Raw genomic sequence first — 44,108 nt, 5'->3', positions numbered from 1 at the left:
GACGTCACGCTGCTCGAAAGGGTCCTCAGTGGACTTCGCAAGCTCTAACGCGGCCGCCGCCCCCAGCCGCGCCACCACCTCCGCCAAGATCGTCGTCGCCGGCGGATTCGGCGTGGGCAAGACCACCCTCGTCGGCGCGGTCTCCGAGATCAACCCCCTGCGCACCGAAGCCGTCATGACCTCGGCCTCCGCCGGCATCGACGACCTCAGCCACGTCTCCGGCAAGACCACCACCACCGTCGCCATGGACTTCGGCCGCATCACCCTCGACGAAGACCTCATCCTCTACCTCTTCGGCACCCCCGGCCAGGACCGCTTCTGGTTCATGTGGGACGACCTCGTCCGCGGCGCCATCGGCGCCGTCGTCCTCGTCGACACCCGCCGCCTCGCCGACTGCTTCCCCGCCCTCGACTACTTCGAGAACAGCGGCCTCCCCTTCGTCGTCGCCCTCAACGGCTTCGACGGCCACCAGGCCCACACCCCCGAAGAAGTCCGCGAAGCACTCCAACTCAACACCGAGATCCCCATCATCACCCTCGACGCCCGACGCCGCGACAGCGCCAAGAGCGCCCTCATCACCCTCGTCGAACACGCCCTCCTCGCCCGACTCCGATGAAGGCCCGTCAGGGGTGGTAGTGGACACGCCAGCAGGGGGCGTGCGGAGCCTTCCGCACGCCCCCTGGGCACTTCCGCACACCGACCGGTGCTACGGCTGCTGATCGGCCCTCAGCAGCCCGTAGGTGTACGCGTCCTCCAGCGCCACCCAGGACGCGGCGATCACGTTGTCCGCGACGCCGACCGTCGACCAGGTCCCGGTCCCGTCGGTGGACTCGATCAGCACCCGGGTCTTGGACCCGGTGCCGTGCTGGCCCTCCAGGATGCGGACCTTGTAGTCCACCAGCTCCAGCTTCGCCAGCGGCGGGTAGATGGGCTCCAGCGCCGCGCGCAGCGCCTTGTCCAGCGCGTCCACCGGGCCGTTGCCCTCGCCGGTGGCCACCTTCCGCTCGCCCTTGGCCCACAGCTTCACGGTGGCCTCGTTGCCCGCGAAGCCGTTCGGGCCCTGCTCGCTGATGGACCGCCAGGACTCCAGCGCGAAGAACCGCTGCCGCTCGCCGCCGTTCACCTCGTCGCGCAGCAGCAGCTCGAAGGAGGCGTCCGCCGCCTCGTAGGTGTAGCCGAGGTTCTCCTGCGCCTTCACCCGGGCCACCACCCGGCCCGCCAGGTCGCGGTCGCCGGTCAGGTCGTAGCCCAGCTCCTTGCCCTTCAGCTCGATCGACGCCCGGCCGGCCATGTCGGACACCAGCATCCGCATGGTGTTGCCGACCAGCGCGGGGTCGATGTGCTGGTACAGGTCCGGGTCGACCTTGATCGCGGAGGCATGCAGGCCCGCCTTGTGCGCGAACGCCGAGAAGCCGACGTACGGCTGGTGGGTGGACGGGGTCAGGTTCACCACCTCGGCGATGGCGTGCGAGATCCGGGTCATCTCGGCCAGCGCCCCGGCCGGCAGCACCCGGCGGTCGTACTTGAGCTCCAGCGCCGCCGCGACCGGGAACAGGTTGGCGTTGCCGACCCGCTCGCCGTAGCCGTTGGCGGTGCACTGCACGTGGGTGGCCCCGGCGTCGACGGCGGCCAGCGTGTTGGCGACCGCGCAGCCGGTGTCGTCCTGGGCGTGGATGCCGAGGCGGGCCCCGGTCCCGGCCAGCACGGCGGCGACGGTCTCGCGCACGCCGGAGGGCAGCATGCCGCCGTTGGTGTCGCACAGCACCACCACGTCCGCGCCCGCCTCGTGCGCGGTGCGGACGACCGCCAGCGCGTACTGCGGGTTCGCCCGGTAGCCGTCGAAGAAGTGCTCGCAGTCGATGAACACCCGGCGGCCCTGGGCGCGCAGGAACTCCACGCTGTCCCGGACCATCTCCAGGTTCTCCTCCAGCGTGGTGCGCAGCGCCAGCTCCACGTGCCGGTCGTGCGACTTCGCCACCAGCGTCACCACCGGCGCGCCGGAGGCCACCAGCGCGGCCAGCTGCGGGTCCTCGGCGGCCTTCCCGCCGGCCCGGCGGGTCGCGCCGAACGCCACCAGCCGGGCGTTGCGGAACTCCAGCTCGGCCTGGGCGCGGGCGAAGAACTCGGTGTCCCGGGGGTTGGCGCCGGGCCAGCCGCCCTCGATGAAACCGACACCGAACTCGTCCAGGTGGCGCGCGATCGCCAGCTTGTCCGCCACCGTGAGGTTGATGCCCTCGCGCTGGGCGCCGTCGCGGAGCGTGGTGTCGAAGACGTGGAAGCCGTCGCTGGGGCGGCTGTTGGCCTCGGTCATGGCCCTGGGTTCTCCGTTCGGTGGAGTTACTGCTGCCGGGATCGGAATCCGGCTCCACTGTCCAGCATCCCGCGCGCGTCCCCGGTGTCTCCGGCCCCCTCGTGAGGGCCCGGGCCGGTCCGGGAGGCAAAACAAAAGACCCCTCGCGGGTGCGAGAGGTCTGCGCGCGGGTCTGGACGCTCGTGGTCGCTCCGCGGTCTGGGTGTAGCCGTGGAACGGTCACTGCGGACCGGCGCGCCTGCTGCTAATCATCAGCGAAAGCGAGGACACCCTCGCAGTCTTGCACACGCCCGGCGGGACGGAAGGCCCGTCTCGCCATCCGGAACGGGTCAGGCCAACCGGTCCGTCGCCAGGTCGAACCCGAACGGCTTCGGCAGCGGCAACGGGTCCCCGAACGGCACGGAGGTGGTGGCGGCGTACTCCCCGCTCTCCGGGTGGCTGTGCAGCACCACCTTGCCGGCCTTGCGGTCCACCAGCAGGTACAGCGGAATCCCCGCCGCGGCGTAGCCCTTCCGCTTGTCCCAGCGGTCCTTCGCGGGGTTGCTGGAGGTGACCTCCAGGACCATGACGATCCCGTCCGGCTTCATCCACGCGGGCCGGCCGTCGAACGCCCCCTCGTGGGCGAACGTCCCGTCGGGGATGAACCTGCCGCCGGGAACGATCAGTCCCTTGTTCCCGGCGAACGTGATGTCCGCGTCGCACAGCCGGAACACCTGGCGGACGATCCGGCCGATGGCGCCCTCGTGGTCACCGTCCGGCGGTGGCGTCACGACGATCCCTCCCTCGAAGAGCTCGGCCTTGAACCCCTCCGGGGTGTCCAGGGCGAGGAATGCCTTGAGGAGGTCGTCCTCCGGGCTGCGGTGGACGTCGGCGGTGTCGTACGTCGCGGCGCTCATCGTCACTCCCTCCGATCCGGGCTGTTCAACGAGTGGGGCGTTCCGAGGCTACCGGGCCCGGGCATTCCGCCATGAAATGCCCGGGCACCGGTGCCGGGTCAGGCGATGGTGTGCATCCAGCCGTGGGTGTCGGGGGCCTGGCCGCCCTGGATGGCGAGGAGGGCCTCGCGGAGCTTGAGGGTGACGGGGCCGGGCTCGCCGGTGGCGACGGTCCAGTCGGCGGTGGCGGACTTGACGTGGCCGACGGGGGTGATGACGGCGGCGGTGCCGCAGGCGAAGACCTCGGTGATGGTGCCGTCGGCGTTGCCGCGCTTCCACTCGTCGGTGGAGATCCGCCGCTCCTCGGTGCGGTGGCCGAGGTCGGCGGCCAGGGCGAGCAGCGAGTCGCGGGTGATGCCGGGGAGCAGGGAGCCGGAGAGCTCGGGGGTGACGACGGTGGCGTCCTCGCCCTCGCCGAGCACGAAGTAGAGGTTCATGCCGCCCATCTCCTCGACCCACCTGTGCTCGGTGGCGTCGAGCCAGACCACCTGGTCGCAGCCCTTGGCGGCGGCCTCGGCCTGGGCGACCAGCGAGGCCGCGTAGTTGCCGGCGCACTTGGCGGCGCCGGTGCCGCCGGGCGCGGCGCGGACGTAGTCCTCGGAGAGCCAGACCGAGACCGGCTTGACCCCGCCGGAGAAGTACGCGCCGGCCGGCGAGGCGATGATCATGAAGAGGTAGGAGTTGGCGGGGCGCACGCCCAGGCCGACCTCGGTGGCGAACATGAACGGCCGCAGGTAGAGGCTCTGCTCGGGCTGGTTCGGCACCCAGTCGCGGTCCTGCTGGACGAGCAGCTCGACGGCCTCGACGAAGGTCTCGACCGGCAGCTCGGGCATCGCCAGCCGACGGGCGGAGGCCTGGAAGCGGGCGGCGTTGGCCTCCGGGCGGAAGGTGGCGATCGAGCCGTCGGCCTGCCGGTACGCCTTGAGCCCCTCGAAGATCGACTGGCCGTAGTGCAGCGTCATGTTGGCCGGGTCGATCTCCAGCGGGGCGTACGGCGTCAGCCGGGCGTCGTGCCAGCCCAGGCCCTCGGTCCAGCGGACGGTCACCATGTGGTCGGTGAAGACGCGGCCGAAACCGGGGGTGGCCAGTCGGGCCTCGCGCTCCTCGTCGGACAGGGGGTGTGCGGAGGGCTTGAGGTCGAACGTGATGGGCGCCGGGGTGGGCGTGCTCATGGCTGTCTGTCCTTCACCGTGGGGTTGGGCTGGGCCTCCAACCGTCAGGGCGGGGGAACGCATGACGGCACGGCCCACTGTCGATACTCGCATCCAGAGGGCCGTGCCGAACAGCCGGGCGGCTGTGCTCGCGCTATGAACCGGCCCACCGGCCGGAGACTGTCTTCCGGCCGGTCAGCCGGATACTCGGGCGGCGAGCGCGTCGCCGACCTCGGAGGTGGAGCGGGCGCCGGAGCGGGCGGCGAGGTCCGCGGCGACCGCGTCCTCGACCCGGGCGGCCTCGGCGGCGAAGCCGAGGTGCTCCAGCAGCATGGCGACCGAGAGGACCGTGGCGGTCGGGTCGGCCTTGCCCTGGCCGGCGATGTCCGGGGCGGAGCCGTGCACCGGCTCGAACATCGACGGGAACTCCCCGTCCGGGTTGATGTTGCCGGACGCGGCCAGGCCGATGCCGCCGGTGACGGCCGCGGCGAGGTCGGTGATGATGTCGCCGAACAGGTTGTCGGTGACGATCACGTCGAAGCGCTCGGGCTGGGTGACGAAGAAGATCGTCGCCGCGTCCACGTGCAGGTAGTCGGTGGTGACCTCGGGGAACTCCTGGCCGACCTGCTGGAAGATCCGGGTCCACAGGTGGCCGGCGTGCACCAGCACGTTGTTCTTGTGGACCAGCGTGAGCTTCTTGCGCGGCCGGCCCTGGGCCCGGCGGTACGCGTCCCGGACCACCCGCTCGATGCCGTACGCGGTGTTCAGCGAGACCTCGGTGGCGACCTCCTGCGGGGTGCCGGTGCGCAGCGTGCCGCCGTTGCCGACGTACGGGCCCTCGGTGCCCTCGCGGACCACCACGAAGTCGATCTCCGGGTCGCCGGCCAGCGGCGACTTCACGTTCGGGAACAGCTTGCCCGGACGCAGGTTGATGTACTGGTTGAAGGCGAAGCGCAGCTTCAGCAGCAGCCCGCGCTCCAGCACGCCGGACGGCACGCTGGGGTCGCCGATGGCGCCGAGCAGGATCGCGTCCTGCCCCTTGATCTCCTCCAGCACCGCGTCGGGGAGGGTCTCCCCCGTCCGGTGGTAGAGCCGTGCGCCGAGGTCGTACTCGGTGGTCTCCAGCTTGACGTCGGAGGGCAGGGCGGTGCGGAGCACCTTGAGGCCCTCGGCCACGACCTCCTGGCCGATGCCGTCACCCGGGATCACTGCGAGACGAATGGTGCGAGACATAAATCGGACACTACAACCCGTCCCACGGCCTGAGCACACACCGTCCACCATCCGGACGGCCGGACGGTCGGACCGGTCAGCCGCCGTTCGGGGTGAGGAGCTGGACGCGGTCGCCGGTCGGGTTGAGGTGGTGGAGGACCAGGGCGGCGGGCAGCGGGGTGTGCAGGACCTGGCCGGGGTGGACGGGGGTGAGGACGGGGGTGGGGAGGGCGGGATCGAGGGGGTAGGGGCCGAGGGTGGCGAGGGCGTCGGCGGGGTCCTCGGAGGGGGCGGTCCAGAGGGTGTAGCGGGGGTGGGTGAGCGGGGGGAGGGCGGTGAGGCGGACGGGGAGCAGGAGGGTGTCGGAGTCGAGCAGGGCGGTGTCGGTGTCGCCCCAGCGGCCGTTGAGCGGCTGGACGTCGAGTTCGGCGCCGGTGCGGGCGTCCAGGGTGCGGGCGACCAGGGCGTCGCTGCCGGGGAGGCGGTCGGCGACCACGGTGGCGTCGGGGGTGCCGTCGCCGTCGGCGTCCAGCGAGGCGCGCACGCCGAGGGCGCCGGCGGGGGTGGCGGCGGGGGCCCACAGGACGGCGGCGAGGTAGAGGGTGCCGTGGCCGTCGACGGCGGCGGCGGCGCGGCGCAGGTTCGCGGAGCGCTCGGCGGGGTCGTCGACGCAGGGGTCGGTGTCGGCGGCGGGGCAGTCCGGCCAGCGCGGTCCTTCGCCGCCGGGCTGCAGGACGCTGAGCAGGCCGGGGCGCGGGGCGCCGGAGACGGCGAAGGTGGCGGCGGTGCCGAGCACGGTGGTGGCGGAGGCGGCGCGCGGGGCGGCGAACAGCGGGACGCGCAGCGGCGGGAGGGTGTCGTCGGCGGGGGTGAGGGTGAGCCGGCCGGAGAGTTCGCCGCGGTAGCTGCGGGCGTGTCCGGCCTGGAGCAGGTCGAGGGTGGGGTCGGGGGCCCGGCCGAGGTCGGGGCCGAGCCGGAGGGTGACGGTGACGGTGGCGCTGCCGTGCGGCGGCAGGTCGACCCGGGCGGGCGAGATCCCGAAGGACGCGCCGGGCAGCGCGGTGGCGGGCGCGTAGCCGGTGGCGTACCCGAGCGGGCGGTCGCCGAGGTTGCGGACGGTCACCGCGCGGGTGGCGGTGGCGGCGCCGGTGGCCTCGACCACGCCGAAGGAGACGCCGACCGCGCCGTCGGTCTGCGCGCCGTACGCGAGCACGGGGGTGCGGATGGCGGCGTCGACCCGGACCCGGCCGCTGCCGGTGCGCTCGGGGCCGTACACCGGGCCGGTGCGGCCGTCGTGCGGGTAGGTGTCGGTGGCGGTGTCCATCAGCGCGGCCTTGACCTGGGCCGCGTCGTAGTCGGGGTGCGCGGAGCGGACGAGGGCGGCCAGGCCGGCCAGGTGCGGGGTGGCCATCGAGGTGCCGTCCTCGCGCATGCCGCCGGTGCCGGTGCCCGCCTTGGCGGACCAGATGGTCTCGCCGGGGGCGGCCAGGTCGGGCTTGACGACGCCGTCGACGCCGATGCCGCGGGAGGTGAAGGAGGCCAGGGTGTCGGTGCGCTCCGGCTGGTCCTGCGGGACGGCGCCGTGCAGCGGGTTGCCGGGGGTGGCGAGCCGGACGGCGACCGGGCCGTGCGCGGCGGCGTCGAGCAGCCGCTGCCCGTCGGCGCGGGCCAGGATCGCGGCCGGGATCCGGTCGTCGCCGGCGATCTCGCCGAGGTTGTCGCCGTCGGCGGCGAACAGCGTGCCGACGGCGCCGGCGTCGGCGGCGTGGTCGGCGCGCGGGGCGGAGCCGCAGGCCCGGTCCGGGTCCTTGGTGGTCCAGCGCAGGACGGCGACCTTGCCGCGCAGCCGGTCGGCGTCGGCGGGCGAGAAGGGCGCGCAGCCGTCCGACTGGTCGGCGGGGACGGCGAGTTCGCCGCTGACCTCGGTGTCGTCCCAGTGGGTGTACTTGCTGCTCCAGTGCGCGGGGACGTCCCCGGCCAGGGCGGTGGGGGCGAGCACGGTGACGCCGTCGGCGTCGCCGTGCGGGTCGACCGAGGCGGCGGCGGTGAGCACCCGGGCGGCGGTGCCGGGGCTGCCGCCGACGCCGTACACGTCGCCCTCGTTGCCGGCGGCGGCGACCACCACGGTGCCGAGCGCGGCGAGCCGGTCGGCGGCCAGCGCGTCGGCGTCGCCGGGGCGGCCGTAGGGGCTGCCGAGCGAGAGGTTGACCACGTCGAGGCGGTCGGACGGGTCGCCGTCGCCGTCCGGGTCGGCGGCCAGGTCGAGGGCGGCGGCGAGCTGGTCGGTGGAGCCCTCGCAGCCGAACACCTTGATCGCGTAGAGCTGGGCGCCGGGGGCCGCGCCGGGGGCGACCCGGAAGCCGGCCGGGTCCAGGCCGGGCCGGTAGGGGCCGCGGTAGGTCCCGCCGTCGGCGGTGACGCCGTACCCGGCGGCGGTGCCGGCCACGTGGGTGCCGTGGCCGTTGGCGGCGCAGTCGAGCGGGTTGTCGTCGGGGTGCGGGTCGGGCTGGTAGTGGGCGGCGGCCGGGTCGGGGTCGTAGTCGTCGCCGACCAGGTCCCTGCCGCCGACCACCTTGGCGTTGGGGAACAGCCCGGCGGGCGGGGGCGCGGCGCCGTCCACCGCGCGGTACGCCCCGGCGGTGCCGGGGCCGCCGAAGTCGGCGTGGGTGTAGTCGATGCCGGAGTCGACGACGCCGATCCGGACGCCCTCGCCGGTGCGGCCCTCGGGGCCGTCCCAGACCTGCGGGGCGCCGGTGAGCGGCACCGAGTACCCGTTGGCGCGCCGCTTGGGCGTGACGGGGCGCACCGCGCGGACCCCGGGCAGGGCGGCCAGCCGGGGCAGTTCGGCGGCGGGCAGCCGCAGGGCGAGGCCGCTGACCAGGGTGCGGGTGCGGTAGAGCGGGCGGGCGTCCGGGACGGCGCGCCGCAGGGCCGCGGTGAGCGCGTCCAACGAGCGTTCCGCGACGGCCCGTTGGGCCTGTCCGGCGGTGGCGGCGGCGCGCCGGGTCTGGTCGGGGGTGCGCAGCTCGCGGCGGGCGTCGTCCCGGGCCCGCTGCCAGGCGGTGGCGGCGGGCTCGGTGTCGAGCTCCACGAACACGGTGGTGCGGGGTCCGTCCGGGCCGGCGGCCTGGGCGGCCGAGGCGGGGACGACGGCGGCCGGGGCGAGCAGGGCGAGGGCGGCGAGGAGGCCGAGAGGGGTGCGCACGGCCCCAAGGTAGGAGCCGCCGCCGGGCCGGGCGGGGAGGTTCACCGCACGGGTGACGGCCCGTCACCCGTCCGGCGCAGCAGCGGGGTCGGTGGTCAGTCGGTCACCTGGGCGCCGTTGTCGCGGCGGTCGAGGGCGCGCTGCAGGGCGGCCGCGGTGCGCGGGTCGGCCGGGACGGCGCGGCGGCGGCGGCGGGCCGCGGGGCGGGCGGCGGTGGCGGTCTCGGCGGCGGCGGCGGGGGCGGTGGTGCGGTCTGCGACGAACGGCATACCGGGCTCCTTGGTGCGGGGGCGCGACGGCGCGCTGGCGGGGTGAGGGGGTACGCCGAGCAGGGATCGCCTGCCGCACCGCGTACGGGCCGTACGGGCCGCTCGCCCCGTCGTTGCGGGGGTGGCTCACCGTAGGACTACTCCACGGTACGACGGCGGGGCCGCGAGGTCAGCAGATTTACTTGGATTTCCTAGTATCTGAGACGGAGTTCACGCCGGGGTATGCGAACGGCCCTTCCGCCTCAAGGTCGGAAGGGCCGTTCGGAGCTGCCGGGGCGTCAGCCCAGGTTCACCGAGCGGGCGAACTTGGCGCCGATCGCGGTCGCGATCTCGGACAGGACCTCCGGGGAGACCTCGCTGTCCACGGTGATCGAGGCCAGCGCGCTGTCGCCGTCCCGGGCGACCTGCATGCCGGCGATGTTGATGCCCGCGTCGCCGAGGATGCGGCCCAGGGTGCCGACCACGCCGGGGCGGTCCTGGTAGTGGAAGAACGCCATGTGGTCGGTGAGCGCCACGTCGACGTCGAAGCCGTCCACGCCGACGATCTTCTGGGCCTGCTTCGGGCCGGACAGGGTGCCGGAGATCGACACCTCGCCGCCGTCGGCCAGGGTGCCGCGCACGGTGATCACGTTGCGGTGCTCGGGCGACTCGCTGGAGGTGGTCAGCCGCACCTCGACGCCGCGCTCCTGGGCGAACAGCGGGGCGTTGACGTAGGACACCGTCTCGGCCACCACGTCCTCGAACACGCCCTTCAGCGCGGAGAGTTCGAGCACCTTGACGTCGTGCTGGGTGATCTCGCCGCGGACCTCGACGTCCAGCCGGACGGCGACCTCGCCGGCCAGCGCGGTGAAGATCCGGCCGAGCTTCTCGGCCAGCGGCAGGCCCGGGCGGACGTCCTCGGCGATCACGCCGCCCTGGACGTTGACCGCGTCCGGCACCAGCTCGCCGGCCAGCGCCAGGCGCACCGAGCGGGCGACCGCGATGCCGGCCTTCTCCTGCGCCTCGTCGGTGGAGGCGCCCAGGTGCGGGGTGGCGACCACGTTGTCGAAGGCGAACAGCGGCGAGTCGGTGCACGGCTCCTTGGCGTACACGTCCAGGCCGGCGCCGGCGACCCGGCCCTCCTGGAGGGCGCGCAGCAGCGCGTCCTCGTCGACGATGCCGCCGCGGGCCGCGTTGACGATCCGCACGCTCGGCTTGACCTTGTGCAGCGCCTCGTCGCCGATCAGGCCGATGGTCTCCGGGGTCTTCGGGAGGTGGACGGTGATGAAGTCCGCGACCTCCAGCAGCTCCTCCAGGGAGAGCAGCTTGACGCCCATCTGGGCCGCGCGGGCGGCCTGGATGTAGGGGTCGTACGCGACGATCTTCATGCCGAACGCGGACATCCGCTGCGCGACTAGCACGCCGATCCGGCCGAGGCCGACCACGCCGAGCACCTTCTCGCTCAGCTCGACGCCGGTGTACTTGTTGCGCTTCCACTCGCCGCCCTTGAGCGCGGCGTTGGCGGGCGCGATGTTGCGGGCGACCGAGATCAGCAGGCCGCAGGCCAGCTCGGCGGCGGTGACGATGTTCGAGGTCGGCGCGTTGACGACCATCACGCCGGCCTTGGTGGAGGCGGCCACGTCCACGTTGTCCAGGCCGACGCCGGCCCGGGCGACGACCTTCAGCTTCTTGGCGGCGGCCAGCGCCTCGGCGTCCACCTTGGTGGCGGAGCGGATCAGGACGGCGTCGACGTCGGCGATCGCGGTCAGCAGCTCGGTGCGGTCGGCGCCGTTGCAGTGCCGGATCTCGAAGTCGGGGCCCAGCGCGTCGACGGTGGCGGGCGACAGCTCTTCGGCGATCAGTACGACAGATTTGCTCACGACAGTGTGTCCTTAACTGTCCGGTTCACCCCGCCGCACGGAGGTGGCGCGCACAGGGCGGGGGGAAGGTGGCATGTCGCGTAGCTAGACGCACGACGCTGTGGGCCTGACGCGTGGTTCGGAGTCTATCGGCGGGGTGGTACGGGGACTGCTCCCGTCCGGCGAAATCACCCGGACGGGAACAGCCTTGTTGTACAACCGGTGCGGAGGCGGGATCAGGCCTCCTGGTCCACCCAGCTCATCAGCTTGCGGAGCTTCTTGCCGGTGGTCTCCAGCAGGTGCTCGCCGTCCGCGTTCTTGTACTCGTTGTACTTCGGCAGGCCCGCCTTGTACTCGGCGATCCAGGTGTTGGCGAAGGTGCCGTCCTGGATCTCGGCGAGGACCTTCTTCATCTCCGCCTTGGTGTCGGCGGTGATGATGCGGGGGCCGGTCACGTAGTCGCCCCACTCGGCGGTCTCGGAGACCGACCAGCGCATCTTCTCCAGGCCGCCCTCGTACATCAGGTCGACGATGAGCTTCAGCTCGTGCAGGCACTCGAAGTAGGCGATCTCGGGCTGGTAGCCCGCCTCGACCAGGGTCTCGAAACCGGCCTTGACCAGGGCGGCGGTGCCACCGCAGAGGACGGCCTGCTCGCCGAACAGGTCGGTCTCGGTCTCCTCGGTGAAGGTGGTCTTGATGACGCCGGCCTTGGTGCCGCCGATGCCCTTGGCGTAGGACAGCGCCAGGTCGAAGGCCTTGCCGGTGGCGTCCTGCTCGACGGCCACGATGCAGGGGACGCCGCGGCCCTCCTGGTACTGGCGGCGGACCAGGTGGCCCGGGCCCTTCGGGGCGACCATGCAGACGTCGACGTCGGCCGGCGGCTGGATGAAGCCGAAGCGGATGTTCAGGCCGTGGCCGAAGAACAGCGCGTCGCCCGCCTTCAGGTTCGGCTCGATCGCGTCCTTGTAGACGTCGGCCTGGATCGGGTCCGGCACCAGGATCATGATGACGTCGGCCTCGGCCGCGGCCTCGGACGGGGTCACCACGCGCAGGCCCGCCTCCTGGGCGGCGGCGCGGGACTTGGAGCCCTCCAGCAGACCGACCCGGACGTCCACGCCCGAGTCGCGCAGCGACAGCGCGTGGGCGTGGCCCTGGCTGCCGTAGCCGATGACCGCGACCTTGCGGCCCTGGATGATGGACAGGTCGGCGTCGTCTTCGTAGAACAGCTCGGCCACGGGGGCACATCTCCTTGCGTGGTGGTGGTGCCGGGGGTTCCTACCGTAGGCCCACTCGGCGGTCTTCGACGGCAGTGCTCAGTTGGTAAGACGGTGGTGGCGGGCGGGTCAGGCGGAGCGGTCGAGGGCGCGCAGCGAGCGGTCCGTGATGGAGCGGGCCCCCCGGCCGATCGCGACCAGCCCGGACTGCACCAACTCCTTGACGCCGTACGGCTCCAGCATCCGCAGCATGGCCTCCAGCTTGTCCGAGGAGCCGGTGGCCTCGATGGTCACCGCGTCGGGCGACACGTCGACGGTCTTGGCGCGGAACAGCTGGACGATCTCGGTGACCTGGGAGCGGGTCTCCGCGTCGGCCCGGACCTTGACCAGGACCAGCTCGCGCTGGACCGCCTGGGACTGGTCCAGCTCGACGATCTTGATCACGTTGACCAGCTTGTTGAGCTGTTTGGTGACCTGCTCCAGCGGCAGTTCCTCCACGTTGACCACGATGGTCATCCGGGAGATGTCGGGGTGCTCGGTCGGGCCGACCGCGAGCGAGTCGATGTTGAACCCGCGGCGGGAGAACAGCGCGGCGATCCGGGCGAGCACGCCGGGCTTGTTCTCGACCAGGACGGACAGGGTGTGCTTGGACATGGTGGTCATCGCTTTCTAGTCCGTCAGTCCAGGTCGTCGCCGAAGTCGGGGCGCACGCCCCGGGCGAACTGGATCTCGTCGTTGCTGGTGCCGGCCGCGACCATCGGCCAGACCATCGCGTCCTGGTGGACGATGAAGTCGATGACCACCGGGCGGTCGTTGATCTCCATCGCCTGCTTGATCACGGCGTCCAGGTCCTCGGGGCGCTCGCAGCGCAGGCCGACCGCGCCCATCGCCTCGGAGAGCAGCACGAAGTCCGGGACGCGGGTGCCCTGGGCGGGCGGCTCGATGCCGTCGTGGTCGGGGCCCGCGTGCAGCACGGTGTTGGAGTAGCGCTGGTTGTAGAACAGCGTCTGCCACTGGCGGACCATGCCCAGCGAGCCGTTGTTGATCACCGCGACCTTGATCGGGAGGTTGTTCAGGGTGCAGGTGGTCAGTTCCTGGTTGGTCATCTGGAAGCAGCCGTCGCCGTCGATCGCCCAGACCGGGACGTCGGGCCGGCCGGCCTTGGCGCCCATCGCGGCCGGGACGGCGTAGCCCATCGTCCCGGCGCCGCCGGAGTTCAGCCAGGTGGCGGGCTTCTCGAACCGGATGAACTGGCTGGCCCACATCTGGTGCTGGCCGACGCCCGCCGCGTAGATCGCGTCCGGGCCGACCAGCTGGCCGATCCGCTCGATCACCTGCTGCGGGGAGAGCTCGCCCTCGGGGGCCGGCTCGTAGCCCAGCGGGTAGGTCTTCTTCCACTCGTTCAGCCGGACCCACCACTCGGTGTAGTCGCCCCGGCGGCCCGCGTCGAACTCGGCCTGGACGGCGACGATCAGGTCGGCCAGCACCTCGCGGGCGTCGCCGACGATCGGGACGTCCGCCGCGCGGTTCTTGCCGATCTCGGCGGGGTCGATGTCCGCGTGCACGACCTTGGCGTGCGGGGCGAAGGAGTCGAGCTTGCCGGTGACCCGGTCGTCGAAGCGGGCGCCCAGGGCGAACAGCAGGTCGCTCTTCTGCAGCGCGGTGACGGCGGGGACCGAGCCGTGCATGCCGGGCATGCCCAGGTGCTGCGGGTGGCTGTCCGGGAAGACGCCGATCGCCATCAGGGTGGTGATCACCGGCGCGCCGGTCAGCTCGGCCAGGATGCGCAGCTCGGCGCCCGCGTTGGCCTTGAGCACGCCGCCGCCGACGTACAGCACCGGGCGCTTGGCACTGACCAGCAGCTTGGCGGCCTCGCGGATCTGCTTGGCGTGCGGCTTGGTGACGGGGCGGTAACCGGGCAGCGCGGCCTCGACCGGCCACCGGAAGACGGTCTGCGACTGGAGGGCGTCCTTGGCGATGTCGACCAGGACCGGGCCGGGGCGGCCGGTGGCGGCGATGTGGAACGCCTCGGCGATGACCCGGGGGATCTCGGCCGGGTCGGTCACCAGGTAGTTGTGCTTGGTGATCGGCATGGTGATGCCGCAGATGTCCGCCTCCTGGAAGGCGTCCGTGCCGATCGCCTTGGAGGCGACCTGGCCGGTGATCGCGACGATCGGCACCGAGTCCATGTACGCGTCGGCGATCGGGGTGACCAGGTTGGTCGCGCCGGGGCCGGAGGTGGCCATGCAGACGCCGACCCGGCCGGTGGCCTGCGCGTAGCCGGTCGCGGCGTGGCCGGCGCCCTGCTCGTGGCGGACCAGGATGTGGCGGACCTTGGTGGAGTCCATCAGCGGGTCGTACGCGGGGAGGATCGCCCCGCCCGGGATGCCGAACACGGTGTCGGCGCCCACGGCTTCGAGCGAGCGGATGAGCGACTGCGCGCCGGTCATGGTCTCGGTGGTCTGGGGACCCGGAGCGTGCGCGGCCGGGTGGTCCCCGCGGCGGGGGGTTGCGGCGTGCTCAGTCATCTGCCTGTCTCTTCTCGGGTTCTGCTCGGGGGCGACGGTCCGGGTGGCGAACGGTCCCGGCCGGTCTCCGGCACTGCCTCAATCGTCCGGATTTCAGGTGGTTGAGGCCGGGTGCGGGGCGATGGCCGACCAGCATTCGTGCAACAAAAAACCCCTCGTGCCCAGGGCATGCGAGGGGGAGGCGCGTCAGGCCGGTTCAGCCGACGCGCCCGCCAAGTACGAGAATTCGGGTGGTCATGGCACCGACCTTCCTCCCACGCGGTGGCGGGTGTCAAGCCGGTGGGACCGCCGTCTCACCATGCGGGCCGCCGCTCGGACCGCCCACCGGATGCCGTTGTGGCAGGTCGAGGCCGGTGTGCGGGGAGCCCGGGCGGACGGTGGCGGCCTCGGCCAGACCACCCGTCCGCGGGTCGGGGGTGAGCAGCGGACGGCGGCCCGTCCCGCCCTGGGGCTGCCGCGGCACCGGGTAGCCGCGGCGCAGCAGGGCGCGGCGCAGCCGCAGTTCGTCCAGCGGCCGGTCGAAGGCCAGGCCCTGGCCGCGGCGGCAGCCCAGCTCCTGCAGGACGGCCACCTGCCGGGGGTGGTCCACCCCGTCGGCGCCGGTGGCCAGGCCGAGGTCGCGGGCCAGCCGCAGCGCGTGGCCGGCCAGCGCGCGGGTCAGGGGGGACTCGGCGATGTCCTGCACCAGGCTGCGGTCGAGCTTGAGCGCGTCGAACGGGAGCCGGGCCAGCGCGCCCAGCGAGCCGCCGCCGGCCCCGAACCCGGCCAGCGCGGTGGACACCCCGAGGCGGCGCAGCGCGGCCAGCCGGCGGCCGAGTTCGTCGGCCGTCGCGTCCGGCCCGGTCCGGGCCACCTCCAGCACCAGCAGCTCGGGCGGCAGCCCGGTGTCGCGCAGCGCGGCGGCCAGCGTCTCGTACAGGCCGGGAGCGCAGATCCGCTCGGCGGCGAGCCGGACGGTGACCGGGACGGGCGGGGCGGCCGGGCCACCGGTGCGGCGGGCGGCGGCGGCGACCGCCTCGGTCAGCAGCCAGCGGGTGAACCGGGTGGCGGCGTCGCCGGATTCGGCGGTGCGCAGGAACTCGGCGGGGGTGAGCAGCAGTCCGCCGGCCGAGCGCCAGCGGGCCTGCGCCTCGACGCCGGTGAGCCGGCCGCCCGCGAGTTCGACCACCGGCTGGTGGAGCAGGGTGAAGGAGCCCTCCCGGACGGCGGCCCGCAACCGCTCCTCCAGCTCGCCGCGGCGGTCGAGCTCGGCGCGCATCGCGGGACTGTAGAGCACCACCCGGCCCTTGCCGCGGGACTTGGCCTGGTACATCGCCAGGTCGGCGTTGCGCAGCAGCTCGTCGGCGGCGGCCGCGGCGGGACCCTCGGCGCCGTCCCGACCCCGGCGGGCGGGCTCCCTGCCGCCCGCGTCCCTGCTCCCCGCGTCCGGGCGGGCCGCGGCGGGGGCGGGTTCGGGCACCGGCAGCGGGGCGTCGGGGCCGAAGGCGATGCCGATCGAGGCGGCGACGCCGAGTTCGGCCCCGCCGATCCAGTACGGCTCGGAGAGCGCGCCGCGGATCCGCTCGGCCAGGTCGCGGACCTGCGGGTGGCCGAGCCGGCCGCGCACCAGCACCGCGAACTCGTCGCCGCCGAACCGGGCCACGGTGTCCTCGCCGCGGACGGCGGACTGCAGCCGGCGGGCGGCCTGCACCAGCAGTTCGTCGCCGACCTGGTGCCCGGCGCTGTCGTTGACCGCTTTGAAGCCGTCCAGGTCGAGGAAGAGCACCGCGACGGTGGTGCCGACCGGGCCCTGCGCGGAGAGCGCGGCCCGGACCCGCTGGGCGAACAGGGCCCGGTTGGGCAGGTCGGTGAGCGGGTCGTGGAAGGCGTTGTGCTGGAGCTGGGCCTGCAGCCGGACCCGCTCGGTGATGTCGCGGCTGTTCAGGATCAGGCCGTCCCGGTACGGGTTGACGGTGGACTCCACGTGCAGCCACTCCCCCTCGCCGGAGCGGATCCGGCACTCGACCCGGGCGGAGGGCTCGCCGTTGCTGAACCTCGCCCCCCTGGTGCGGGCCAGGATGCGGCGGACCTCGGCCAGCACCCGGTCGACGTCCTCGGGGTGGACCAGGTTGAGCAGGTTGCCGCCGACCAGGTCCTCCGGGTCCCGGTTGTAGACCCGCAGCGCGGCGGGGCTGACGTAGGACAGCGCCCCGGACGGCCCGGCGATCATGATGACGTCGCTGGAGCCCTGCACCAGGGAGCGGAAGTGCGCCTCCTTGGTGGCGAGTTCCTGCGCCAGCGAGAGGTTGTCCAGCAGCATCACGCCCTGCCGGACGATCAGCGCCAGGCCGACGGTGCTGGCGGCGGCCAGCATCACCCGGTCCAGCGCGCGGCCGCCGAGCGCGTTGTAGAGGATGCCCGCGGTGCACACCGCCGCCGCCGCGTACGGGGTGAGCGCGCTGAAGGTGGAGGACACCCGGCGGCGCGGCAGGCCCTGGGCGGACGGGTGCTCGCGGGACGGGCGGCGGCGGTGCTGCCAGGGGGCCCAGGCCAGCAGCAGCGAGCCGGCGAACCAGCCCGCGTCCAGCAGTTCGCCGGAGTGGTAGTCGCTGTGGAACTGCGGGGTGGTGAACAGCGCGTCGCAGACCACGGTCAGCGCCAGGCCGAGCATCGCGGTGTGCACCGCCGTCCGGTTGCCGTCCCGGCCCCGGAAGCGCAGCCCGACCACCAGGCTGACCAGCAGGATGTCCAGCACCGGGTAGCCCAGGCCGAGGGCCAGCTTCAGCGGGTCGTCGCCGTCGCCGGCCGCGACCCGGCCCAGCGCCAGGCTCCAGCTGAGCGTGAACAGCGAGCCGGCCACCAGCCAGCCGTCCAGCAGCAGGCAGAGCCAGCCGGCCGGGGTGCGCGGGCGCTGGGCCAGCACCAGCAGGCCGATGATGGCCAGCGGGGCGAACAGCAGGAAGGTGTAGTCGGCCAGCGAGTCCGGCGGCAGCGGTCGGCGGAGCACCACCTCGTACCAGCCCCAGGCGCCGTTGCCGAGCGCGACCATCGCCGAGGAGAGCCCGAACAGCAGCCAGGCCGGCCGGGTGTGGCCGCCCACCGCGACGCCGTGCGCCAGACAGGACAGGGCGGCCACGAGGGCCGCCCCGGCGAGACCGAAGTCCCCCATCACCAGCGCGAGTTCACTCGATCCCCAGCCGACGGCGGCGCCGGCGGCGTACCCGGCGCAGAGCACCGCGAGCAGCCCGGCCGTCAGGCGGCGGAGCGGGGGGCGGGCAGGCGGCGCCGACTCGGTGGAGTTCAATCGACATCTCCCCCTCCGGCCCGCGGCCGTACCGGTGTTCCCGCTTCGGACCCTACACCACTGCGGTCACGCACTGGCACGTCCGCTCAACTTAGAGTAATGAACCGCAGGTGGTGCGGAGCCGGTTGGCGGCGGGATCGCCCGTTCGGCTCAGGCGGGCCGGGGCGGCGGCGGTGCCGGGGGCGGGGCCCGGAGCGGGACGCGGAGCGGCGCCCGGCGGGCCCGCGGCAGGCCCGGGACGGCCTCGGGGCGGGGTCGGGACGGAGCCGGGACGGGAGTCGGGACGGTTCGTGACGGGCCCGGGACGGTTCGTGACGGGGGTTCAGGAGCCGCTGGTGGCGGGCTCCTCGTCCGGGAACAGCCGCAGCCGGTGGGCCAGCGCGGCGGCCTCGCCGCGGCCGCCGACGGCGAGCTTGGCCAGGATGTTGGAGACGTGCACGCTGGCGGTCTTCGGCGAGATGAACAGCTCCTCGGCGATCTGCCGGTTGCTCCGGCCCAGGGTGAGCCGGCGCAGCACGTCCCGCTCGCGCGGGGTGAGGCCGAAGCCCGGGTCGGCGCCGGCGCCGGCCCGGCGGTCCAGGCCGAGCCGGCCGGCCAGCAGTCCGGCGTCCCGGCGGGTGGTCAGGTCGCCGCGCCGGCGGGCGAGTTCGGCGGCCTCGTGCAGCAGGTCGGCGGCGGTCTCCCGGTCGCCGCCGGCGGCGGCGTCCTCGGCGGCGCGCAGCAGGGCCAGCGCGAGCGGGCCGGGCAGGGCGGCGGCGCGCAGTTCGGTGACGGCCCGCTGCCGGTGGTCGGCGGCGGGGCGGCCGGCGGCGCGGGCGAGTTCGCCGGCCAGCAGGGCGGCCCAGCCGCGGTCGAGGGCGCAGCGCGGGGTGAGCCGGGCGGCCTCGGCGGCGATCCGGGCGAGGGCGGCCTCGCCCTCGGGGGTGCGCGGGTGCTGGTCGGCCTCGGCCTCGGCGGCGTGGGTGAGCAGCGGGAACAGGTGGCCGCCCTGCCGGGTCAGCACGGTGCCGTCGAGCGCCTCGGCGAGCCGGTCGCGGGCCTGTTCGGGGCGGCCGAGCCGGACGGCCAGCCGGACCCCGAGGGTGGCGGTGGGCAGGACGTGCTGGGGTTGGGCGCCGCCGCCGCCGCTGGCGTGGGCGGCGGCCCAGTGGGTCTCGGCCTCGGCCAGGTCGCCGCGGAGCAGGGCGAGTTCGCCGCGCAGCCGGTCCATGAACTCGCCGTGGGTGTCGGCCTCCGGCTTGTCGTCCCAGTCGGCGAGGACGGCGGCGGCCTCCTCGGTGCGGCCGGCGGCGAGCAGCGCCTCGGCGAGGTTGCCGGTGAGGATCGGGCCGGTGTTGAGCATCAGCCCGCTGCGGCGGGCGGCCTCCAGGCCCTGCCGGGCGGCGGTGGCGGCCTCCTCGGCGCGGCCGACCGAGAGCAGCAGGCTGGCCAGGTTGTTCAGGCCGCGGGTGTGCACGTCGGCGTTGCCGAGCGGGCGGGCCTGTTCGACGGCGGCGGCGAGCAGGGCGACGGCCCGTTCGGCGTCCGCGGAGTCGCCGAGCAGTCCGGCCAGGGTGACCCGGGCGTGCACCTCGACGGAGGGCGCGTCGGCCTGGCGGGCGACCTCCACGGCCCGTTCGGCGGTGGCGACGGCGGCGGGGCCGGGGTTGCGGAGCAGGGCGTGGGCGGCCTCCAGGGCGAGCGCCTCGGCCTGCACGGCGGACGGGCCGAGGTCCTGGACCAGCCGCTGGGCGTACTGGATCTCCTCCAGGCCGCCGCTGCGCTTGAGCTGGTCGAGCATCTTGGCGCGCTGGAGCCGGAACCAGGCGGCGCGCAGCGGGTTGCCGGCCTCGTCGACCAGGGCGAGGGCGCGGCGGGCCAGGCCCTGGCCGCGGTCGCGGTCGCCGGCCCGGCGGGCGGCGACCACCGCTTCGGCCAGGACGTCGACGAGTTGCAGCCGCTCGCAGTCCTCGTGCTCGCCGTCGTCGCAGGCGCAGGGCGGGTAGGTCTCGGCCCAGTCGTAGGGGCGCAGGGTGGTGGCGAGGGTCTGTTCGGAGACGGTGTCCCAGAGTTCGACGGCCCGTTCGAGCATGGTGAGCTGTTCGGCGAAGGCGTTGCGGCGGCGGGCGGCCCGGGCGGCGTCGAGGGCGGCGGGCAGCGCCCGGGCGGGCTGGTGGGCGTGGTACCAGTAGTCGGCGAGCCGGGCGGTGCGCTGTTCGGCCCGGACGAGTTCCGGGTCGGCCTCCAGGACGGTGGCGAACCGCCGGTTGACGGCCTGCCGTTCGCCGGGCAGCAGGTCGTCGGAGACCGCCTCGCGGACCAGCGCGTGCCGGAACCGGTAGCCCTCGCCGTCGGTGTCGGGGCGCAGGATGTTGGCGCCGACGGCGGTGCGCAGGGCGGCGATCAGCGCGTCCTCGCCGGTGCGGGGGCCGCCGGGGCCGCTCTCGGCGACCACGGCGGCGAGCAGCGCGTGCTCGATCCGGGAGCCGCCCTCGGCGGCGATCCGGACGACCCGCTGGGCCTCCTCGGGCAGCGCCTCGACCCGGACCAGCAGGATGTCGCGCAGCGATTCGGTGACGCAGGCCAGGCAGCCGTCGCGGTAGGCGGCGGCGAGCTCCTCGACGAAGAACGGGTTGCCCTCGGAGCGGCGGTGGATCCGGTCCACCACGTCCCGGCCGGGGGTCTCGGGGCCGAGGATGCCGGCCAGCTGGGCGGCCACCTCGGGCCGGTCCAGGCGCTCCAGTTCGATCCGCTGGACGGTGCGCAGCCGCTCCAGTTCGGCCAGGAACGGCCGCAGCGGGTGGCGGCGGTGCAGGTCGTCGGTGCGGTAGGTGGCGACGATCAGCACCCGGGAGCGGTGCAGGGTGCGGACCAGGTAGGCGAGCAGCTCCCGGGTGGAGCGGTCCGACCAGTGCAGGTCCTCGATGGCCAGCACCAGCGTCCGGTCCCCGGCCAGCCGCTCGAACAGTCGGGCGGTGTGCTCGAACAGCCGGGCCCGGCCGTACTCGTCGTTGCCCTCCCCGTCGGTCTCCCCGAAGTCCGGCAGCAGCCGGGCGAGGTGGCCCTCCAGCCCGGCGGCGGCGGCGTCCAGCTCCGGCCCGAGCCGCCGGTGCAGGCGGCGCAGCGCCGCCGAGAGCGGGCCGTACGGCAGGCCCTCGGCGCCGACCTCCAGGCAGGCGCCGAGCGCGGTGACCGCGCCGTCCACCTCGGCCCGGGCCAGGAACTCCTCCAGCAGCCGGGTCTTGCCGACCCCCGCCTCGCCGCCGACCAGCACGGCCTGCGGCTCCCCCGCCCCCGCCCGGTCCAGCCCGGCACCGAGCAGGCCGCTCTCCCGGCCGCGTCCGACGAAGACCGGGCTGACTGTCTGCTCCATGCCGGTGAGCATGCCACAGCCCCCGGACGCGGCCGAGCGGTTATCCCGGCCGTCGGACCGGCCGGGCCCGCCGGTCATCCCGCGCAGCCCGCCACGGCGCCCGAACGGCCCTGCTCCGCACCGGACTTGGCGCGCTGCGGCGCGGCGGCCCCCCGGCGTCCCGCCCGTACCGCCCCGGCCACCCGGGCCACCAGCCCGGTGCGCTGCCCGCCGCGGCCGGCGGCGGCCGCCTCGCGGGCCAGCCGGTCGGCGGCGGCCCGGCCGTGCAGTTCGCGTTCCCTCGACTTGAACAACTCGTACTCGTACACGGTGTCTTCCCCTCGTCGCGTGCTGGTGTCCAGCCTCCGCTCCCAGGGGGGTGCGCCGCATGGGGAGCCTGCCCGATCCGGGCGGGCCGCCGGCCCGGAAAACACCGGTGCCCGCCCCCGGTCGGGGGCGGGCACCGCGGGCGGAACCGCCTAAGGGGCTCCTTAGGCACCGCCGTCACGCCGTAGGCACCCCAGTGGGCGCCTCAGACCAGCTTCGCCAGGATGAGGTCCTTGACCCGGGCCGCGTCGGCCTGGCCGCGGGTGGTCTTCATGACCGCGCCGACCAGCGCGCCCACCGCCTGCACCTTGCCGTCGCGGATCTTGGCGGCGACGCCCGGGTTGTCGGCGATCGCCTGGTCGACGGCCGCGCCGAGCGCGGAGTCGTCCGAGACCACGGCCAGGCCGCGCCCGGCCACCACGTCGTCCGGCTCGCCCTCGCCGGCGAGGACGCCCTCGATGACCTGGCGGGCCAGCTTGTCGTTGAGCTTGCCCTCGGCGACCAGCGCGCACACCCGGGCCACCTGGGCCGGGGTGATCGGCTGCTCGGACAGCTCGGTGCCGGTCTCGTTGGCGCGCCGCGCCAGCTCGCCCATCCACCACTTGCGGGCCTGGTCGGCGGGGGCGCCGGCCGCGATGGTCTCCGAGATCGGCTCCACCGCACCGGCGTTGAGCACCGACTGCATGTCCTTGTCGGTCAGGCCCCACTCGGCCTGCAGCCGGGCCCGGCGGACCCGGGGCAGCTCCGGCAGCGAGGCCCGCAGCTCCTCGACCCACTCCCGGGCCGGGGCGACCGGCACCAGGTCGGGCTCCGGGAAGTACCGGTAGTCCTCGGCGTTGTCCTTGATCCGGCCGGCCGTGGTGGAGCCGTCCTCCTCGTGGAAGTGCCGGGTCTCCTGGACGATCGTCCCGCCGTCGGTCAGCACGGTGGCGTGCCGCTGGATCTCGAACCGGGCGGCCCGCTCCACGCTGCGCAGCGAGTTGACGTTCTTGGTCTCGCTGCGGGTGCCGAACGCCTCGGTGCCGTTGGGGCGCAGCGACAGGTTCACGTCGCAGCGCATCTGGCCCTTGTCCATCCGGGCCTCGGAGACGCCCAGCGCCTTGATCAGCTCGCGCAGCTCGGCGACGTACGCCTTCGCCACCTCGGGGGCGCGCGCGCCCGCGCCCTCGATCGGCTTGGTGACGATCTCGATCAGCGGGATGCCGGCCCGGTTGTAGTCCAGCAGCGAGTACTCCGCGCCGTGGATCCGCCCGGTGGCGCCGCCGACGTGGGTCGACTTGCCGGTGTCCTCCTCCATGTGGGCGCGCTCGATCTCCACCCGGAAGACCTCGCCGTCCTCCAGCTGCACGTCGAGGTAGCCGTTGAAGGCGATCGGCTCGTCGTACTGGCTGGTCTGGAAGTTCTTCGGCATGTCCGGGTAGAAGTAGTTCTTCCGGGCGAACCGGCACCACTCGGCGATCTCGCAGTTCAGCGCGAGACCGATCCGGACCGCCGACTCCACCCCGACCGCGTTGACCACCGGCAGCGAACCGGGCAGGCCGAGGCAGGTCGGACAGGTCTGCGAGTTCGGCTCCGCGCCCAGCTCGGTGGAGCAGCCGCAGAACATCTTGGTCTTGGTACCCAGCTCGACGTGGACCTCAAGGCCCATCACCGGGTCGTACGAGGCGAGAGCCTCCTCGTAGGAGACCAGGCTCATGACGCTCACAGCGCCCCCTTTGCTTTCACTTCAAAGACAAGCGGAATGAATAGAATAAAATCCACCCTGGCTCAATTGAAATTCAAATCAGCCAAAGCCTTTTCAGTCTCCAATTGCCAGAGGCGGAAAGAAGAAAGCTGCTCAAGCGTGCGAAGATTCATTCGCTCGGCGATGAGCGGAAGATAATCGCGAGGATCCCTCTTTACGCGACGCTTGGATCGTCCAGCGGCAATGATCTCCCGAAGGGTCCTCTTAGGGTCAGATAGCTCCTCGGGCCGGTCGAGCCTGCCACCCTCAAAAATATCTTTAGCATTCCAAGAGGCTCCTACGACAGACTGAAGCGTTTTCCTATCAGCAAGCGCCCAACTCTCCATCTCTTGAATTGGGACAACGCGCAGAAGTAGGCGGCCACTCGGGCCGAACTTTTCCCATTCACGGCGCAGCGGATCCCAGTACTTCCCCGTTTCCCTCTCCACGGAGGCCGACCCGTCGTAATGGACGAATAGGACCGACAGCGAGGGTGCCGCATCACGAGCGGCGCTACAAATCGCCCGATGCCTACCGATAGGGTCACCAACATTGACCTGCAAGCGCTGGACAGGGGCGACTGAGAGGCTCTTGCATACGGCAAGTTCCCCTAGAGCGCGCTCAAGCAAAACCGTCAGGAACGCGTAGTCCGTGGAGCCTTCCCCCATGAGGAAAGCATTAAGCTCAGGCCCGATCAACCTATGCCTCCAGCAGCTGCCGAGCTTCGTCTGCATAAATCGCAGGATAAGCCCGCCGCTCTTGCTCGGATACTACAGTCCCTACCAGCCCGAGCGGCAACTCGTGCTGCTCATCTGGAAGTAGATGCCTAACTCGCGTAACTCGACTCCGGACACTTTCATTGTGTCGCTCGGGCCGGGTAACCCAGTCCATCACCACAATGTCTTCCTTCTGGAGCGTTAGCAGAAGGAGCGGCGAATGGCTACTCATGATCAACTGCGAGAGAGGCTCGCCGTCGTCAAGCTCAGAGGCTGCAGGATCAGTAACCAGCTCTCGCAAGTGTCCAACTAGGTCACGAAGCCGCTGAGGATAGATTCCGTTCTCTGGCTCCTCGAAACACACGAGGCCCCGATAGTCTGGATCGTAAAGAGTGGCGAGCAGGGCAAGCACTCGGAGGGTTCCGTCTGAGGCGACCCTGGCGCTTACTTTGCCCTCGTCCCTGGTGGTGAGGTAAACCTCCCACTGCTCCTTGGCCTTATTCTCCTCTACCGTGACTTCGCTGAATCCCCTAATGACTTGCGTCAGATCGGCAGCCATATCATCAAGCGCACTGTACCCCTCGCCAGCAGTTCGACGCTCAATGCGCCGAAGTACTTTCGCCAGATTTGCGCCACTCGGATCGAGCTGCTCACCTCGCTGTTGCCAAGAACTGGGCATTCGGAGTGAAGCGGGATCAAGCTGAAGGAAGCGCCAGGACTCGATTTCCTTGCGGAGTGCATAGAGCAGGGGAAAGTCGGCAGCTGAAGTAATGCTCGACAAAACCGTAGCTTCTGCCGCATCAGCAGAGAGCTCTCGTTTTCGCCCCTGGCGGCCCTCCTGTGCAAGTTTGAAAAGTGACCGTCCAGTCTCGGTAATTTGAACGGTCTCAAGCAGTGGAGTTTGCCGCTTGTAGAAAAGATGAGCCCGGCGAAATGCTTGACTCGCCCTATGACTCTTCACCCACCTGTCGTCGGCTGCACGCAAGGGGATAGCCGACTCCTTCACCACAAAGGGTCGAACAAATCCGTCGGAATCGCCGCGCTGCTCAATGGTCAACTCATACCTCAAGCGGGTGTGGTTGATTTCAACCTCTGCACCGAACTGGTCAGCGACGGAGGGGTCGAGAAGCACCTCGACTGCAAATGACATGCGCGGCACTTGTGAACCATCGCCCCGCCGACGGAAAAGCTCGCCGAGCTCGCCTCGCGCCTCGGCAAAGGCGTCAAAGAGGGACGGCTTTCCCACGAGCCAGCGAAGCTGTTGAATCGCGTCGAACAGATTCGACTTTCCGCTTGCATTTGGGCCAAGGATGACAAGAAATGGAGAAATGTCCAAACCAAAATTCGAGAACGACTTGAATCCGTCGATCTCGATCCTGGTGAGCATTCTAAATCATCTCCTGTTCTCATTGTGGGCCAGAGGGCGGGAGGGCCTGGCTCAACGCTACCGTCTCACCAGGCCTCTCGACTCACCGAGTCAGCCGAGCAGGACGTCGTCGTCGCCGAGACGCTTGAGCTCGCGGACGAGGAGCGCGGTGCCGGTGATCAGGGCGGCGGCGCCGACCAGGGCGTTGACCAGCTTGAGGGTGTCGTTGTCGGAGCGCGCGGTGCGGGCCTCCTTGACGATGGAGATCGCGCCGAAGGCGCTGGTGCCGATGGACAGCCAGAGTCCGGGCTTCGAGTGCTTCCAGCCCTTGGCCTTCTCGATCTTGCTCATAGTGCCGGTGCCTCCTCCAGCAGGGCGTGGCCCCACTTGTCGTTGAGTGCGGCCTCGACGGCGCCGCCCACGCGGTAGAGGCGGTCGTCCGCCATCGCGGGGGCGATGATCTGCAGGCCGACCGGGAGATTGTCCTCCGGGGCGAGCCCGCAGGGCAGCGACATGGCCGCGTTGCCCGCCAGGTTCGAGGGAATGGTGCACAGGTCGGCGAGGTACATCGCCATCGGGTCGTCTGCCCGCTCGCCGATCGGGAATGCCGTGGTCGGGGTGGTCGGGGAGACCAGCACGTCCACGCCGGCGAAGGCGGCGTCGAAGTCCCGGGAGATCAGGGTGCGGACCTTCTGCGCGGAGCCGTAGTAGGCGTCGTAGTAGCCGGAGGACAGCGCGTAGGTGCCGAGGATGATGCGGCGCTTGACCTCGGAGCCGAATCCGGCCTCGCGGGTGAGCGCGGTGACCTGCTCGGCGGAGCGGGTGCCGTCGTCGCCGACCCGCAGGCCGTAGCGCATGGCGTCGAACCGGGCGAGGTTCGAGGAGCACTCGGACGGGGCGATCAGGTAGTACGCGGGCAGCGCCAGCGTGAACGACGGGCAGGAGACCTCGACGACCTCGGCGCCCAGGTCGCGCAGCAGCTCGACGGACTCCTGGAAGCGCTGCATGACGCCGGCCTGGTAGCCCTCGCCGGCGAACTCCTTGACCACGCCGATCCGCATGCCGCGCACGTCGCGCAGCTTCGCGGCGGCGACCACGTCGGGGACGGGGGCGTCGATGGAGGTGGAGTCGAGCGGGTCGTGCCCGGCGATCGCCTCGTGCAGCAGTGCCGTGTCGAGCACGGTGCGGGCGCACGGGCCGCCCTGGTCGAGCGAGGAGGAGAAGGCGACCAGGCCGTAGCGGGACACCGAGCCGTAGGTCGGCTTGACGCCGACGGTGCCGGTGACGGCGCCGGGCTGGCGGATCGAGCCGCCGGTGTCGGTGCCGATCGCCAGCGGCGCCTCGAAGGCGGCCAGCGCGGCGGCCGAGCCGCCGCCGGAGCCGCCGGGGATGCGGGTGAGGTCCCACGGGTTGCCGGTCGGGCCGTAGGCGGAGTTCTCGGTGGAGGAGCCCATCGCGAACTCGTCCATGTTGGTCTTGCCGAGGATGACGACGTCGGCGTCCTTGAGCCGCTTCGTCAGGGTGGCGTCGTAGGGCGGGATCCAGCCCTCGAGCATCTTCGACCCGCAGGTGGTCGGGATGCCCGCGGTGGTGAACACGTCCTTCAGCGCGAGCGGCACGCCCGCCAGCGGGCCCAGCTCGGCGCCGGCCGCGCGCTTCCGGTCGACGGCGCCGGCCGCGGCCAGCGCGCCCTCGCGGTCGACGTGCAGGAAGGCGTTGACCTTCTTGTCGACGGCGTCGATCCGGTCCAGGTGGGCCTGGGCGACCTCGACCGCCGAGACCTCGCCGGTGGCGATCGCGGCGGCCGTCTCGGCCGCCGTGTACTTGATCAGCTCGGTCATCTCGGTCAGTCCTCCCCGAGGATCTGCGGCACGCGGAAACGCTGGTCCTCACTGGCCGGGGCGCCGGAGAGCGCCTGCTCCGGGGTCAGCGACGGCCGCACCTCGTCCGTCCGCATCACGTTGGTGAGCGGGAGCGGGTGGGAGGTCGGCGGGACGTCCTGCCCCGCGACCTCGGAAACGCGGGCGACCGCGCCGATGATCACGTCGAGCTGCTCGGCGAAGTGGTCCAACTCTTCCGCCTGCAACTCCAGACGCGACAGCCGGGCGAGGTGGGCGACCTCCTCGCGCGTGATGCCAGGCATGCAGCGATCCTCAAGGGTGAGTTCTGGTGGGCCGGTCCCCGCCCCGCGGGGCAGGCCGGTCCTTTCGGTCCTAAGGGGCCATCCTATGGGCAGAAGGGGGACCGCCGACCGGGCGCACGCTCCGGGGGCCGCCCGGGGCGTTGCCGGGCGGCCCGCGGAGCGGGCGGTCAGCGCGGCAGCGACTCCACCGGCGGCGCGTCGTTGCGCCGCACCAGCAGCCAGGCGGTGGCCTGGTCGACGGGCAGCGCCGCCGAGACCAGCCAGCCCTGGACGGCGTCGACGCCCATGTCCTGGAGCCGTTCCCAGGTCTCGTCGTCCTCGACGCCCTCGGCGACCACGGTGAGCCCCAGCGAGTGGGCGAGCTCCACCGAGCAGCGCACCACGGCCGCGTCGTGGTCGTCGGCGACCATCCGGGAGACGAAGGAGCGGTCGATCTTGAGTTCGCCGACCGGCAGGCTGCGCAGCCGCACCATCGAGGAGTGCCCGGTGCCGAAGTCGTCCAGCGACATCCGCACGCCGTAGCGGCGCAGTTCGGCCAGGGTGTCGGCGGCCCGTCGGCTGTCGTCCAGCAGCAGCCGTTCGGTGATCTCCAGTTGGAGCGCCACGGCGGGCACCTGGTGCCGGGTGAGGTGTCCGGCGACCCGGGCGGCGAAGCCGGGGTTGAGGACGTCGCGCGGCGAGACGTTGACCGCGACGGGCACCATCAGGCCCTGGTTGCGCCAGCGGGCGATCTGCCCGACGGCGCTCTCCAGCACGTAGTCGGTGAGCCGGGGCATCAGCCCGGAGGACTCGGCGAGGGCGATGAACTCGTCCGGCGCGACCCGCCCCTGCCCGGGCCGCTCCCAGCGCACCAGCGCCTCCAGGCCGACCACGCTGCCGTCGAAGGCCACCTTCGGCTGGTAGTGCAGCTGCACCTCGTTCATCTCGATGGCCCGCCGCAGGTCGCCGAGCAGGCCGATCCGGTACGGGGTGTCCAGGTCGCGGGCCTCGTCGTAGCGCTCGACGCCGCTGCGGCTGTGCTGGGCGTGGCCCATCGCGACGTCGGCGCGCCGCAGCAGCGACTCCGCGTCCTGGGCGTGGGTCGGGTAGACGCACACCCCGGCGCTGGCCTCCAGGACCAGCAGCAGGCCGTCCAGCCGGATGGGCGCGGCGAGTTCGGCGATCAGCGCCTTCGCGGTGCGCTCCAGCAGGTCGGGGCTGCCCACCCCGGGCAGCAGCACGGCGAACTCGTCGCCGCCCATCCGGGCCACCACCGGGCGCTCGCCGCGGCGGACCGGCGGGGGCAGCGCGGTGCCGTCCTCGCCGTCCCGGGGGTGGCCGGCGCCGGTGCGCAGGGCGCGGTGCAGCCGGCGGGCGATGTGCACCAGCAGCCGGTCGCCCGCGGTGTGGCCGAGGGCGTCGTTGAGCGAGCGGAAGCGGTCCAGGTCGAGCAGGATCAGGCCGACGCTGTAGCCGGGTTCGGCCTCGTGCCGGGCCAGGGCCTCCTGGGTGGCGATCAGCAGGGCCTGCCGGTTGGGCAGGTCGGTGAGCGGGTCGGTGAGCTGGTCCCGCGCCCGGTCGCGGGCGATCCGCCAGGCGGCGACCAGCACGGCCAGGGGAACCGCGAACAGCGGGAGCAGCTCGGGTTCGTAGCGGTACACCAGGACGGCCAACGGGATGAGCGGCGCGGCCCCGGCCAGCAGCACGCCGAGCAGCAGGACCGCCCCTGCCACCCCCTGCGGCGGGCGTGTGGGCGCGCCGCCGGTCGTACGATCCATAAGCCCAGTCCTCCGTCGGGCCCACCCCCCGGCGGGGCCGCCTCACGGTGAGGCACCCCTCTCCTCAGAGGTGCCGGTGGACGTCAGACGAGGGCGTGTCCCCGGGGCGCCGGCGGGAAAACCGGCGCCACACACTCCTGCTGACAGTTCGTAGCGCCCAGGGTAAGCCGGGGCGCACCACCTGGGCGCACTTTCGGGCCACTGCTGAGCGCGACGTCATATCCGCGCGTTGTCCAGTGACACAATGCCCGATTTCCTTCTCGAACACCCCGCTGACGCGGCATCAGGACGATAACGACGCGTCAGGAAACCTTCTCGTCCGTCCCTTCTCCGACATTCTCCCCCACCGCGCCCGCTTCGTTCGTATCGCCTTCGACGGCCGCCGCGTCCGCGCCCGGAGCCCCGTCCGCGCCCGCTTCCGCGCCCTCCCGCGCGCCGTCCGCCGGGGCGCTGCCGACGGTTTCCGGGCCGGTCAGCGGCTCCAGGCCGAGGTGCGCCCGGGCCGCGTCCGCGCCCTGGTCGAGCAGCACCGCGAAGCCCGCGTCGTCCAGCACCGGGACGCCCAGCTGCACCGCTTTGTCGTACTTGGAGCCGGGGTTGTCGCCGACCACCACGAAATGCGTCTTCTTCGAGACCGCGCCGGTGACCTTGGCGCCGCGCGAGGTCAGCGCCTCCTTGGCGCCGTCCCGGGTGTGCCCGGCGAGGGTGCCGGTGACCACCACGGTCAGGCCCTCCAGCGGGCGTTCGCCCTGCTCCGGCCCGCCCTCCTCGGTGAAGGCCACCCCGGCGGCGCGCCACTTCTCCAGCAGCTCGCGGTGCCAGTCCTCGGCGTACCACTCCTTGACGGCGCGGGCGATGGTCGGCCCGACGCCCTCGACGGCGGCCAGTTCGGTCTCGTCGGCGGCGAAGATCCGGTCCAGGTCGCGGAACTCGCGGGCCAGCTGCTGGGCGGCGACCGGGCCGACGTGCCGGATCGACAGGCCGTTCAGGAAACGCCACAGCGGGCGGTCCTTGGCGGCGGCCAGGTTCTCCAGCAGGAGGCCGGTGTTCTTCTTCGGCGCGCCCGTGGTGGTGGCGAAGAAGGAGACCTTCTTCTCCTCGCCGGTCTTGTCGTCCGGCTTGGGCATGCCGGTCTTCGGGTCGCGCACCAGCACCTTGATCGGCAGCAGCTGCTCCTCGGTCAGGCCGAAGATGTCGCCCTCGTCCCGCACCGGCGGGTCGGCGGGCTCCAGCGGCTGGGTCAGCGCGGTGGCGGCGACGTAGCCGAGGCCCTCGACGTCCAGGCACTGGCGGCCGCCGAGGAAGGCGATCCGCTCGCGGATCTGGGCCGGGCAGCGCTGGGCGTTGGGGCAGCGCAGGTCGATGTCGCCCTCGGACATCGGGCGCAGCGGGGTGCCGCACTCCGGGCACCGCTCGGGCATCACGAACTCGCGCTCGGTGCCGTCGCGCAGGTCGTAGACCGGGCCGAGGATCTCCGGGATGACGTCGCCGGCCTTGCGCAGCACGACGGTGTCGCCGAGCAGCACGTCCTTGGCCTTGACCACCTGCTGGTTGTGCAGGGTGGCGTACTGCACCATCGAGCCGGCCACCTTCACCGGCACGGCCAGCACCGCGTACGGGGTGGCCCGGCCGGTGCGGCCGATGCCGATCTTGATGTCGGCGAGCTTGCCGGTGACCTCCTCCGGCGGGTACTTCCAGGCGATCGCCCAGCGCGGCGACTTGGAGGTGGAGCCGAGCCGCCCCTGGAGGGCGATCTCGTCGACCTTGACCACCACGCCGTCGATCTCGTGCTCGACGGAGTGCCGCTGCTCGCCGAAGCGCTTGATGAACGCCCGCACCTCGTCCAGCGTGCCGACCACCTCGTTGTGCCGGGCGGTGGGCAGGCCCCAGTCGTGCAGCAGCCGGTACGCGTGCGACTGGCGGTCGATGTCGAAGCCGGTCCGGGCGCCGATGCCGTGCACCACCATCCGCAGCGGGCGGGAGGCGGTGACGTGCGGGTCCTTCTGGCGCAGCGAGCCGGCGGCGGCGTTGCGCGGGTTCATGAACAGCCGGATCATCGCCCGGGGCCGCTTGCCCTCCTTGGCGCGCTCCTCGTTCTCCTGCCGGCGGCGCTCGTTCTCCTCCGCGAAGGAGGCGTTCAGCGCGTCGAACTCCTCGGTGGGGAAGTACACCTCGCCGCGGATCTCGACCAGCTCCGGGACGTTCTCGCCGCGCAGCCGGTGCGGGATGCCCTTGATGGTGCGGACGTTGGCGGTGATGTCGTCGCCGACCACGCCGGTGCCGCGGGTGGCGGCCAGCACCAGTTCGCCGCGCTCGTACGTCAGGTTGACGGCCAGGCCGTCGACCTTGAGCTCGCACAGGTAGTGGTAGTCGATGCCGGACAGCTCGGTGGCGACCCGCTCGGCCCAGGCGGCCAGCTCCTCCTCGTCCATCGCGTTGTCGAGGCTGAGCAGCCGCTCCCGGTGCACCACGGGGGCGAACTGCTCGGTCGACCCGCCGCCGACCTTCTGGCTCGGCGAGTCGGGCGTGACCAGCGCCGGGTGGGCGGCCTCCAGCGACTCCAACTCCCGCATCAGGGCGTCGAACTCGGCGTCGCTGATGACCGGGGCGTCCTGGTCGTAGTACCGGGCCCGGTGCTCCTCGATCTCGGTCGCCAGCTCGGCGTGCCGCGTCCGCACCTCCGCCGGGACCTCCTCCCAGCCCTCCACAGCCGCCACCGCGCCGTCCTCCTCGCTCGTCACTCCGGGTTGTCCACCAGGCTCCGGGCCGCCCGGACCGCCGCGGCCAGTGCCCGCCGCGCGTACGCCGGGGAGGCCCCCGCCAGCCCGCACGTCGGCGTCACCACCACGCGGCGGCCCAGCAGCTCGGGGGCCAGCCCGAGCCTGCGCCACAACGTCCTGACCCCCTGGACACTACCGGCCGGGTCCGACGTTTCGACGTCGGCGGACGGCACCACACCGGCCAGCAGCAGCGTGCCGCCCTCGACCGCCTCGCCGAGGTCGTCGTCGTCACGTTCGGTCAGCAGGCCGAAGTCCAGGCTGATCCCGGCGGCCCCGGCCCGGCGCAGCAGCGGGATCGGCACCCCGGGCGCGCAACTGTGCACCAGGACGGGCGCGTCGAGGCCGCCGATCAGCTCGCGCAGGGCCTGCTCGGCGTGTTGGCGGTCGACGGCGTGCAGCCGCTGGAAGCCGCTGGCGGTCTTCACCGACCCGGCCAGCACGGCGGGCAGCAGCGGCTCGTCCAGCTGCAGCACCACGGTGGCGCCGGGGACCCGGCGGCGGACGTCGGCGAGGTGGCGGCGCAGGCCCTCGGTGAGCGAGCCGGCCAGGTCCCGGCAGGCGCCGGGGTCGCTGAGCGCCTTCTCGCCGTGGCGCAGCTCGATCGAGCCGGCCAGCGTCCACGGTCCGACCGCCTGCACCTTGAGCGGGCCGGTGTAGCCCTGGGTGTACTCCTCCAGCGCGTCCAGGTCCTCGCCGAGCCAGGACACCGCCCGCCTGGTGTCCCGCCCGGGGCGGTCGGTGAACCGCCAGCCGCTGGGCTCGGTCTGCACGAACAGCTCGGTCAGCAGCCCGGCGCCGCGCCCGATCATGTCCGCCCCGGGCCCGCGCGCGGGCAGTTCGGGCAGGTGCGGCAACTGCTCCAGCTCGGCCATCACCCCCCGGGCCATCTCCCGCACGTCCAGGCCGGGCATCGATCCGATCCCGGTCGCCGCTCCGGCCAGCTCCGCGAAAACGTCCACGTCAGTCACAGGGAGGAGCCTACGAGCAGCGGCGGGGGCGCGGGAAACGGCACCGCGCCCCCGGTGTCGCCTACCGGCCGGGGCGGACGGTGATCTCGGTGATCTCCGCGTCGCGCGGCAGGTCGAGCGCGGTGAGGACGGCGGTGGCGACCGAGTCCGGGGCGATCCAGCGGTCGGGGTCGTACTCCTCGCCCTCCTGCTGGTGCACCTTCGCCTGCATCGGGGTGGCGGTCCGCCCGGGGTAGACGGTGGTCACCCGGACGCCGTTGGCGCGCTCCTCCTGCCGCAGCGCGTCCGCCAGCGCGCGGACCGCGAACTTGCTGGCCGCGTACGAGCCCCAGGTGGCGTCGGCGCGCAGGCCGGCGCCGGAGTTGACGAACACCACGTGGCCGCGGGCCTGCCGGAGCGAGGGCAGCAGCAGGCGGGTGAGCTCGGCGGGCGCGACCGCGTTGACGTTGAGCTGGTGCTGCCAGGCCTTGACCGGGGTCTCCCCGATTGTGCCGAGCTCGACCACGCCCGCGACGTGCAGCAGCGAGTCGAGCTCCACCGGCAGCGCCTGGTGGCCGAACGCCCAGGACAGCTTGGCCGGGTCGTCCAGGTCCCCGACCAGGGTCTTCGCGTCCGGGAAGCGCTCGCGCAGCTGGGCGGCGCGGCGGGCGTCCCGGGCGAGCAGCCACAGCTCCTCGCCGCGGGCGGCGAGCCGGTCGGCGACGGCGGCGCCGATGCCGGAACCGGCTCCGGTGATCAGGTGGACACCCATGGTGGCTTCCTTACTCGGGCTGGTGGGCGGAGAGGTGGGCGAGCGCCTCGGCGGGCGTCCGGGCGAAGGCCACCAGCTCGGCGAGCGGGCGGGGCAGGAAGCCCTCGGCGTCCATCCGCTCCAGCTGGAGGCGCAGGCCGGTGTAGAAGCCCTCGGTGTCCAGGACGACCACCGGCTTGTCGTGCAGGCCGTGCTTCTTGAGCTCCAGCACCTCGGTGATCTCGTCCAGCGTGCCGATCCCGCCGACCAGCACCACCAGCGCGTCCCCGTGGGCCAGCAGCTCGGCCTTCCGGGTCGGCAGGTCCGGCATGGTCACCAGCTCGTCCGCCCCCTCGTACGCCTTGTGCCGCAGGAACTCCACCGAGATCCCGACCAGCCGCCCGCCGGCCCCCTTGACCCCGTCCGCGAGCTCCCCCATCAGCCCGGCGTGCGACCCGCCCCAGACCAGCGTGTGCCCGGCCTCCCCGAGCAGCCGGGCGAACTCGGCCGCCGGGCCGGTGTACTTGGCGTCGAGGGAGTTGGCGGAGCAGAAGACCGTGATGTTCATAGTGCTCCCAGTCCTATCACCGCCCGGCCCGCCCGGGTCAAACCGGTGACCCGCCGGAGAACCCTCGGCCCGCCCGGCCGTCAGACCGCGACGGCGCGTTCGGTGCTCGCGATGGTGGCCGAGCCGACCACCCGGGTGCCGTCGTAGAGGACCACGGCCTGGCCGGGGGCGATGCCGCGGGCGGGGGTGTCGAGGCGGACGTGCAGCTGGTCGCCGGTGAGGACGGCGGCGACCGGGACCTCCTCGCCGTGGGCGCGGAGCTGGGCGGTGTAGCGGCCCTCGCCGGTGGCCGGGGTGCCGCACCAGCGGGGGCGGATGGCGGTGAGGGCGTGGACGTCGAGGCCGTCGGCGGGGCCGACGGTGACGGTGTTGTTCACCGGGGAGATGTCGAGGACGTAGCGGGGCTTGCCGTCGGCGGCGGGGCGGCCCAGCCGCAGGCCCTTGCGCTGGCCGATGGTGAAGCCGTAGGCGCCGTCGTGCTCGCCGAGCTTGGTGCCGTCGGTGTCGAGGATGTCGCCGGGGGCGGTGCCGAGGCGCGCGGCGAGGAAGCCCTGGGTGTCGCCGTCGGTGATGAAGCAGATGTCGTGGCTGTCGGGCTTCTTGGCGACGGCGAGGCCGCGCCGTCCGGCCTCCTCGCGGATGACGTCCTTGGTGGTGTCGCCGAGCGGGAAGAGCGAGTGGGCGAGCTGGTCGGCGTCGAGCACGCCGAGCACGTAGGACTGGTCCTTGGCGGCGTCGACGGCGCGGTGCAGTTCGCGGGTGCCGTCGGGGTGGTCGACGATCCGGGCGTAGTGGCCGGTGCAGACGGCGTCGAAGCCGAGCGCGACCGCCTTGTCGAGCAGCGCGGCGAACTTGATCTTCTCGTTGCAGCGCAGGCACGGGTTGGGGGTGCGCCCGGCGGCGTACTCGGCGACGAAGTCCTCGATCACGTCCTCGCGGAAGCGCTCGGCCAAGTCCCAGACGTAGAACGGGATGCCGATCACGTCGGCGGCGCGGCGGGCGTCCCGGGAGTCCTCCAGGGTGCAGCAGCCGCGGGCGCCGGTGCGGAAGGACTGCGGGTTGCCGGCGAGCGCCAGGTGGACGCCGGTCACCTCGTGGCCGGCTTCGACGGCCCGGGCGGCGGCGACGGCGGAGTCGACGCCGCCGGACATCGCGGCGAGCACGCGCAGGCGGCCGGTGGACGGGGTGGTCGGGGCGCCGGGGAAGTCAGTCATGGTGCCTCCAAGCGTAACGGGGGTGCCCGGCGCCCTCGACGGTCAGTGCCGGACCAGGGCGGGCGACTCGGCGGCGGCCGGTCCGGCGGGGGCGGCCGGGCGGCGGTGCCGGGGCAGCGCGAGGGCCAGCAGCAGGGCGGCGAGCAGGAGCCCGGCGCCGGTGCCGAAGGCGAGGTGGAACCCGCCGACGCCGCGGCCGGCGGCCAGGGCGCTGAGGACGGCGACGCCGAGCGCGGCGCCGACCTGCTGGGTGGTGGTGAGCAGGCCGGAGAGCAGTCCGGCGTCGGCGGGGCCGGCGTCGGCCATGCCGAGGGCGGTGAGGGCGGTGGCGGCGAGGCCGAACCCGGCCGCGCTGAGCAGGGTGGGCAGGACGTCGGCGGCGTAGTCGAGGCGGCCGGCCGGGAGCCGGGTGAGCAGGCCGATGCCGACGGTGAGCAGGGCCAGGCCGAGCAGCAGGGTGCGGCGTTCGCCGAACCGGGCGATGGTGCGGGCGGCGAGCAGCAGGGAGACCGCGCCGATGGTGAGGGCGGCGGGCAGCATGGCCAGTCCGGTGGCCAGGGCGCCGTAGTGCTGGACCTGCTGGAGGTACAGGGCGAGCAGGATCTGGAAGCCGAACAGCGCGGCCAGCATGAGGAGTTGGATCAGGTTGGCGAGCGCGGTGGTGCGCCGGGCGAGGATCCGCAGCGGGAGTAGCGGGGTCGCGGTGCGGGTCTGCCGGAGCAGGAAGGCGGCGAGCAGGAGGAGCGCGGCGGCGCCGGTGGCCAGGGTGCGGGCGGAGGTCCAGCCGGTCGGGCCGCCCTCGACGATGGTGTAGACGCCGAGCATCAGTCCGCCGGTGACCAGGACGGCGCCGGGGGCGTCGGCGCCCGCCCGCAGGCCGGGGCCGCGGTCGTCGGCCAGCAGGCGCAGGCCCGCGAGCAGGGCGGCGGCGCCGATCGGCAGGTTGATGAAGAAGATCCAGTGCCAGCCGAGGCCCTGGGTGAGGACGCCGCCGAGCACCTGGCCGATCGAGGCGCCGGTCGCGCCGGTGAAGCCGACCGCGCCGAACGCCTTGGCCCGCTCGGCGGGGTCGGGGAAGAGCGCGGCCACCATGCCGAGGCCGACGGCGGAGGCCAGCGCCCCGCCGGCGCCCTGGAGGAAGCGGGCGGCGATCAGCGTCCCGGGGTTCGCCGCGAGGCCGCACAGCACCGAGGCGGCGGTGAAGCCGGCGATCCCGGCGAGGTAGGTCCGGCGGCGGCCGAGCAGGTCGCCGAGCCGTCCGGCGAGCAGCAGCAGTCCGCCGAAGGCGACCACGTAGGCGTCCACCACCCAGGCCAGTCCGGCCGGTCCGATGTGCAGGTCGGCCTGGATGGCGGGCAGCGCGACGGTGGTGATCGACCCGTCCAGGATCACCATCAGCATCCCGGCGCACACCACCGCGAGGGCCAGCCAGCGGGCGCGGGACGAGTTCTCGGACATGGGTCTTCTCCCTCCCGGGGACGCGCGGGCGCGCTCCCCCAACAAGAGAGACCGTAGCAGATAGTTTTGTAATAGACGATCCAGAACGGAACGTGCTCTGCGGGCGACTCCCCAGGGCCCCGACCTGCTTCCAACTCCCGCCCTACCCCTGGCGGGACCGCCGCGGTCGGCGCACCACGCCGCCCTCGCCGACCATCGGGAACTCCGCCGTCTGCTGGAGCCGGTCCAGCGCGTCCACGAAGACCTGCCGCTCCCCCGCCGACAGCTCGCCCAGCGCCTCCCCGTGCACCCGGTCGACGATCACCTCGCCGCGCCGCACCAGCTCCGCGCCCGCGGGGGTGACCCGGATGACCTTCACCCGCCGGTCGGTCGCGGACGGGTGGCGCTCGGCCAGGCCGTCCCGCTCCAGCTCGTCGGCGGTGACCACCATGGTGGTCTTGTCCAGCCCGGCGATCGCGGCCAGCTGAGACTGGGTGCGCTCGGCCTCCATGGCGTGCAGCAGCACGCAGTGCTTGCGCGGGGAGCTGTCGATCTCGGCCAGGGCCAGCGACAGGCGGGTGTTCATGGCGTGCGCGGCCTGGGCCAGCAGCCCGGTGAGGTCACGGACGGTGCGCTCGGGCAGGGGTGCGTTCATACCCCCAGCGTACGTCCCGAAGCAGAAGGTCCCGTCGCGAACGGAATCCAACCTAAACGCCCCGCCCGGACGACCCACCCGGCAGATGACCCGCCCGGCGGACGGCCCGCTCAGCGCGCGGCGCGCACCAGCCCGGCCCGCCGGGCCCGCTCCACCGCGCCGGGCAGCGCGGCGGCCAGCGCCGCCACGTCCGCGGCGGTGGAGGTGTGCCCGAGCGAGAAGCGCAGCGAGGCGCGGGCCAGGTCCGGGTCGACGCCCATCGCCAGCAGCACGTGGCTGGGCTGCGGGACGCCGGCCGAGCAGGCCGAGCCGGTGGAGCACTCCACGCCGGCCGCGTCCAGCAGCATCAGCAGCGCGTCGCCCTCGCAGCCGGGGAAGGAGAAGTGCGCGTTGGCGGGCAGCCGCCCGTCCGCGCCCGGGTCGCCGTTGAGCACCGCGTCCGGCGCGGCCGAGCGGACCACGGCCAGCAGTTCGTCGCGCAGCGCGCCGGTCGCGGCCGCGTACCCGGGCTGCCGCTCGACGGCCAGCCCGGCGGCCACCGCGAACCCGGCGGCACCGGGCACGTCCAGCGTCCCGGAGCGGACGTCGCGCTCCTGGCCGCCGCCGTGCAACAGCGGGACGGGCTTGGCGGAGCGGGCCAGCAGCAGCGCGCCGACCCCGTACGGGCCGCCGACCTTGTGGCCGGTGACGGTGAGCGCGGTCAGCCCGGAGTCCGCGAAGGAGACCGGCACCTGGCCCAGCGCCTGCACCGCGTCGGAGTGCATCGGCACCTCGAACTCGGCGGCGACGGCGGCGAGTTCGCGGATCGGCTGGACGGTGCCGACCTCGTTGTTGGCCCACATCACGGTGACCAGCGCGACCGTCTCCGGGGCGCGCTCGATCGCCTCCCGCAGCGCCTCGGGGTGCACCCGGCCGAGCGCGTCGACCGGCAGGTACTCGACCTCGGCGCCCTCGTGCTCGGCCAGCCAGTGCACCGCGTCCAGCACCGCGTGGTGCTCGACCGGGCTGCTGAGCACCCGGCGGCGGGCCGGGTCGGCGTCCCGCCGGGCCCAGTAGAGGCCCTTGACCGCCAGGTTGTCGGACTCGGTGCCGCCCCCGGTGAACACGATCTCGCTGGGGCGGGCGCCCAGCGACTCGCCGAGCGACTCCCGGGACTCCTCGACCACCCGGCGGGCGCGCCGCCCGGCGGCGTGCAGCGAGGAGGCGTTGCCGACGGCGCCGAACTGCGCCGTCATCGCGGCGACCGACTCGGGCAGCATCGGGGTGGTGGCGGCGTGGTCGAGGTAAGCCATAGCGGGAACCAGTGTAGGCGGCCGCAGAGTCACGATTTGGCCATTGCACCCTCTGCAACGCGCCGTTACCCTTCCGGCCACGGTGCTGTGAGAGGGGAGAGGCCGTTGTCCCAGACGGTCGACCGGGCGCTGACCATCCTGGCGTCGCTCGGTGAGGGCCCGGCGTCGCTGGAGCAGGCCGCCGCGAAGATCGGCGTGCACAAGTCCACCGCGCTGCGGCTGCTGCGCACCCTGCAGGAGCACGGTTTCGTGCACCGGCAGTCCGACCAGCGCTACCGCCTCGGCGGCCGGCTGTTCGCGCTCGCCCACCAGGCGCTGGAGGGCATCGACATCCGGCAGGTCGCCGCCCCGTACCTGGCGGTGCTCAACGAGCGCTACGGGCACACCGTGCACCTGTCGGTGCTGGAGGAGGACGAGGTGCTGTACCTCGACAAGGTCGAGGCCAGGTACCCGGACCACGGCCGCAGCTGGCTCGGCGAGGCCAGCCGGATCGGCCGGCGGGCGCCCGCGGTGGCCACCGCGGCGGGCAAGGTGCTGCTGGCCGACCTGCCGGGCGAGAAGCTGGCCGCGTTCCTGGCCGAGGTGGACTTCCCGGCCCGCACCCCGCAGTCGATCCGCGGCCCGGAGGAGTTCCGGGCCGAGCTGTCCGAGGTGCGCCGCCGCGGCTGGGCGGTGGACCAGGCCGAGTACCAGGAGTCGGTGAACTGCATCGCCGCCCCGATCGCCGGCACCGAGGGCACCGCCATCGCCGCCTGCTCGATCTCCGCGCCGGTCCGGATCGCCTCGGTGACCGAGCTGAGCAAGCTGCTGCCGGAGCTGCTGTGCACGGTGGAGGCGATCTCGCTGGCGTACGGCGGCTCGCCTACTCCTCGCTGGTGCGAGAACCGTTGCGGTGCCAAGCACGCGGTGCGCGCCAGCCGTACCTGAGCGCCAGCATCCGCATGGTGAACGCGACCACCGCGGCCAGCGAGGCGTTCAGCGGGGTCAGTTGCCCGATCCCGATCAGCGCCGCCACCACGGCGGAGCCGACCAGCGCCGGGACGGCGTAGATCTCGCGGTCCCAGCGCAGCAGCGAGGGCGGCTCCATCGCCAGCAGGTCGCGGATCACGCCGCCGCCCGCGGCGGTCAGCATGCCGCAGGCCACCGAGGCGACCGCGCCGAGCCCGTAGGCGTGCGCCTTGATGGTGCCGGTGACGCAGAACAGGCCCAGGCCCGCGGCGTCCAGCACCATCACCGCCCGGTTGATCCGCTCCACCTCGGGGTGCAGGAAGAACACCACCACCCCGGCCACCAGCGGGGTCGGGAAGTACCCGAAGCTGGTGAACGCGGCCACCGGCAGCGCCCCGATCACCAGGTCCCGCAGGACGCCGCCGCCCAGCGCGGTCGCCTCGGCCAGCACGCAGATGCCGAAGATGTCCATGTTCTTGCGGACGGCCATCAGGCCGCCGGACAGCGCGAACACGAAGATGCCCACCAGGTCGAGGACCTGCTGGACGGTGTGCGGGAAGATCTCGGACGTCACCTGGTCAGTCTGCACGCCGTCCCCCCGCGGCCGGCCCCCGGGCGGTCAGGCGAACTGCTCGTGCGGCGCGGGACCGCCCAGCGCGTTCAGCCGGGCCGGCATCCGCAGCGTGGTCATCCGCCGCCAGCCGCCCGCCCGTTCGTACCCGTACACCGCGTGGATGCCGGCCGCCAGCGCCGCCGACTTCGCCCGCGGCCAGCGCAGCAGCTCCCCCAGGTGCGCCATCACGGCCAGGCTGACGTCCCGGTAGGTGCGGATCTCCGCCCGGGCGGTGGACTGCAGGGTGTCCAGGATCGCCCGCCCGTGCCCGTGGTACGCCAGCCGCAGCAGCTCCTCGTGGCAGAACGCCAGGTGGTTGTCCTCGTCGTGGGAGATCATCCGCACCGCCCGGCCCAGCTCCGGGTGGTCGCCGAAGATCCGCTTCAGCATCAGCATCTGCTCGGCGGCGCGCTGCTCGGTCACCCGGCTGTGCGCCAGGTACGTGATGACGTCCCGCTCGGTCAGCGGCTCGTCCCGGCGCAGCCGGGCGTGCGCCAGGCCGATGCCCTGCCGCTCCAGGAGCATCGTGTAGTCGGTGTCGTGCGGGACGTCCCGCTCGGTCAGGCCGCGCTTGTGCATCAGCGCCTTGAAGATCCGCCCGTGCTTGTCCTCGTCCGCGCCGTGCCGGGCCACCTTGGGGGCCAGCTCCGGGTCGGGCACCAGCCGGGCGATCCGGCCGTTCTCCCAGCCGCCCTGGTCCTCGCCCTTCGCGGCGATCGAGCAGAACAGCCGGAACGCCTGGTCGTCGTCGTGGATCTCCTGGAACAGACTGCGGGCCGACAGCATGGTGACCTACCCTCGCGCGGGAACCGGGACGTTCCGTCCCAGTCAAGGCACCGCGCCCGCCCCCGGCAACAGCTCCGGCCGGCTGCTGCGCCGGACGAAGGACAGCCTGCCCTGCGGAGGCCGGACCGGGCCTAGGGCCCGTCTTCACACCCCCGTCTGCCCCACGACGCCCGGCACGCCCTCTCGCCGCACCGGCCGAAAGGCCGAGGACATCCAGTACGCGACCTTCCACCCGGCACGCCGAGAGCACGCACCGGACGCCGCGGGGCTGCGACGGGGGTGTGAAGACGGGCCCTAGCCCACCAGCCGGCGCCGCCAGTCCAGGCCGGTCGCCCGGACCGCCCGCCCCGGGTCGCCGTCCCAGTCGGTCCGCAGGCCGACCGCCCGGAGCGCCGCGACGACCTCCCGGCCGACGGCGGCGGTGGTCTCCGGGGAGTCGTCGAAGCCGCCGTAGTACAGCGCCAGGTCGCCGCCGCCGGCGACCGCCGCGGTGCCCTGGGAGTGGAAGTAGACGAAGCCCCGGGCCCGTGGGTTCTCGGCGCCGATCTCGGCGTTGCCGCAGTTGCGGCAGCAGGTGAAGTCCTCCCGGGCGGTGATCCCGGCCGCCTCCAGGGCCGCGAACGCCCGGGTCAGCCGCTCCGGGTCGGTCTCGCCCGTCCAAGCGCGCTGCTCGGCGACCCGCTCCAGCCACATCCGGTAGGCCAGCTGCCTGGCCTGGGCCCTGCTCACCGGCCGGTGCTCCCGGCTCGCCAGGAACTCCTCCGCCGCCTCGGCCGCCAGGTCCAGCGTCGCGTACCCGCCGACCAGCAGCCGCCGCACCTCGGCGACCAGGGCCTCCTCGTCCTGCCCGGACAGCTCCAGCGGCGCGGGCTCCGGGTCGGGCCCGAAGTCGATCCGCTCCCACTCCTCGCCCGCCGCCCAGCCGGCGTCCTGCCGGGCCCAGCCGGTGAGCAGTTCGGCGACCCGCTCCGGCCCGGCCACCCGCGTCCGGTAGTGCCGCGACGGCGCGCCGTCCCGGTACTCGACCGTCAGGGCCCCGCCCTCCGGGCAGGTCTGGGCGTAGGTGTCCGGCAGGTCGGGGACGCGCTGGAGGACCAGGAAGGCGCCCGGCCAGTGCGCCGTGTCCGCCACCAGGTCGGCGAGTTCGTCCTCCGACACCCGCACCCGCACCACGTCGTCCTGGTCCCTGACCGCGATCTCCAGCATGGCCCCCACCCTGCCACCCGCCACTGTCAGGGCCCGGGTCCGGGCACGGCCGCGGGGTCCGTCCGGGGGGAGCGTCGGCTCTCCCGGGCGGACCCCGCGGTCCGGAGGGTGTCGGGCGGCGCTACTCGGCCGCGTTCTCCGGGAAGTGGCAGGCCACCTGGTGCCCGGTCGCCACCGCGGCCAGCGGCGGTTCCTCGCTCGCGCAGACGTCCTGGGCCTTCCAGCAGCGGGTGCGGAAGCGGCAGCCGGAGGGCGGGTTGAGCGGGGAGGGGACGTCGCCGGTGAGCAGGATGCGCTCGCGGCGCTCCTTGCGGCGCGGGTCGGGCACCGGCACCGCGGACATCAGGGCGTTGGTGTAGGGGTGCATCGGCCGGGAGTACAGGGCGTCCCGGTCGGCGATCTCCACCACCTTGCCGAGGTACATGACGGCGACCCGGTCGGAGACGTGCCGGACGACCGAGAGGTCGTGCGCGATGATCAGGTAGGTGAGGCCGAGTTCCTTCTGGAGGTCGTCCAGCAGGTTGACCACCTGGGCCTGGATCGAGACGTCCAGCGCGGAGACCGGCTCGTCGGCCACGATCATCTTCGGGCGCAGGGCCAGGGCGCGGGCGATGCCGATGCGCTGGCGCTGGCCGCCGGAGAACTCGTGCGGGTAGCGGTTGTAGTGCTCGGGGCTGAGGCCGCAGAGCTCCAGCAGGTCCTGGACGGCCCGCTTGACGCCGTGTTCGGTCTTGACCTTCTGGAGGTGGAAGGGCGCGCCGACGATGGTGCCGATGGTGTGCCGGGGGTTCAGCGAGGAGTACGGGTCCTGGAAGATCATCTGGATGTCGCGCCGGTACGGCCGCATCGCCGCGACGCCCAGGTGGGTGATGTCGGCGCCCTCGAACTCGATCTTTCCGCCGGTGGGTTCGTCGAGCCGGGTGACCAGGCGTCCCATGGTGGACTTGCCGCAGCCGGACTCGCCGACCACGCCGAGCGTCTCGCCCGCGTTGACCGCGAAGTCGATGCCGTCGACCGCCCGCACCGCGCCGACCTGGCGCTTCAGCAGGCCCTTGGTGACCGGGAAGTGCCGGGTCAGTCCGGTGACCCTCAGCAGGGGTTCGCGGTCGGGCCCGGGCGCCTGGGCGGGCACCTTCACGAGCTGCGGCACCGCCGTCTGACTGTCCGTCATCGCTGCTCTCCAAATGGGTGGTACGTGCTCACAGCCGGGGCGCGATCTCTTCGGCGAAGATCCGGTGGCGTTCGGCGATCGGCAGGTGGCAGGCGGCGTGGTGCCGGGGCGCGGCCTCGGCGAGCACGGGCACCTCGGTGAACGAGCGGCCGCCGGTGAGCTCGGCGTACGGGCAGCGCGGGTGGAACGCGCAGCCGGACGGCACGTTGATCAGGCTCGGCGGGGTGCCCTTGACCGGGATCAGCCGGTCCTGGAGCTCCCGGTCGAGGCGGGGCATCGAGCCGAGCAGGCCCCAGGTGTAGGGGTGCTCGGGGGATTCGAAGATGGTGGCGGCGGGGCCGCGCTCGACGGGCTTGCCGCCGTACATGACCAGGATGTCGTCGGCGAGTTCGGCGACCACGCCCAGGTCGTGGGTGATGATGACGACCGCC

The 44,108-nt window shown here is 73.1% G+C and carries 35 protein-coding genes (1 of these 35 only partly in view); 2 read left to right on the top strand and 33 right to left on the bottom strand.

What is annotated here, in order from left to right; translation table 11 throughout:
• Positions 1 to 28: 28 nt before the first annotated feature.
• On the top strand, positions 29 to 616 hold the full coding sequence (locus tag K353_RS27060) for an ATP/GTP-binding protein (protein ID WP_100836245.1): 588 nt from the start codon (positions 29 to 31) through the stop codon (positions 614 to 616).
• Between the two features lie 90 nt (positions 617 to 706).
• Here K353_RS27060 and cimA read toward each other — a convergent pair whose 3' ends face one another.
• The 28 genes from cimA to K353_RS26920 all read right to left on the bottom strand — a co-directional run bounded on the left by cimA (position 707) and on the right by K353_RS26920 (position 38,953).
• On the bottom strand, positions 707 to 2,311 hold the full coding sequence (gene cimA, locus K353_RS27055) for a citramalate synthase (protein ID WP_111556145.1): 1,605 nt from the start codon (positions 2,309 to 2,311) through the stop codon (positions 707 to 709).
• A 329-nt stretch (positions 2,312 to 2,640) separates the two neighbouring features.
• The gene (locus K353_RS27050) at positions 2,641 to 3,207 is read right to left on the bottom strand and encodes a Uma2 family endonuclease (protein ID WP_100836249.1); all 567 of its coding nucleotides are present in this window, start codon (positions 3,205 to 3,207) and stop codon (positions 2,641 to 2,643) included.
• Between the two features lie 98 nt (positions 3,208 to 3,305).
• Complete coding sequence (locus tag K353_RS27045) at positions 3,306 to 4,418, bottom strand: branched-chain amino acid aminotransferase (protein WP_111556144.1); 1,113 nt, start codon at positions 4,416 to 4,418, stop codon at positions 3,306 to 3,308.
• A gap of 174 nt (positions 4,419 to 4,592) precedes the next feature.
• Positions 4,593 to 5,630 carry a 3-isopropylmalate dehydrogenase gene (locus K353_RS27040; RefSeq protein ID WP_111556143.1) on the bottom strand — a complete coding sequence of 346 codons (1,038 nt, stop codon included), beginning with the start codon at positions 5,628 to 5,630 and terminating at the stop codon, positions 4,593 to 4,595.
• Between the two features lie 76 nt (positions 5,631 to 5,706).
• A complete protein-coding gene (locus K353_RS27035) occupies positions 5,707 to 8,814 on the bottom strand; it encodes a S8 family serine peptidase (RefSeq protein ID WP_146616578.1) in 3,108 nt (1,035 codons plus the stop codon).
• Positions 8,815 to 8,909: 95 nt separating this feature from the next.
• Positions 8,910 to 9,083, bottom strand: coding sequence for a hypothetical protein (locus tag K353_RS34535; RefSeq protein ID WP_158585495.1), 174 nt, complete (start codon positions 9,081 to 9,083; stop codon positions 8,910 to 8,912).
• A 278-nt stretch (positions 9,084 to 9,361) separates the two neighbouring features.
• Positions 9,362 to 10,942, bottom strand: a complete 1,581-nt coding sequence (serA, locus tag K353_RS27025; protein ID WP_111556141.1) for a phosphoglycerate dehydrogenase — start codon at positions 10,940 to 10,942, stop codon at positions 9,362 to 9,364.
• A 215-nt stretch (positions 10,943 to 11,157) separates the two neighbouring features.
• Positions 11,158 to 12,156: a ketol-acid reductoisomerase gene (ilvC, locus tag K353_RS27020; protein WP_111556140.1), complete on the bottom strand. Its 999-nt coding sequence runs from the start codon at positions 12,154 to 12,156 to the stop codon at positions 11,158 to 11,160.
• A gap of 108 nt (positions 12,157 to 12,264) precedes the next feature.
• Positions 12,265 to 12,789 carry an acetolactate synthase small subunit gene (ilvN, locus tag K353_RS27015; RefSeq protein ID WP_100838483.1) on the bottom strand — a complete coding sequence of 175 codons (525 nt, stop codon included), beginning with the start codon at positions 12,787 to 12,789 and terminating at the stop codon, positions 12,265 to 12,267.
• Between the two features lie 23 nt (positions 12,790 to 12,812).
• Complete coding sequence (locus K353_RS27010; protein ID WP_111556139.1) at positions 12,813 to 14,663, bottom strand: acetolactate synthase large subunit; 1,851 nt, start codon at positions 14,661 to 14,663, stop codon at positions 12,813 to 12,815.
• Between the two features lie 271 nt (positions 14,664 to 14,934).
• Positions 14,935 to 17,946, bottom strand: coding sequence for a bifunctional diguanylate cyclase/phosphodiesterase (locus K353_RS27005; protein ID WP_111556138.1), 3,012 nt, complete (start codon positions 17,944 to 17,946; stop codon positions 14,935 to 14,937).
• A 322-nt stretch (positions 17,947 to 18,268) separates the two neighbouring features.
• A complete protein-coding gene (locus tag K353_RS27000) occupies positions 18,269 to 21,298 on the bottom strand; it encodes a helix-turn-helix transcriptional regulator (protein ID WP_233533858.1) in 3,030 nt (1,009 codons plus the stop codon).
• A 74-nt stretch (positions 21,299 to 21,372) separates the two neighbouring features.
• Positions 21,373 to 21,606 carry a hypothetical protein gene (locus K353_RS26995; protein ID WP_111556136.1) on the bottom strand — a complete coding sequence of 78 codons (234 nt, stop codon included), beginning with the start codon at positions 21,604 to 21,606 and terminating at the stop codon, positions 21,373 to 21,375.
• Positions 21,607 to 21,809: 203 nt separating this feature from the next.
• Positions 21,810 to 23,309 carry an Asp-tRNA(Asn)/Glu-tRNA(Gln) amidotransferase subunit GatB gene (gene gatB, locus K353_RS26990; RefSeq protein WP_111556135.1) on the bottom strand — a complete coding sequence of 500 codons (1,500 nt, stop codon included), beginning with the start codon at positions 23,307 to 23,309 and terminating at the stop codon, positions 21,810 to 21,812.
• Positions 23,310 to 23,371: 62 nt separating this feature from the next.
• Entirely contained in the window at positions 23,372 to 24,061 is a 690-nt protein-coding gene (locus K353_RS26985) for a DUF4276 family protein (protein WP_111556134.1), read from the bottom strand.
• Positions 24,027 to 25,430 (bottom strand): AAA family ATPase, encoded by a 1,404-nt coding sequence (locus tag K353_RS26980; RefSeq protein ID WP_111556133.1) that lies wholly within the window; start codon positions 25,428 to 25,430, stop codon positions 24,027 to 24,029. The genes K353_RS26985 and K353_RS26980 overlap by 35 nt, the downstream gene beginning before the upstream one ends.
• 90 nt (positions 25,431 to 25,520) lie before the next feature.
• On the bottom strand, positions 25,521 to 25,760 hold the full coding sequence (locus K353_RS26975; protein WP_100836260.1) for a hypothetical protein: 240 nt from the start codon (positions 25,758 to 25,760) through the stop codon (positions 25,521 to 25,523).
• Positions 25,757 to 27,250, bottom strand: a complete 1,494-nt coding sequence (gene gatA, locus K353_RS26970) for an Asp-tRNA(Asn)/Glu-tRNA(Gln) amidotransferase subunit GatA (protein ID WP_111556132.1) — start codon at positions 27,248 to 27,250, stop codon at positions 25,757 to 25,759. Before gatA ends, K353_RS26975 begins: the two co-directional genes overlap by 4 nt.
• A 5-nt stretch (positions 27,251 to 27,255) precedes the next feature.
• Entirely contained in the window at positions 27,256 to 27,552 is a 297-nt protein-coding gene (gatC, locus tag K353_RS26965; protein ID WP_100836262.1) for an Asp-tRNA(Asn)/Glu-tRNA(Gln) amidotransferase subunit GatC, read from the bottom strand.
• A gap of 167 nt (positions 27,553 to 27,719) precedes the next feature.
• The gene (locus tag K353_RS26960; RefSeq protein ID WP_111556131.1) at positions 27,720 to 29,309 is read right to left on the bottom strand and encodes a bifunctional diguanylate cyclase/phosphodiesterase; all 1,590 of its coding nucleotides are present in this window, start codon (positions 29,307 to 29,309) and stop codon (positions 27,720 to 27,722) included.
• Positions 29,310 to 29,611: 302 nt separating this feature from the next.
• Positions 29,612 to 32,050 (bottom strand): NAD-dependent DNA ligase LigA, encoded by a 2,439-nt coding sequence (gene ligA, locus K353_RS26955; protein ID WP_233533857.1) that lies wholly within the window; start codon positions 32,048 to 32,050, stop codon positions 29,612 to 29,614.
• The gene (locus K353_RS26950; protein ID WP_233533860.1) at positions 32,047 to 33,000 is read right to left on the bottom strand and encodes a methionine synthase; all 954 of its coding nucleotides are present in this window, start codon (positions 32,998 to 33,000) and stop codon (positions 32,047 to 32,049) included. The genes ligA and K353_RS26950 overlap by 4 nt, the downstream gene beginning before the upstream one ends.
• Before the next feature lie 118 nt (positions 33,001 to 33,118).
• On the bottom strand, positions 33,119 to 33,808 hold the full coding sequence (locus K353_RS26945) for an SDR family oxidoreductase (protein WP_111556129.1): 690 nt from the start codon (positions 33,806 to 33,808) through the stop codon (positions 33,119 to 33,121).
• Between the two features lie 10 nt (positions 33,809 to 33,818).
• Complete coding sequence (locus K353_RS26940) at positions 33,819 to 34,355, bottom strand: TIGR00730 family Rossman fold protein (RefSeq protein ID WP_111556128.1); 537 nt, start codon at positions 34,353 to 34,355, stop codon at positions 33,819 to 33,821.
• Positions 34,356 to 34,435: 80 nt separating this feature from the next.
• The gene (gene mnmA / locus K353_RS26935; RefSeq protein WP_111556127.1) at positions 34,436 to 35,569 is read right to left on the bottom strand and encodes a tRNA 2-thiouridine(34) synthase MnmA; all 1,134 of its coding nucleotides are present in this window, start codon (positions 35,567 to 35,569) and stop codon (positions 34,436 to 34,438) included.
• A 42-nt stretch (positions 35,570 to 35,611) separates the two neighbouring features.
• Positions 35,612 to 37,027 (bottom strand): MFS transporter, encoded by a 1,416-nt coding sequence (locus K353_RS26930; RefSeq protein ID WP_111556126.1) that lies wholly within the window; start codon positions 37,025 to 37,027, stop codon positions 35,612 to 35,614.
• Positions 37,028 to 37,169: 142 nt separating this feature from the next.
• Positions 37,170 to 37,661 carry a MarR family winged helix-turn-helix transcriptional regulator gene (locus tag K353_RS26925; RefSeq protein ID WP_111556125.1) on the bottom strand — a complete coding sequence of 164 codons (492 nt, stop codon included), beginning with the start codon at positions 37,659 to 37,661 and terminating at the stop codon, positions 37,170 to 37,172.
• A gap of 110 nt (positions 37,662 to 37,771) precedes the next feature.
• Positions 37,772 to 38,953: a cysteine desulfurase family protein gene (locus K353_RS26920; protein WP_111556124.1), complete on the bottom strand. Its 1,182-nt coding sequence runs from the start codon at positions 38,951 to 38,953 to the stop codon at positions 37,772 to 37,774.
• A gap of 105 nt (positions 38,954 to 39,058) precedes the next feature.
• Between K353_RS26920 and K353_RS26915 the strand changes: the two genes are divergently transcribed.
• Positions 39,059 to 39,880 carry an IclR family transcriptional regulator gene (locus tag K353_RS26915; protein WP_111556123.1) on the top strand — a complete coding sequence of 274 codons (822 nt, stop codon included), beginning with the start codon at positions 39,059 to 39,061 and terminating at the stop codon, positions 39,878 to 39,880.
• On the opposite strand, the gene K353_RS26910 is transcribed toward K353_RS26915, so the two are convergent.
• The 5 genes from K353_RS26910 to K353_RS26885 all read right to left on the bottom strand — a co-directional run.
• Positions 39,816 to 40,475 (bottom strand): trimeric intracellular cation channel family protein, encoded by a 660-nt coding sequence (locus tag K353_RS26910; protein WP_111556149.1) that lies wholly within the window; start codon positions 40,473 to 40,475, stop codon positions 39,816 to 39,818. The genes K353_RS26915 and K353_RS26910 overlap by 65 nt on opposite strands.
• Before the next feature lie 45 nt (positions 40,476 to 40,520).
• Complete coding sequence (locus K353_RS26905) at positions 40,521 to 41,300, bottom strand: ferritin-like domain-containing protein (protein WP_111556122.1); 780 nt, start codon at positions 41,298 to 41,300, stop codon at positions 40,521 to 40,523.
• 294 nt (positions 41,301 to 41,594) lie between these two features.
• On the bottom strand, positions 41,595 to 42,506 hold the full coding sequence (locus tag K353_RS26895) for a hypothetical protein (protein ID WP_111556121.1): 912 nt from the start codon (positions 42,504 to 42,506) through the stop codon (positions 41,595 to 41,597).
• Between the two features lie 121 nt (positions 42,507 to 42,627).
• Positions 42,628 to 43,677: an ABC transporter ATP-binding protein gene (locus K353_RS26890; RefSeq protein ID WP_111556120.1), complete on the bottom strand. Its 1,050-nt coding sequence runs from the start codon at positions 43,675 to 43,677 to the stop codon at positions 42,628 to 42,630.
• A 28-nt stretch (positions 43,678 to 43,705) separates the two neighbouring features.
• Positions 43,706 to 44,108: the final stretch of an ABC transporter ATP-binding protein gene (locus K353_RS26885; RefSeq protein WP_111556119.1), read on the bottom strand. The gene runs 644 nt beyond the window's last position; 403 of the gene's 1,047 nt are visible here — the last part of the coding sequence; its start codon lies off the right edge, out of view; it ends in the stop codon at positions 43,706 to 43,708.

The sequence above is a fragment of the Kitasatospora sp. SolWspMP-SS2h genome (assembly GCF_003259315.1).
Lineage (GTDB): Bacteria > Actinomycetota > Actinomycetes > Streptomycetales > Streptomycetaceae > Kitasatospora > Kitasatospora fiedleri.
Note: the sequence above shows the minus strand (reverse complement) of the source record. Positions and strands in the feature narration are given on the sequence as shown.

Excerpts from the sequence above, each read along its gene's own strand:
- K353_RS26940 (WP_111556128.1), bottom strand. The coding sequence starts at position 34,355 with ATGAACATCACGGTCTTCTGCTCCGCCAACTCCCTCGACGCCAAGTAC.
- K353_RS26960 (WP_111556131.1), bottom strand. The coding sequence starts at position 29,309 with ATGGATCGTACGACCGGCGGCGCGCCCACACGCCCGCCGCAGGGGGTG.
- ilvN (WP_100838483.1), bottom strand. The coding sequence starts at position 12,789 with ATGTCCAAGCACACCCTGTCCGTCCTGGTCGAGAACAAGCCCGGCGTG.
- K353_RS26930 (WP_111556126.1), bottom strand. The coding sequence starts at position 37,027 with ATGTCCGAGAACTCGTCCCGCGCCCGCTGGCTGGCCCTCGCGGTGGTG.
- K353_RS34535 (WP_158585495.1), bottom strand. The coding sequence starts at position 9,083 with ATGCCGTTCGTCGCAGACCGCACCACCGCCCCCGCCGCCGCCGCCGAG.
- mnmA (WP_111556127.1), bottom strand. The coding sequence starts at position 35,569 with ATGACTGACTTCCCCGGCGCCCCGACCACCCCGTCCACCGGCCGCCTG.
- K353_RS26920 (WP_111556124.1), bottom strand. The coding sequence starts at position 38,953 with ATGGCTTACCTCGACCACGCCGCCACCACCCCGATGCTGCCCGAGTCG.
- K353_RS26925 (WP_111556125.1), bottom strand. The coding sequence starts at position 37,661 with ATGAACGCACCCCTGCCCGAGCGCACCGTCCGTGACCTCACCGGGCTG.
- K353_RS26890 (WP_111556120.1), bottom strand. The coding sequence starts at position 43,677 with ATGACGGACAGTCAGACGGCGGTGCCGCAGCTCGTGAAGGTGCCCGCC.
- gatC (WP_100836262.1), bottom strand. The coding sequence starts at position 27,552 with ATGCCTGGCATCACGCGCGAGGAGGTCGCCCACCTCGCCCGGCTGTCG.
- K353_RS27045 (WP_111556144.1), bottom strand. The coding sequence starts at position 4,418 with ATGAGCACGCCCACCCCGGCGCCCATCACGTTCGACCTCAAGCCCTCC.
- K353_RS26975 (WP_100836260.1), bottom strand. The coding sequence starts at position 25,760 with ATGAGCAAGATCGAGAAGGCCAAGGGCTGGAAGCACTCGAAGCCCGGA.
- gatA (WP_111556132.1), bottom strand. The coding sequence starts at position 27,250 with ATGACCGAGCTGATCAAGTACACGGCGGCCGAGACGGCCGCCGCGATC.
- K353_RS27050 (WP_100836249.1), bottom strand. The coding sequence starts at position 3,207 with ATGAGCGCCGCGACGTACGACACCGCCGACGTCCACCGCAGCCCGGAG.
- cimA (WP_111556145.1), bottom strand. The coding sequence starts at position 2,311 with ATGACCGAGGCCAACAGCCGCCCCAGCGACGGCTTCCACGTCTTCGAC.
- K353_RS27010 (WP_111556139.1), bottom strand. The coding sequence starts at position 14,663 with ATGACTGAGCACGCCGCAACCCCCCGCCGCGGGGACCACCCGGCCGCG.
- K353_RS26980 (WP_111556133.1), bottom strand. The coding sequence starts at position 25,430 with ATGCTCACCAGGATCGAGATCGACGGATTCAAGTCGTTCTCGAATTTT.
- K353_RS26905 (WP_111556122.1), bottom strand. The coding sequence starts at position 41,300 with ATGCTGTCGGCCCGCAGTCTGTTCCAGGAGATCCACGACGACGACCAG.
- K353_RS26945 (WP_111556129.1), bottom strand. The coding sequence starts at position 33,808 with ATGGGTGTCCACCTGATCACCGGAGCCGGTTCCGGCATCGGCGCCGCC.
- K353_RS26950 (WP_233533860.1), bottom strand. The coding sequence starts at position 33,000 with ATGCCCGGCCTGGACGTGCGGGAGATGGCCCGGGGGGTGATGGCCGAG.
- K353_RS27040 (WP_111556143.1), bottom strand. The coding sequence starts at position 5,630 with ATGTCTCGCACCATTCGTCTCGCAGTGATCCCGGGTGACGGCATCGGC.
- K353_RS26895 (WP_111556121.1), bottom strand. The coding sequence starts at position 42,506 with ATGCTGGAGATCGCGGTCAGGGACCAGGACGACGTGGTGCGGGTGCGG.
- K353_RS27000 (WP_233533858.1), bottom strand. The coding sequence starts at position 21,298 with ATGGAGCAGACAGTCAGCCCGGTCTTCGTCGGACGCGGCCGGGAGAGC.
- K353_RS26985 (WP_111556134.1), bottom strand. The coding sequence starts at position 24,061 with ATGCAGACGAAGCTCGGCAGCTGCTGGAGGCATAGGTTGATCGGGCCT.